The following is a 43,458-nucleotide window of genomic DNA, read 5'->3' on the forward strand; positions in this document are numbered from 1 at the left end:
TGCCTGATTACTGAATAAATCGCTCTCCGGTAAACCCGGGGCAGTTCACTTTTTCCTGTGAACCTTTGAGACAAAGCCCTGCTTTTCCATGAAATCTGCGTTGGCTTTGGAGCGATAGGCTGTGTCTGCCCAGACGCTTGAGGCCGTATTGGTTTTATTCAGCAGCCCCTCTCGCAATCGCGCACCATCACTGGCGGCGGCATCTGTCGTCTTCCATTTCCGGCTGAACCGGAACTTCCGTTCGATGGAAACATGGGACTTGTACGAACGCTCGCCCGAGGCGCGTTATCCAACTGCGATCGAGTAGGATTATGCGGTTCTGGAGTATGTCGCTCGTCATCCGGTCGAATTCGGGATCGATCCATCCCTCATTGCCATCGCCGGAGACAGCGTCGGCGGTAATATGGTTGCGGTCGTCTCCGCCCTCGTTGCGGAGCGGCATGGACCCAGGCCCGTAGCCCAGCTCCTGTTCTATCCGGTGACCGATGCCGCAATGAATGACGGATCCTATCGCGAGTTCGCCAGTGGCCCCTGGCTGACAGCGAAAGCCATGGATTATTTCTGGAACCAGTATCTGCCTGCCGGCACGGATCGCGCCCAGCCGCATGTCTCGCCGCTGAACACGCCGGACTCCATCCTGCACGGGCAGGCGCCAGCGCTGGTCATTACAGATGAAAACGATGTCCTGCGTGACGAGGGCGAGGCCTACGCCCGACGCCTGGTCGAAGCTGGCGTGCCGGTCATAACGACCCGCTATAACGCGACGATCCATGATTTCGTTATGCTCAATGCGCTTGCCAAGACGCCGGCGGCCACCGCCGCAGTCGCCCAAGCGGCTCATTTCCTACGCGATGCCTTTACGAAGGTAAAGTGAGAGAACAGAAGCGGTCTGAAGCAATTTCCTCCAAAAAGAGGGAGTGCTTCAGCCTCGCGCTGGCCGCAGTTTCTGCTCTGTCCCTCAGGCACTGACCATGAACCTATCGCTGGCATGACGAGTGCATATATGCGGCGTCTCATGGGACGGGCAGCTCTCGCCCAACGAAGTCGGTTATCAGGTTGATCTTCAGGAGACGCCCATTTGTGTCGTGACAGTCGATTGCACGAATGACCGCTTTTCCAGTCCTACCGCCCAACAGCCGACATTCTGCTCACCCCCTAGCGGTGTTTCACACCTCTCGCGATTTGGCGCAGGCTCTGCAAGAACGGATTAGCGTCAGCTAGGCGGGACAGAGCGGTCATTCCGCCTCGTCCCGTTCGCCCATCACCAAGGCAATTTGCCGTCCTGCTCAAAGAAGCCACCACTGCCTGTGGCGTTCAGCGCATATTCTGTAGGAAGCCGCGCCCCCTCTTCAGGCGATATTGTGCCATAGCCTGTAAGATCGGTTTTCACGAAACCGGGGCAGATCGAATTTACCTTGATATTCGTGCCCCGCAGCTCCTCGTGCAGTTGGATCGTCAACATGTTCAGGGCCGCTTTCGATGCGTTGTAACCGATGAATTGCTGCGAATAGTAGGCCGAGGCCGGATCGGCGTTCATGCTCAGAGACCCGAGCGTGCTCGACAGGTTGACGATGCGGCCTTCTGGTGCGGCGCGTAGCAGAGGGAGCATCGCTTGCGTCACGGCCAGCGCCCCGATGAAGTTGACCTCCATCGACCGCCGCACAGCATCAATTGAAGCCTTGCTGGGCGTTGAATCCGCGAAATCAAAGATTCCGGCGTTGTTTACCAGAATGTCCAGACGACCATGCTCGGCAGCGATGGCATCCGCCGTGGCCGAGATGGTCGCCGGTTGATCAAGGTCCAACGAAACCGCCTTCACTGTGAGACCATCCCTGGCCAGGGCGGCGGTAGCCTCGTCTCCGCGCGACTTGTCGCGGCTGCCGAGCAGCACATGGACACCGGCTTGAGCCAACTTGCGGACGATCTCCAGTCCGATGCCCTTGTTACCGCCGGTCACGAGGGCGATGCGGTTCTCTGCCATTTCTGTATTCCTTTCATATCTCTGATCGGAGTATATGAAGAAAAGCTCATATTTTGGATTCGCATATGACGGCCCATGCTTCGCAAGGGGCTAAGCCTCGAAAAACACCGGTACAAAGCCGCTCGCGCGTCACGGTAGACGCGATTTTTGAGGCAACCATTCAGGTTTTGCTGTCAGAAGGTATGACGCGCCTGACAACCACCCGGGTGTCTGAGCGGGCGGGCGTATCGGTCGGGACGATGTATCAGTATTTCCCGAACAAACAGGCGCTGATCATCGCGCTGAACGCGCGTTACTTGAACGCCTTGGCAGAGCGTGTCGAAGCAACCTGTGCTCGCATGGCGGGGCAACCCGCGGCAGAGATGGTCTCTGCGCTGATCGAGACCTATTGGACAGCCAAAACCGAGCGTGCTGATCTGACGCAAGCACTCTATCGTTCGGTAGCAGCGCTCGACAACAATGTGTTGATGCAGGACTTCGCCACGCGGGTCGGTGCCGCAACGATGAGCATGTTTCGCCAGACCTCGGACCTGCCGCCGCAGGATGCCACAGAGATCAACCTGACCCTGACCACCGTGATCTATGGAGCAGTGCGCAACGCCTTTGAGCGCGAGCTGGGCATGGAACAAATTACGGCGCTGAAGGCCAGCCTGATTGACATGTGTTGCGCGTGGCTGATCAGCTTCCAGCATCGGACACAAATGACAGCTTAGTTGTTTAGTCCCGTGTTTTGATGGGGTATTATTTTCACGGGAGTGGAAGGAACTGAAGTTGACGGATCATCAACACACCATCCAGAAGCTCTACGCGTCAGCTGAAGGGATTTCCCTCGATATTAAGACATTTCTGTCCTTCTTCAGGAAAGACGGTTACGTCCGCAACGTCCCAGCTCAGATGGATTTCCGCGGCTCCGATATCGGGCTCGTCGCGAGCAGTATGGCCGAAGCCTTCCCTGACATCCATCGAGAGATTTTTAGCATCGATGTGTCAAGGGATGCGGTCGTCGTCGAACTAGCCATTCGCGGCACCCACCTCGGCATTTTGATGACACCAAAGGGCCCGCTTGCCGCGACAGGGAGGGTCATTGACGTCCCTTGCTGCGACGTCTTCAGAATGAAGGACGGGAAAGTCGAGGTTTTCCACTGCTACAATGCGTTTTCGATTATGCAGCAGCAACTGACCTGACTTTTCTTACTACGGTCCCCCCGGGGAAGCAGCCTCGGGGGGAAACGCTCAGTCGGCTCTGGTGGGGAAATCAGTCGAAAAAGGTCGCGTGCTCTTGTCGCTACATTCCCTAGATTTCAAGGGTAGGGATCGTTCCATCGCATGCACCCTTCGTCGTTTCCTAATTCAAGCCATTCGCGCCTCAAAAGAGCGTATCCGACCTCGTCATGCCAGCAGCCATTAAAATAACGACTTTCGACCGTCTGCCTTTCCTGTCGGAGACCAAGTCTTCGCATTAAGCGCAGCGAGGCATTGTTTGCAACAAGGCAATGGGCCGTCAGGCGATGTAGAGGCCGATGGGCAAAACACCACTCGATTAGCGCCGTTCCAGCCTCCAACGCATAACCCTGTCCTTGATGATTGGCAGCGAACCACCAACCGATATCCCCCTTTTGCGGCTCCTCAGCACCAATGAACACGCCGACCTCTCCAATTAGGCCGGGTTTGTCGTTTTTCTCGACCGCGAACATTCGCCAACCATAAGCTTCCGGCGCCATACATGACTGCGCCGCGAGAAACAATTCGGCTTCCTTCAGCTCCACTGGCTGCATCATCTGGGCAGCGAGCGCCGCTGTATCGTTTCGGTAAGCTAGATAACGATAGAGATCGTCAGCATTCGGCGTCCTAAGTCTCAGGCGTTTGGTTAAAAGAGGTGCAATCAAAAGGATTTCTCGCTCCGCGCCAGGTCGATGAAGGCCGGTGCATCGTAGGGTAGAGATTGCCATGGGCGCAAATGACGGCCCAGGTGACCGACGCGGCATTGGTGCAAATCAGCTTTCTGAAAGCCATTAGCATGTCCGCTCTAAGAAACAATGGAGTGCGTTTCGGCGTCCGACATGAGGCGTTAAGCGGACCTGCTGCTTCCGCCTACTTCTAGGACATTAGCGGCTCAATGACGAACAGCGAAAAGCGGACATCATCTTATACCGTTGCCGTCGTTTCGTGCCGGTCCGCTTCACGTAGCAGAACGGCAATCCCCAGGACTACCGGAGACATCACGCCGCCTTGCAGATGCAATCGCGTCGCACGCGGCGTGCCTTCGACCGCCTCTCGTGCCACCTAAAAAGGATCCGTGTGTCTTGAGTCCATCCAACGCACCGATGGTCTCGGTCGTTTTAGCAGTGTCATATTCACCCGCCGTGACCCGATGCTGGTATGAACGCGGACGTAATGATTTTCCTATCTGGAGCAAGATTATGTCTTTGCTCAGATGTGCCACACGGGCTGGACGCTCGACGGCAATGACATCCGTGTTAAACAAAGCGCCCGCGTTCATCGCCAGACGCTGTGGGAAGAGGAGCGCTGTAAATCCGACCGCCTCAATCAACTCGCTTTGCAGACACTGGACGCCCTACCGGTTCCATAGTGCTGTAGTTTCGGCCAGATCGCCGGGGCCGACACCCTATGTTACTGTTGCTTGCAAAAAAGTCGCTGCGATTAGCACCCCCACGACAGTGGGCCAATCTCTAACCTGCAATGTCGAGACCACTATCTCATCATTAGAGGCATGGTTCGTGATCGCTTACATCCGCAGAGGTCTGGGGAAAATCAATCAAGTCGATTTCTGAAGCACACTCTCAGATTATCTCAGCGTCAGCTATTTTATGAAAGTAAAAAACGGAAATATCTTTGGTTCTTTTCTTAATTAAGGCGTTATAATATTTTAATTTTCAGTTTTTATAATAATATTAAATATTATTTATTTATGGAAAGAAAATGTTCAGGTTATATATTATAAAAAACAGAGAAAATTTTTATTTAATATAGAAATTTAATATATTTAAAACCGGATAATAACAGGTTTTTGGCCAATCATCGCTACATCTGTAAGATGGGATAACACGTTAGCTGCGACATCCCCGCGAGACACAACACCGTTTCGCCACTGTGCCGGTGCCATTAAGATTTTAGCTTTGCCGCTGATGCTCCCGTTGATCAGCACGCCCGGTCGCCAGATCGTCCACTCCAGACCGCTGGCGACGATAAGCCTTTCCTGCCGGGTCTTGTCGTCATAAGCGCGACCAAACAGCATACGAAAGGGCAGGCGCTGAAACGGACCGATAGCAGCGGCACTGTCGCCTGCACCAAAGCCGGTTACAGCCACCAACCGGCGCACGCCCTGGCTGATCATCAAAGGCACCAAGACCCCCGTAGCCTGGGAAAACAAGTCGATCGGTCTGAACAAATCACGGTTGGAAACCCCCAGAACCTGTATTACCCCATCGACGCCGACGAGCGCTCGCCTCACGTCCTGCGACGCCAGAGCATCACCGGGGAATTTCTCAAGCCGATCGTGCGTCAGTTTGATGCCGGAGGCGCCGCGAGCAAAGGCTCTGACACTATGACCTTGGCCAAGCGCCGCCTTGACGACTTCGAGTCCGAGGCCTCGCGATGCACCCATCACCAGAACAAACACAACACGCCTCCAACACACTTGTCTTCCATCATCATCCTTTGAGGGTGCCACAGAGGAAACACGTCATTTAGGGCATAGGCGCCAGATGCCCAGTCAGGATGCCAGGCAGTAACCCGGACGACCTGACATGTTCCCGAAATGTCAGGTCGTCACAGGGCGGGAAGTATCGCAAGATGTGATAATGAATAATCGACACGACGACGATACCTTCACCGTATGGTACGATGGCGGCTGTCCACTCTGCCTGCGCGAGATCGCGCTGATGCGCCGATGGGATCGGGCAAAGCGTATTCACTTCGTCGATCTCACCGACCCGGCGCAGGCCTGCCCTCTCGACCGGCAATTGCTGCTCGATCGTTTCCATGCCCAGCAAGGCAGTGTGCTTTATGACGGCGCCGCCGCTTTTGCGGCCATGTGGCGCGTCATTCCGGCGCTGCGACCGCTTGGCGAACTCGCCCGGCTGAAACCGGTCCTGTGGGTTCTTGAGGCAGGTTACCGTCGGTTTCTTAGGGTGCGGCCGATCCTGCAGCGATGGCTGAGATGAGGGTAGCAGCTGTGTTCGGCGCCGGCGGCGGCATCGGCCATGCTGTCGTCGAACGCCTTGCCGCGTCTGGGCGCTATGCGCGCATCCATGCGGGATCACGCCGACCATGCGTCGGCTTTGGTGCCACGGTGTCGCCGTTCACCTTCGATTTGACCGACGAGAACAGCATTGCCGACGCCGCGGCCTCAATCGAGCACACCCCCGAATTGGTCCTGTTAACCACCGGGATTCTGCATGATCGGGTGCGGAACATTGTTCCCGAAAAGACATTTCGCAGCCTCGATGCCGCGTCCATGGCCCGCGTCTTCGCCATCAACACCACCGGGCCGGCGCTGATTGCCAAGCATGTGCTGCCACGTCTGCCACGCGATCGACGCTCGGTTTTCGCGGTTCTCTCCGCACGGGGCGGCTCCATTGGCGACAACCGGTTGGGAGGCTGGCATGCCTATCGTGCCAGCAAGGCGGCGCTTGACATGCTGGTGGTCAATTTCGCTATCGAGATGCGGCGCACCCACCCTGAGGCGATCGTCGTGGCCCTGCACCCCGGCACCGTGGGCACCGCGCTTTCAGCGCCATTCCAAGGTGCCGTGCCAGCGGGAAAGCTCTTTTCGCCCGCCACGTCGGCAGAGAATCTTCTGCGGGTGATCGAGACTCTCACCACTGCCGATAGCGGCAGACTGATTGCGTGGAATGGAGAAAGGCTGCCTTGGTGAAAATGCGCAGAAAAGCCGATCTGCCGAGCAAACTCTGCGCGGCCTGCGGGCGGCCCTTCGTCTGGCGCAGAAAATGGGCGCGCGACTGGAGTTCCGTGCGCTATTGCTCCACCCGCTGCCGCTCAACCAAGGGAAGCGAGAAAACGCTCGGCGTCACGCGTTAACCGGGCCTGTTTTTCGGGCGCAAACCCCTCCCATGTGCGCACCATTTGCACCATGCGCGGATTGCCTCGTAGCCGATCGACATGGCGCGCGACGAAATGCCAATAAAGCAGATTGAACGGGCATGCTTTCGGCCCCTCCTTTGCCTTGACATCGTAGGTACACGCCTCGCAGTAATCGCTCATACGATGGATATAGGCGCCGCTGGCAGCATAAGGTTTACTGGCCAAAAGACCGCCGTCGGCAAACTGGCTCATGCCGATGGTGTTGGGGAGTTCGACCCATTCGAACGCATCGGCATAGACCGCCAGATACCATTCGTGAAGCGCGTGCGGGTCGATCCCGGCGAGCAGCGCGAAATTGCCAGTGACCATCAACCGCTGGATATGATGGGCGTAGGCCTCTTCGCGCGTTTGGGAGACACAGGCGCGCACGCAGGTCATGTGCGTGTCGGCGCTCCAGTAAAACGCCGGCAGAGGCCGATGCGCCCCCAGTGCATTGCTCAGCGCATACTCGGGTCCGCACCACCAGTAGATGCCGCGGACAAATTCGCGCCAGCCGATGACCTGGCGGATGAAACCCTCCGCGCTGTTAAGCGGCACGCGCCCGGCGCGCCACTCGACCTCCACCGCACGGCACATTGTGAGCGGGTCGAGTAGGCCAAGGTTGAGATAGACCGACACCACTGAATGACAGAGAAAACGATTCCCCCTTAGCATGGCATCCTGATAGCGGCCGAAATCTCGGAGGCCATGGCGCAAAAAATGGGCAAAGGCGGCCTCAGCCCCAGCGCGGGTGACAGCGAACCAAAAAGGATTCAGCTCTCCGAAATGGTCGGGAAAACGAGTCGCCACCATCTCCAGCACATCGCGTGTGATCGCGTCGGACTCGAAACGCAGCGGCTCCGGCAGAGCCAGAGCGCCCGGCGCGGGGTTACGATTGTCGCGATCAAAATTCCAACGTCCTCCGGCAGGCTGGTCGCCTTCCATCAGCAGCCCTGTCTTGAGGCGCATCAGCCGATAAAAATGCTCCATCCGGAGCCCCCGGCGGTTCTCAGCCCAGGAGGCAAAGCCATGGCGATCGGCCAGAAAGCGATCGTCAGGCAGCAGCGTGACAGACGGCCATTGTGCCATTTCCCGCATCAGGCGCCATTCACCGGGCTCCGTGGCGAGAACATGCGTGGCTCCGTGCCGGACGAATGCGCGCATGACCTCGCCATGCAGACTGCCGGAATTGGCCGGATCGCTTAATGTGACGTAATCGACACGCCAGCCGGACATGCGCAATTCCGCTGCGAAATGCCGCATCGCCGCGAGGATCAGCACGATCTTCTTCTTGTGATGGCGGACATACGTGGCCTCGGCGATGACCTCCGCCATCAACACCACATCGTTTTCCCGGTCGGCCGCTCGAAGGGAGGATAGGGCCGGCGTCAGCTGGTCGCCCAGAACAAGAACTATACGTTTCATGTCGAAAGATTAGCTTGCCGCCCCCTGACGCAAAGCCTGACTTCAGGGGCAAAAATCCGTCAGAATCCCGCTTCGATTGCAAGGCGCACGGCATCGGCGGTCGTCTGCGCGCCCAAGGCGCGCAACATGGCGGCACGATGCATTTTGACCGTACGCTCGGACACCCCCAACGCATGAGCAATCTGCTTGTTGAGCTGGCCCTTTGCCATCGCCAGCAACACCGTGCGTTGACGGGGCGATAACCCTTCGACCTTGACGCGCGCGGCCGCTGCGCGGCTTTCGTCGGGCCCGTCCGGAATCTGCATCTGGGAGCCGAGAAAATAAAGGAGTTCCCCTTCGCTATCGAATATAGGCGCCACCATCACGGCATTGCGAAAAGGATGGCCATCCTTCCTGTAATTAAGAATCTCGACCATCACCGGACGCCGTTCACGGATGCCTGCACGAAGGGTTTCCATCAACTGTGGCTCCGTCCCGGCGCCGGTCAGAAAACGACAATTGCGGCCGATGACCTCCTCACGGGTATAACCGGTCAAAGCCTCGAACGCGGCGTTGCATTCGATGATCGGATTGTCGGGCAGCCGCGGATCGCTGATTACAGCAGCGACTATACTGTCAGCGATCATGTCTGAAATAGCCATCGGCCACTACTCCACGCTCCGGCGCCAACCATTTCCAGCGTCCGAAAAGAAAACGAACATACCCTTTTTGCCATATTGCCGACAACCGCCCGATGCCCGGATATGAAAGCTAGTCAACCGTAACGGTATCTTTCGCATAATGCCGGGAAGGCCAACGCCTTATGAATGTCATGACCGCCATTCGTTCGTGCAAGGAAGTCTGCGACCACGCCAAAGAAGCGAGGTCGTCCCGAGCCGTTCCAGCCGACATGACGGCCTGTTAAATCGGAGGCAACAATGCGCATCGTTATTATCGGAGCTGGAATGGCGGGGCTGACCTGCGCACAGGCGATCTGCAAGGCTGGCCACGCGGTGACATTGTTCGACAAAGGTCGTGGTGCAGGTGGACGGATATCGACGCGGCGCATATCCGTGAACGAGGAGACACTGGCCTTCGATCATGGGGCCCAATATTTCACTGCGCGCGGAGCATCGTTCCGCGAACAGGTGGCGCATTGGCATATTCGGGGCGTGGTAGCGCCATGGCCTGTCGCCGGAGCCGATGCCTGGGTGGGCACGCCCGGTATGAACGCGCCGGTCGCGCACATGGCCGCGCAGCAGGAGGTGCATTTCTCCAGCCACGTTATGGGACTGGCATCGGAAGGGCGGAAGTGGCGGATCATGCTGCAAGATGGATGCGCCCATGGTCCCTATGACGCCGCCATTCTGGCTCTTCCGGCAGAGCAGGCCGCCGCCTTTCTGGGGGCACACGATCTGCAAATGGCTGCTCATGCCGTGGCTGCGCGTTCGCGGCCTTGCTGGACGGCGATGATCGCGTTTTCGGATCGGTTGCCCATCGAGACCGATATTCTTCGCTCTGCTGGACCGATCGCTTGGGCAGCACGCAACAGCTCTAAGCCCGGCCGGGATACGCCGGAAACATGGGTCGTGCAGGCCGGATCAGATTGGTCGCTTCGGCATCTGGAGAAGGACGCGGAGGATGTTGCGGAACGATTAGCCGCGTGGCTGACAAATCAGACATGGGGCGTCTCCTTGCCGGACCGAAAATGTCTCGCTGCGCATCGCTGGCGCTACGCAATGACACGACCTTCTTCATGTGGTGCGCTCTGGAATCGCGACTTGCGCCTGGGTGCCTGTGGCGACTGGCTGCTGGGGCCGCGCATAGAACTGGCCTGGCAATCGGGCGCGGCACTTGCGGCAAAAATTCTCGCCTGAGGAGGGGATCCTGTAACTCAATTTCGCCCTCGCATTTCGCGATGTCATCACAAGTGGACATCCATCCCGTGAAGCCTACGCGAACATTCAGCCGAAAGGACGAGTCATGAAACATCAGGAGAAGGAAACCCCGAAACTCGTCATGCTGCGCGCTTCCGAAAGGACGCTTCTTGATCGTGACGAAGCATGCAAGGTTCTGGGGATCGAACCTCGCGCATCAGGCGCGAGTGCCGACCGTCGTGACCAATGATGTGCTGTTCCATACCCATGACCGGCGTATCCTGCAGGATGTCGTCACCTGCATCCGCCACAACACCACGATCGATGAGGCAGGCTTTGTCCGCGAACGTCACGCAGACCGTTATCTCAAACCACAGCAGGAGATGACCCGGCTGTTCAGCCGCTACCCCGAAGCAGTTGCCCGCACCATGGATATCGTGGAGCGCTGCCGCTTCTCGCTTGACGATCTGGCCTACCAGTATCCCGATGAAGTGTCCGTGCCCGGTCAGACACCCCAGCAGGCGCTGGAAACCCTGACATGGGAGGCCGCATCCCGCACCTATCCCGAAGGGATTCCGGACGAAGTCCGCAAAAGCCTGCACCATGAACTCGCCCTGATCGGACGCATGGAATACGCACCGTATTTCCTCACGGTGAACAGCATCGTCCGTTATGCCCGCAGCCAGGACATTCTTTGTCAGGGTCGTGGATCGGCCGCCAATTCTGCGGTCTGTTATGTGCTGGGCATCACCGCCATTGATCCGGCCCGTAACAACCTCCTGTTCGAGCGCTTCGTCTCAGAGGAACGGGGCGAACCACCGGATATCGATGTGGATTTTGAACACGCACGCCGTGAGCAGGTCATCCAGTGGGTCTATGAGCATTACGGGCGTGACCGGGCAGCCCTGACGGCCGTAGTCATCCGCTATCGCGCCAAGGGGGCCTTGCGGGATGTTGGCAAGGTCATGGGCTTGCCGGAAGACCTGATCCGCACACTCTCGGGCCAGATTCATGGTTGGGGGCGCAAACTGGACGATAACGCCCTGACTGACAGCTGCATTGATCTGTCAGACCGGCGCATCCGCCTGACGCTGGATCTCGCGCGGTGCCTGATTGGCGTGCCCCGCCATCTGTCGCAGCATCCCGGGGGTTTTGTGCTGACCCATGACCGGCTGGATGAACTGGTGCCCATCGAGCCAGCATCCATGGAAGCCCGTCAGATCATTGAATGGGACAAGGATGATATCGACGTCCTGAAATTCATGAAGGTCGATATCCTCGCCCTGGGCATGCTGACCTGCATGAAAAAAGGGCTCGACCTGCTGGCGGAACACAAGGGCCAGCACTTCACGCTTCAGAGCATTCCGGCGGAGGATCCGCGCACCTACGCCATGATCCGCAAGGCCGATACGATGGGTGCCCTCTCGCCATAGCCACAAGCAGTTCGAGTCAAGCCTGAATAGCGCCTTAGATTCCTACATTTTTGCCTGTGGATAAGTCCGTTTTTTGCGCGGATTTCGACAGCTACTGTTGGGGTGCAAAACAAAGGGGGGGGGTAGAAAACCGTCATTTTTTTTCCGGATTCTGTACATGAAATACAGGGCAAGTGCCATATTCCGCCCCCGCCCGGTTAGGGGGGTGTGTTGCGTGTTACGGTCACGTATCAAAAAGGGAGCCGAATTTATTCGGCGATAGAGAGAAGAAAAAAAGAAAAAAAGCGTAGCGATTTCATACGTTTGCGAAGCATGCGTATGAAATTGAGGTAGCGTGCCCTCCAAACGGGAAAAATGGGGCATAGGGAAGGCGAGATGTTGGTGTAGGGCGTCACTTGGGAAGATGTTGTCAGGAAGGAGGTAAATCTCGGGGAGTGTATGGGCTTATCTGGACGGAGAGGCCGTTTTTTTGAGGCTGTAGGGGTGTGAAGGAGTTTCCGGTGGTGAGTGGTGCCGGGCTATCTTCTGGCCTCGTTGTGGCCCTGTGTAGTGGGTCGTGGTGTCATGACGACTGATCTAGGGGCTGATCGGGGGCGTTTTGGGTAGTCTGGGCTGGTGTGTGATTAGTACCGCAGTGTGGCCGTGTGTTTTGTACCACAAAAAACTGAACACTGTTATGAAAAAGGGCACTTTTGGGATTAAATCCCAAAACGCCATTTTCGGAACTCAATGAAAACAATGACTTAGCGTTTCTTAACCGGAATGAATCGCGGCGGAAAATGGCTGGTTTTTGGGTCAATTTGCCCTGTGGATAGTTTTGTTTTTTATCCGGAATATTATTGACCTTAAAAGCGCATGGAAGTGATCAATCACTTGAACAACTAAAGTAGTCTTGATGAGCACGAGCCTATTGGGTCACACGATCTAAATTGATCTCTTCCCTTCTCACTCAAGAAAGATTAGGCTCCAAATTGGTTCCGATTTGGAGGCGCTGAGATGAATCTATCGATCAAGAACACTCCAGAAGACCTTGTCCGAAAGCTTCGCACACGTGCCGAGCGCCACCATCGATCTCTTCAGGGCGAGCTTATGGCCATCATCGAAGCCGCTGTGGCCTATGAGCCCGAGCAATCGGCATCCGGCGTTCTTTCCGAAATCCGGACGATGGGAATCGTCACCCCCTCGGAAGCGACAGCGATGGTGCGTCATGATCGTGATGCTCGCGCGTAAAAAATGGGCATCATAAAAGTCATCGACACATCGGCTGTCGCGGCACTTCTTTTCGGGGAGCCTGAAGGCGAACAGGCGGCTGCGCTTATGGATAATTGCGAGCTTACAGCGCCTCCGTTGCTACAATTTGAACTGGCGAATGTCTGCCTGATCAAATGTCGCCGCCATCCTGAACAGCGCGATAAACTGCTTTCAGCGTTCAATTTACGAAAGCAACTCGGGATCCGAGAAATCGCAGTGAATCAGGGTGAGGTCGTTCTGCTTGCCGAAAAGACCGGACTGACCGCCTACGACGCAAGTTATCTCTGGCTGGCCCACGTTCTGGAAGCAGAGATTGTCACTTTTGACCGCAAGCTTCGCAAAGCTGCAGCAACGGCCGGAACGCGCTGATGGACTTCGGACAACTCCAGCCGGGCGCCCATATTCGTGGCCTTGATACTGGCGGAATAGCTGAAATCATCCAGGTGCGAAGTTTCGGACCTGATGCGCTCAATCTTGTTTTCCGGGTCAACGGAAAAATCGGCGAACGGCTGCTGTATCGAGGCGATGAGATTCCGTTTGAACTTGTCCAGCCTGGTCGGACCTATGCGTTCGATGCGGACGGTGCGCTCCTGCGTCTTGTGTCGGAAGCGTGGCGTCTGCGTCTTGCACATCTTTTTGACCCCTATCTGGCAATTACTCTGTCACGCATTGAAGCGCTCCCGCACCAGATCACTGCCGTTTATGGCGCGATGCTGCCACGCCAGCCGCTGCGTTTCCTACTTGCGGACGATCCGGGCGCCGGTAAGACCGTCATGGCTGGCCTGCTCATCAAGGAATTGCTGATCCGGGGGATCTGGAACGCTGCCTGATTGTTGCGCCGGGCAGTCTGGTCGAGCAATGGCAGGAGGAACTCGCGGAAAAATTTGCTCTCTCGTTTGATCTTCTGACACGTGATCAGGTGGAAAACTCTGTCACGGGAAATCCTTTTGCCGAGCGTAATCGCTTTATCCTTCGGCTCGACATGGCGGCCCGTTCCGATGCCCTTCAGGCACGTCTGGAAGCTGCGCCTGAGTGGGATCTCGTGATCTGTGACGAAGCGCACCGCATGTCCGCTTCCTATTTCGGCGGGGAGGTAAAAGAGACAAGACGCTACAAACTCGGGAAGCTTCTCGGAGCGCGCACACGTAATCTTCTTCTGATGTCGGCAACGCCCCATAATGGCAAGGAAGCCGATTTCCAGCTTTTCATGGGCCTTCTCGACTCCGACCGTTTCGAAGGACGGTTCCGTGAGGGCGTACGGAAAGCGGACGTCTCGGACATGATGCGGCGTCTGACGAAAGAAGAGCTGTTTCGCTTTGATGAAACACCACTTTTCCCGGCGCGTTACGCCTACACCGTCGCCTACGAACTCTCTCCCGCTGAAGCTGATCTTTATCAGGCTGTCACCTCTTACGTTCGTGAGGAAATGAACCGTGCCGACAGGATCGGAGATGGTCAGAGACAGGGCAACGTTGGCTTTGCTCTCCAGATCCTTCAGAGACGCCTATGCGTGCTGACGATTGCTGCTAATGCGCTTTGCGCACCGGGAGAAACCAGAACTTCTTCTATGCGCCGCTGACCGATAACAGGTGCTATCCATTTTGCGCCAAGCTGACGCTCCTCAATCGTGCCCCCAGTTACCCTGTAGGACATGAGACTATTCAAATCCTGTTGCTTCAAGATAGCGGAGATATCACTCTGAATAATACGCTGGAGCGGTGGATCCTGAGGAATAGGCGGCAGATTCATGGTAAGATCAACCACCGCAGGTCCGGTATGGCGCCAATGGCTTTCACCGGCACCGACGCGCACAAAAGTTCCCCGCCCTACAGTTGCAACAATGAGACCACGACGCCTTGCCTCGGTAAATGCACGCGTTACCGTTGTCAGATTGGTACCAAGATAATCTGCAATCGTTCTTTGCGGGGGAAGTTTATCCCCTTCCCGCAAATCACCTCTCCGGATGGAAAGAGCCAAGGCATCAGCAAGTGTCAGGTAAATGGCATTCGGGCTTTGACTGATTTCTTCTTTCCAGTGAGCCAGATAAGGATAGGCTGACATGCGTGGCGGCTTCCATATATTCGACAAGATTGTATTGCACTACATCCCGTACAGTCCATGCAATGCATAGCGCAGCCGCTTATCTGTGAGAACAATTGTCTCCACATTGCTACGATTTAACTCATAGCATTGTGCACAACACGCAAGTTCAGACTTTAATTACCTTGTGGCAAATCTGTTTTAGAACAAGTAAGAAAAATGAAGAAACTTATTCCGTTGTGGCTGAGCAATGCTTGAATATTTATATGTCTTTTTAGTATCAATTATTTTTTTAATAATACCTTGCACGACAGCTTATGCTCGTCCTGAACAGTCACACGCTATCAGCACCATACATTCTGATATAAATGAACAGGTTTACAGCATACCTTTTAGAGAAGGTGGTTACGTAAGAGTGCTCTTTTGCATCCCGGCAACCCACCGAGGAACAATCATCATGTTTCCTGGCGGTTCTGGTGATATTGGCCTTGGGAAAAATGGCGCAATCCGACACGATCATAACTTTGCTGTCCGAACACGCCGGCTATGGAACAGACAGGGTTACGCAGTCATTATTCCAGATACAATCAATCATATTAATCTAAGAGGGAAACGCAGTTCCGCGACCTATGCAGGACTGATCGAAAGTATCATTGCTTTTGCACATGAAGAGGCAACAGTCCCTGTGTTTCTTTTTGGAACCAGCCAAGGCGCAATCGCTGCCGTAAACGGTGCCGCGCATGCAGCTTCAGGAACTATTGCAGGTGTCGTGCTCAGTGAATCTGTATCAGTCATGGGAGGCAGCAAGGAAACTGTTTTTAGTGCAACCCCGCAAAAAGTTACAGTACCTGTTCTTATTGTGGCCAACCAAGATGATCGATGCGATGTCGCACCGCCTCAAGCCGCGCAACAGATTGCTTCCGCCATGACAGCAAGCCCTGAAGTGCGCGTGTTCATGGTTTCTGGTGGAATAACAAAATCAAAAAAGAATTGTGGCTCCTTAACACCTCATGGGTATTTTGGCATTGAAAATGATGTCGTCGACAAAGTCAGTGCGTGGCTGGATGCCAAATCCCGATAATCTTCAGGCTATTGTTGTTTGAATCTGAGAAATCAGATGACGTACGGCTGGTGCAACCTCATCTGAGCGAAAAATGGCGGCAATTTCTGAAACGATTGGTTCTCCCGCAATATCGCGGAAAACAACGCCCGGCAAATTGACAACACTTCGTAAAGCACTGGGAATAACCGAAATACCATTGCCAATTGAGACCTGTGTCAACACAGCCAGTAAGCTCCCTGGCATAGAAACAATACGGGGCGTAAATCCACCTCGACTTGCGACCTGGAATGTGCCGAAAGCCTGCTCGGGCAATATAAAAGATACGTTGGCAATTTCGTGCGGCGTAACCGGGCCTTCCGACTTTTCTTCGACACCAGGAATCACGGAAAGTGCCAGGCAAAAGTGATCGCGGATCAACACATGGTGACTCAATAGCTGTGGCATCGCCATAGGCAGCCTTACAAAACCGATATCTACGTCACCGTCCGCAACCAGTTGAGGCAGTTTATCCATAGGGAATTCACGCACTTTTAAAAGCACGTCTGGATAACTCTGCGTAAATTGGTTCATCTGGTCTTGCAGTATTCCCGTATACGCAGCTGACGCAACATAACCAATCTCTATCCGACCCAATTCACCGCGCCCAGCACGACGACCGGCGTTCTCGGCTGTTGCAAATTGTTTGAGCACGCGCCGTGCTTCAGAAAGGAAAACCTCTCCCGCAGATGTAAGCGTCACAGAACGCTTTGTTCGGTTGAGAAGTTGAGCTGATAATGTGCGCTCAATTTCCTGTATCTGCACAGTCAGAGTGGACGGGGAAATATTCAGCCGTTCTGCCGCCCGTGTAAAATGAAGTTCTTCCGCCAAGACCACAAAATAGCGGAGATGTCTCAGTTCCATTCCTCTATCCCCCTCCCCGCATTATTAGGCAAAACCTAATAATAACGAAAATAACCACCAATGACGAGAACCAAGGCATGACGTAGCGTTACAGACTAACGCGCTCTGCAACGGAACATCACCATGACACAACTCTTTCAAGCCAATCATGATGAACTGATTATCGGAATTTCTAATACTATCGTGAAGCGGTGAGGACACCGATGACATCCTCGCGCGTAACCAATCCGTTATTTGTCCTTCTGGCGGCTTCAACTGGCTGTGCCATGACTGTGCTTGATACCAATGTGGTGGCAATCATCCTGCCAACCATCGCTCGCGAGTTTCGTGCAAGTTTCGCGGATATTGAATGGGTTATCAGCACATATGTTCTGTGCTTCGCATCTCTCCTGTTGCCCGCTGGAGCCATTGCAGATCGGTATGGACGCCGTCGCATCTATCTGATTGGAATTACGACATTTGCCCTTACCTCGTTGTTTTGCGGAGCCGCCCCGTCTGCCACAGCACTATATCTGGCCCGTGCTTTACAGGGCGTAAGTGCTGCGTTTTTGTTAGCACCTGCTTTGGCGATCATCGGGCATACTTTTCATAATCCAGATGAACGGAACCGCGCATGGGCCATTTGGGGAAGTATCATGGGCCTTACCATGGTTCTTGCTCCTATTATTGGTGGTATTATTGCCTATGCGCTCGGTTGGCGGTGGGCGTTTTATATCAATATTCCAATCTGCGTCCTACTTGCTGGCGCAGTCTTTATTCTGGTCAAAGAATCACGTGATACTGATGCCCGAAGACTGGATCCGGCCGGGATTATATTTTTTGCTGCATTCATGCTCGGTCTGACGTGGGGAATGATTAACGGTCAGGCAAGCGGCTGGACCTCATGGAACGCCCTGAATGGTTTTATTGGAGGAAGTATCTCCTTAGGCATTTTCATAGCATCTGAACGTGCCCAATCACGTCCGATGTTAGATCTTGGCCTATTCTCCAATCCCCGTTTTCTGGGAGCTGTCTGGGCGATGTTTGCTTATGCAGCATCCGCTCAGGTTATGGCCTCGATGCTTCCGCTATTTCTCCAAAACGGCTTAGGCCGCTCAGCACTTCAGGCCGGCTTCGCCATGTTGCCTTTTGCCCTGGCAATGTTGATTTTCCCACATATTGGACGTCTTCTGGAACGCCATATCTCTTCGAGCGGTATTCTAGCCGGTGGTCTGTCATGCGTCGCCATTGGCAATGGAATAACAGCATGGGGAGCATATGTCGGATCATGGATCATTGTTATGGCTGGCATGGTCGTCATTGGAAGTGGGGGCGGCCTTCTCAATGGGGAAACACAAAAAGCTATCATGAGTGTTGTGCCAAAAGAACGATCTGGCATGGCGTCAGGGATCAGTACGACATCACGATTTTCCGGGATTTTGCTTGGTTTTGCCATGCTTAGCGGCATACTCGCAACAATGGTAAGGAAATGGGTTGCCGCCTTTGGATGTGGCACTGGTTGCCATCATCCATCAGACTTCGCCGATGCCATCGTTGCCGGTGATCTACCCAGTGCTATTTCCGGTTTAGAGGGTTCCAGTCAAGAAATCGCCATTCAGCATGCACATCACGCTTTCTCTTATGGTTTTGCCGTAGCACTTCTTGTGGCATCAATTTTCGCATTAGGATCATCAATTATTGTCTTTACACTGATGCAGTCAAAGATGAAACAGAATATAACCTGAGTAAATAATAAATACTCAATGTGTAATGATAGATATTTTGCAGATTCTCTAGAGCGTTTCGTCAGTTGGTACATGGCTGAGTAACGCTTGTACTCCCACTTGACCTCTGGTCTTTCCTCCCTGTTTTTGGGGATCGGGAGAGATGGGAATGCGATGATATGGTTTGAATGAGAGCCAGTAAGATCGGATAACTGACGACACGCTCTAGGTGTTTAGTCCCGGGGTTTGATGGGTTGGATTAATGATGAATCTTTCTGGCTCTGAAGTCCATATTTTGCAGACATATTCGTAAGGTGTGAGGCCACTGAGGGTCTTGAGCCTGCGGGCGAAATTATAGGCTGCCATGAAGTCATTGAGGTGTGTCCTCAACTGCTCATGACTATCGTAATGGAAGCGTTTGACGGTTGCTTCCTTGATCGTCCGGTTCATCCGCTCAACCTGACCATTGGTCCAGGGATGATTGGGTTTCGTCAGACGATGTTCGATCTCGCGAGCTTCGCAGATCATGTCGAAGCGCATGGGGCGAGACCAGGCCGTATTGCGGTTACGGGGCTGATCCGCGAACTGGATGCCGTTATCGGTCAGAATGGTGTGGATCCGATAAGGAATGATGCTCAGGAGATATTCGAGGAATTCCCAGGCGGTCTTCCGATCAGCTTTCTCAACCAGTTGTGTGACAGCGAATTTGCTTGTCCGGTCGATGGCGACGAAGAGATACAGCTTGCCTTCAGCAGTTTGGACCTCGGCAATATCGATGTGAAAAAAGCCTATGGGATAGCGTTTGAAGCGCTGGCGTTTGGGCTTGTCTCCCTCGATATCCGGAAGCCGGGATATCCCGTGGCGCTGAAGGCAGCGATGCAGAGCCGAGCGTGTCAGATGAGGGATGCTGGCCTGCAGGGCATAAAGGCAATCATCCAGCGGCAGCAACGTATGCCGGCGAAACGCCACGATCATCGCTTCGTCCGTCTCGGACAGAACCGTGGATCGCGGCTCTTTGGGGCCTGTCTTCTGATCCTCAACCGTTTGACGCTTCCGCCATTTTGCAACTGTTTTCGGGTTGATCCCGAACTCCTTGCTCAGCGTCGCGAGCGAAGCTTGCGATCGCTGTATTGCTGCTCGCACGGCGTGCGTGGTCGTGGCGCTCCCATGACGTATCTGTCCCATAATGCTTCCTTCCACTCTCGTGAAAATACCACACCATCAAACCACGGGACTAAACACCTAGCATTACCGTCAGACCACTAAAAGGCCTTTCGATTTATAACTCGTTTTCTTACAATCATTCCTCTTATGATCAAAATGTGGCCAGTGGTGGTGTCCTTTACCAGACCCAAGGCAAACAGATTCCGAACTACCCACAATTTATGTATAAGGGCAGCATCAGCTACCGTATTGGCAAGCTATCTGCTCACGTTGACGGAAGTTACCTATCCAACCGCCAACTAACATATACCAATGACCTACACGTTCCGGGGTATTTTCTGGCCAACTTTGGCACCCGCTACGACTTCGGATCCGTTGGCCCATTAAAAGGATTATCTGCCAGCTTTAATATCTACAATCTGGCCAATAAAACCTACATTGCCACGACCAATGAAGCTGGAAACAATTTTATTAATAACGGATTCAATTATTTTCTCATGGGCGCATCCAGACAGTTTTTTGGAACAATTAGCGCAAACTTCTGAGACTTGTGTATCCACAATTTCTAACCCATTAAAGGACTATTATTAAAATTGTCTAAATTCTCGTTCAAACCTCGCACTAAAAATGCGAGAATGACCAGCGGGTTTTCAACCATCAGACCACGAAACTTCACGTCCGCACTGCCATCCTCAATCTGTTCACTACCCTCGTAATCCCATGCACCACCCATCAGTGAACTGTGCAACACCTTCTCTATTTAATATGAATAGTATATAACCAACACTATTCTAAAAAGAAATCTTATATATTTGTAAAATTCTTTATTTTGAAATCTGTATTGAAAATTTCCTCTAAACATTCACAAAAAACAACACAGAGGAAATATTTATATGAACAGATCAACAATTAAAGAACCAGTACATTAATGGTTGATTGATCTCTTTTTATAAATCAATTTTGTGATATTGTGTGTTTTTAGGCGAAGGGTTACCTTGCGGGGGTAGATGACAATCATCCTTAGAAGGCACGGTAATGCTGAAGCCACTCACAAGACCAAAACAAAAACCTCTCTCTCCTCATTTTTCATCAGGCCCTTGTAAAAAACGTCCCGGATGGAGCCTTGCCCAACTTAATAATGCTTTGGTCGGACGTTCGCACCGCTCACAAGCAGGCAAAGCAAAACTTTTAGAGGTTATCACACTCAGTAAAAAAATTCTGCAAATACCAGAAGACTACAAAGTCGCTATTGTGCCTGGCTCAGATACAGGTGCCATGGAAATGGCCATGTGGAGCTTGCTCGGCCCACGAGGCATTGATGTTTTTGCATGGGAAAATTTCAGCCATATATGGCTAACAGATATTGTGCAGGAACTTAAACTTGAAAACGTCAGAAAGTTTGTTTCTTATTATGGAACAATACCAGATTTAGAAAAAACCAATCCGGAGCATGACGTGGTGTTTGCCTGGAATGGCACATCTTCTGGCGTAAGGGTCCCTAATGGCGACTGGATTGATGACAACAGAAAAGGCCTGACACTTTGTGACGCCACATCTGCTGCATTTGCTATGCAACTACCATGGAAAAAACTTGATGTTACAACATGGTCTTGGCAAAAAACCTTAGGAGGAGAAGGGGCACACGGCATGATTGCTTTAAGCCCACGCGCCCTTGCCCGCTTAAGTGATCATATTCCAGCGTGGCCAATGCCAAAACTTTTTCGTATGGTTAATAAAGGTGCGGTAACCGAGACATTATTTGAGGGTGAAACCATAAACACCCCCTCGCTCCTAGCCGTAGAAGATGCTCTGGACGGCTTGCATTGGGCAGAACAGATTGGTGGGCTAACCACTTTAATAAAGCGCTGTACCGAAAACCTTTCTGTATTTACAAAATGGGTTGAAAAAAGCACATGGTGTACTTTTCTAGCTGAAAATGCCAGCATACGCTCAGAAAGCTCTGTCTGCCTGAAAATTACAGATCCAGACCTTGACCCAACATTATATCCTGACCTAGCAAAAACCATTGCTAAAAAAATGCAAGACACAAATGTTGCGCTTGATTGTGGCGCTTACCGCACGGCACCGCCAGGTTTCCGGTTTTGGTCTGGAGCCACAATAGATAAGCAAGATATTAGCCTCGCCCTTGAATGGCTTGATTATTTTTACTATGAGACTGTTACCGACTTAAAATAACCAAATAATTTTATGAAGGCGTCAAAAAACGCCTTCATAAACCGAATCATTTTTTCAATAAGCGTATAAGCAAGGGCTGCTTTTTCTCCACCGTATTGTTTTGTAACATTGCCAACAATTGCTCAGGTGGATGCTCCTTAGGTAATAAAAAAGACGTAAACCCGCATTTCAAGAGTGCAGGAAACTGATCTGGAATCAGATGCCCACGTGCCCTGATATCTTGCTGAAAATTGGCTTGCTGACGTAGATTACGCGCCAGAGTAAAACCACGCCCATCTCTAAATTTTGGGAAATCTATTAATATAACAGATACTAAATGGATATAGGGCAATAACTCGTCTATGACCGTACCTGCTGGAGCGTATAACCCAAGCGGTTGTATCAAAGACTGTTTTTTGTCCAGTTTTTCCATAACCGAAAGTGACAATATCTGATTTGCCACAACTGGACTGACTAAATCTTCAGGATAACTCCATGTTTCTGGAATTTCTTCTGCTGCCTTATTAACAAGTACCATAAACTGCCTCCCTAAATATTTTTGCCCCCGTGCGCCTATATGTATCAATAAACAGTTCGTCTTCAAGACGGTTGTCAAGATAAGCTTGCACTATAGCATCAACTGCATGCGTAACTTTATCCGCAGCAACTGCGGGCCCAAGAATATTGCCGATTGATGCCTGCTCTGCCCCTGAGCCGCCCAAGGTTATCTGGTATACTTCCTCACCGTTTCTATCTACGCCCAGCAAACCAATATTGGCAACATGGTGGTGGGCACATGCATTGATGCACCCTGAAATATTAAGGTCTAAAAGGCCTATGTTCTGCTGTTTCTTCAGATTTTCAAAATGCTTGGAAATTTTCTGTGCTATAGGAATAGACCTTGCTGTAGCTAAACTACAATAGTCCATACCGGGGCAGGCAATAATATCTGTAATCAAGCCGACATTTGATGTTGCCAATCCTGCTTCTACAAGCTTGTTCCACAGAGCAAAAAGGTCATCTTTGCGCACATGCGGGAGCACAATATTTTGCTCGTGCGAAACCCTTATTTCTCCAAACGAGTACTGATCTGCAATATCAGCAATTGCATCCATTTCATTTGAGCTGACATCTCCTGAAATACCACCAATTGGCTTGAGCGAGATGACAGCAGAAATATAGCCTAGCATGTAATGTTGATGTGTATTACTCGAAACCCAATATGAAAAATCTTTGTTTTCAAAAATATATTTATCTAGAACAAACGATTTTTCAGATAACGTAAGAAATGGTGGTTTACCAAACCGTCTCTCTACTTCTTGCACAATTTCCGGATCAAGAATGTTATAATCTGCCGGTAGGCTTTCAAACTCTTTCTCAATAAGCGCAATAAAATGTTCAGGTTTCATTTCGCGTATCAGAATTTTGATACGAGCCTTATAAATATTATCACGCCTGCCTAAGCTATTATAAACACGCAGTATGGATTCAACATACCGCAACAGGTCTTTAACAGGTAGCCATTCTCTTACTTTAGTACCAATAATAGGAGTACGCCCTAAACCGCCGCCCGCATAAACCTGAAAACCAGGCTCTCCTTTTTCGTTACGGTGCGCCAAAAGCCCAATATCATGCACACGTACCGCAGCTCTATCTTGGGGGCTCCCTGTTATGGCTATTTTGAACTTGCGTGGTAAATAGGTAAATTCCGGATGGTCCGTAGACCATTGCCGCATAATTTCAGCATACAAGCGAGGGTCTATAATTTCTTCTTTAGCAGCCCCTGCAAAATGATCTGTTGTGACGTTTCTGACGCAATTGCCGCTTGTTTGCGTTGCATGCAAATCTGCTGCCGCAAGAATTGTTAGAATATCTGCGGCATCTTCCAAACGGATCCAATTAAACTGTATGTTTTGCCTTGTGGTAAAATGGCCGTATCCCCTATCATAATAGCGAGCAATATAGGCAAGTTGGCGCATTTGTGCGGCACTTAGAACACCATATGGCAATGCTACACGAAACATATAACCATGTAATTGGAGATATAATCCATTCATTAACCGCAGCGGTTTAAACTCATCTTCTGTCAGTTCGCCCGATAGCCTGCGTGCTATCTGGTCGCGAAAAACCTCGGCGCGGTCGTACAAAAATTGCCGGTCGGACTCATCATAATGGTACATGCCCACAAATGGGGAAAGAGACGTTGTCGAAGGTGGTAGTGGAAAAGGCGGAACAGCCCATCTATTACCACCAGCCTCAGGGGAGAGATCGGGCCTTACGCTTGGCCCTTCTGCCCTTAATTGTTCCCGACGCTCTATTAACACGCTGTTATTGCTATATTTTTCAACTTCTACAGCACGGATGTCTACAATGCTTGTATCATCCCGATGTTTGAGAGTTTCTAAAAATGCCTCACTGTCATTTTGATTATAGGTCTGAGCATGTGCACTGCTTTCTACCCACTGGTCTGTTTTTGATAACCATACGACCACACCATCTTTAAGACGGTTTCCTGTTATGAAACGATGAGACATGTTACTTCTCCTTCGCCAACACAAAATATATGAAGATTATTTTTTTGGAATCCAATTGATATTTTTATCAATTTTTAAAAATGAATTTATCAGTAAATCCATATCATCTTCGGTGTGGTAGGGGGTTACTGTAACACGCATACGCTCCTGCCCTTTAGGAACTGTGGGGTAGTTAATGGGCTGAACGTAAATATTGTATTCATCAAGCAATTTATCAGTGAGCTGCCTGCATAAATGAGCGTCACCTACGATAACAGGCAAAATATGGGTCTCTGTGTCCAACACTGGAATGCCTGCATCTTGCATTTTCTTCTTCAGTATCTTGACATTATAGGCTTGCTTCTCGCGACCTTCTGGATGCTTCCTTATATGCTTGATGGCTGCCAGCGCACCAGCCGCAACATAAGGCGGAAGCGAGGTAGAAAAAATAAAGCTGCTTGCCAAACTTCTGATCACATCAATGAGCGCTTTGGGGCCTGTTATATACCCACCCATGACACCAAAAGCTTTTGCGAGAGTACCTTCAATAATTGTTAAGCGATCAGACAACCCATCTCGCTCTGCAATCCCGCCGCCGTGTGGCCCATACAGGCCAACAGCATGCACTTCATCAAGATAGGTGAGTGCGTTGTATTTATCAGCAACATCACAAATTTCTTTAATGGGTGCTATGTCACCGTCCATACTATAGACGCTTTCAAACGCGACAATTTTTGGACGCGCAGGGTCAACCTGCTTCATCAACTCATCTAAATGGGCATAATCATTATGTCTAAAAATGTATTTTTCAGCACCGGAGCGGCGAATGCCCTCTATCATTGAGTTATGATTAAGAGCATCTGAAAAAATAACACAATCTGGGAAAATATGCCCGAGTGTGCCAAGTGCTGCCAAATTAGAGATCCAGCCGGAAGTAAAAATCAGACCTGACTCTTTATGATGCAGACTAGCTAACTCACTTTCAAGATCAACATGCTGCTTATTGGTGCCAGAAATATTACGCGTACCCCCCGTGCCTGCACCGCATTGATCTAACGTCTCGTGCATAGCCGTTAAAACAGCAGGGTGCTGCCCCATACCAAGGTAATCGTTACTGCACCACACAGTTACGGGCTCTTTACTCCCATCAGGTTTATAACGCAGTGCTGTAGGGAAATCTCCTGCAAGCCTTTCCAGCTCGATAAATGTTCTGTAACGACCATCATTTTTCATTTCAGAAATAAGATGCTCACATTTTTCTGTGAAGTTCATATACACCACCATCTTGTTAGCTGGAGAACAGCCAACCCCTACACCCAACCGGTTTCAGACTATTTTATATATTTGTATGCTTTTTATGCATATAATGCAATGAGCTTTGAACAAACTCAACTGCATGGCTGACTAACCATTTTAAATGTAAAAAACCCTATGACCGTAAGGTCATAGGGTTTTTAAACTACTCAACTCTGTTTTCTGATTTTTTAAAAACCAGATTTTTTACTGATGCAGCATCGCATCCGATGTCGACATGTGCATAGGCATCATGTTGACATTTGCGTTGTGCATAACCCACAGAGACAAGCCAACAATTACCACAATAAGCATGACCGTTAAGATCAGATAAACTGTGTTTTCACGGTGTTCTGGGGCAAGGCCAAGGTGCAAAAAGAAGTATAATTGCGCAATAAGCTGCAACACACCCAGAATAACGACTACTGGCATAATCATATCATGGGGAAGCACACCCCACATAACTGCGCCAAAAGCCAAGATTGTCAGGATGAGAGAAAGCGCGAACCCAATGACTGAGTTGCTCATGCTGTGTCCATCGTTATGTGCGGTATTTTTTTCCATTACAAAACACCTCCGAGATATACGATGGAGAAAACACAGACCCAAACAAGGTCAAGAAAATGCCAGAACAGACTTAAGCATGCAATGCGACGTTCCATTACAGCATTAAGACCAAACTTGGAGACCTGGTGCATAATAACACCAAGCCACAGCAGGCCCATAGTAACGTGCAAGCCATGCGTGCCTACCAAGCCGAAATAAGCTGACAAGAATGCGCTACGACCAGGGCCTGCATTTTCAGCAATCAGATGGCTGAATTCATGCACTTCCATGCCGATAAAAGCCAGACCGAGCAAGAAAGTAAGAGCCAACCATGCCAGAGCACCACCCTTATTCTGTTTATGCACATTGATAACAGCCACACCAAAGGTGAAGCTGCTCAAAAGCAGAAAAAGAGTTTCTACAGCAACATAGTTTAGGTCAAAGAGCTGCTTGGCGCCCGGAGCCCCTGCTGTAGCATTAGCCAACACCCCAAATGTTGCAAAAAGAGATGCAAAAATAAGGCAGTCGGTCATCAGATACAGCCAGAAGCCTACAATAGTCTTCTTGCTGTCATCATGTGCGTGATGATGTGCACCGTCATCTGCATGAATAGAAGAGACGCTACTCATTATACACCTCCCTTAGCAGCATGAGCATACTGAGCTTCGATACGCTCAACTTCAGCCGCAGGAACATAGTAGTCCGTATCCATATCGTACGTTCGAACGATAAATGTCGCGATTGCACCAACAAAGCCAATGATTGCCAGCCACCAGATGTGCCAGACAAGCGCGAAGCACATAATGAAGCCAAAGATCGCAATAATGAAGCCCGTGCCTGTATTGCGCGGCATATGAATATCTTCATATGGACGTACAGTGTTGGGGTCTATTCCGGCCTTCTTGTCATCCCAATGCTGTTCCAAAGACGTAACAACGGGGGTATGGGCAAAGTTATAGAACGGAACAGGTGAATGCGTAGCCCATTCAAGACTGCGACCTTCCCAAGGATCGCCTGTTACATCGGCATTGATTTTGCGGTCGCGGATGCTGACGGCAAGCTGGATAAGAATAGCGACAGTTCCGATACCGATAAGAACAGCACCAACAAAAGCCACGTTCAGATAAGGTACCCAGTCAGGCTGGTTAAAGTGGTTCAGACGACGTGTCATACCCTTGAAACCGAGCACGTACATTGGGGTCCAGGCAAGCCAGTAACCAATGAACCAGAACCAGAAGGCAATTTTACCCCAGGTTTCGTTTAACGTGAAGCCAAATGCTTTAGGGAACCAGAAGTTCAGACCGGCAAACAGAGCAAAAACAACGCCACCGATAATCACGTTATGGAAGTGAGCAACCAAGAACAGACTGTTGTGAACAACGAAGTCAACACCCGGAATAGCAAGCATAACGCCTGTCATACCACCGAAAGCAAAGGTCGCCATAAAGCCAATCGACCAAAGCATTGAGGAGTGATAGCGAATACGGCCCTTATACATGGTGAAGAGCCAGTTAAAGAGCTTAACACCGGTCGGGATAGAAATAAGAGAAGTCATAATGCCGAAAAAGGCATTAACGTCCGCACCGGAACCCATTGTGAAGAAGTGGTGAAGCCAGACAAAGAAAGATAGCACACCAATGGAGCAGGTTGCATAAACCATGCCCTTATAACCAAACAGCGGTTTGCCACTGAAAGTTGAAACAACTTCAGAATAGACACCAAAGGCAGGCAGAACAAGAACGTAAACTTCTGGATGACCCCAAACCCAAATAAGGTTGATGTACATCATGGCGTTACCGCCAAGTTCGTTCGTGAAGAAGTGCATACCCAGCATACGGTCTGCAGAAAGCAGTGCCAAGGTTGCGGTAAGCACCGGGAAAATAGCAACGATAAGTATATTGGTAATGAGCGCTGTCCAGGTAAACACTGGCAGGCGCATGAAGGTCATGCCGGGAGCGCGCATTTTAAAGATGGTCATGATGAAGTTGATACCAGAGATCAAAGTACCCAGACCGGAAAGCTGGAGTGCCCAGATAAAGTAATCAACCCCGACTGTCGGGCTGTAACCCAGCTCTGACAATGGAGGGTAAGCCACCCAGCCTACAGCGGCAAAATCACCGATGAAGAGGGAGATCATGACCAGAATACCACCCATAACTGTCAGCCAGAAGCTGAAGGAGTTAAGGAATGGGTATGCAACGTCTCGCGCGCCGATCTGGAGCGGCACAACAAAATTCATCAGACCAAGGATGAATGGTGTCGCCACAAAAAAGATCATGATCACGCCGTGAGCCGTGAAGATCTGGTCATAATGATGCGGAGGCAAATAGCCTGCACCACCTGTTGCTGCCAGCGCTTGCTGAAGACGCATCATAAGTGCATCAGCAAACCCACGCAGCAGCATAACGACTGCAAACAAGATATACATAATGCCGATACGTTTATGATCGACAGACGTAATCCAGTCAGTCCAAAGATATTGCCATTTGCCGTAATATGTAACGAGACCTAAAATGGCTACGCCTAGCAAGGCGACAACCACAAAGGTCCACACGACGATTGGTTGATCGAGGGGTAACGCCTCGATGCCTAGTTTCCCTAGCATCAATGGTTCTCCATAACTACGCTACCGGATTGCGTGCAGTGGGACACATCACCCTCGCGGCGCAATGAGTTTTCCTGAGTGCAGTCATATTGCGTTGTAATTGCCTGAAAAAGTTCAGACTTTACCGAGCCATAAACTGTTTCTGGGTTGTCTTCACTATCTTTGCGCAATGCCAGATAAGCTGTGTCATCCAGAGCGTTTGTAGAGTTATGTGCGTCTTTCACCCACGCGTTAAACTGCTCATCGGTCTGCACATGAGCCGGGAAGTGCATACCAGAGAAGCCTGGGCCACTAAACGCAGTAGAGCGACCTGGGTAAGTCCCAACTTCGGTACCCATAAGATGAAGCTGTGTTTCCATACCGGCCATGGCGTAAATTTGGCTGCCAAGCTGAGGAATGAAAAAGGAGTTCATGTTAGAATCGGACGTTAAATGAAAATTGATTGGCCGATTTACAGGAATATTGAGGACATTCACTGTCGCCACACCATATTGTGGGTAAATGAAGAGCCACTTCCAATTCAATGCAACGACATCAACCTCAACTGCGGCAGCGGCAGAGTCGAGTTTTCTGTATGGATCAAGCGCATGTGTCGTAACCCAGATCCGCCACCCCAGAAAGGCTACGATTGCTATGGGGATACCCCACACGACAATTTCAATTGCCGTAGAGTGGTGCCATGTGGGATCGTGCTTAGCGTTAGGATTACTTGCTCTGTAATGCCACGCAAAAAACAGCGACAATGCCACAACAGGAATAACCACACACAACATGACACCCATGCTGAGCAATATAAGGTTCTTTTCCTGCTCACCAACTGAACCTTTAGGATTCAGCAATTCCAAATCGCTACAGCCACTCAATGCTAAAGTGGCCATAAGCAATAGTAAATACTTGCCCTTACTATACGACATCGCGTCCTCTCTTCGGATCTACGCGCCTTCTCAAGCCATACAAAAACTGGCTTTCACAGAAGACTTTAAGTGACCGCCTATCCATTTCGATCACACCTTCCCTTCAAACATCTTTCCAGCGCGGTCACCCCACAAAAAGCAGGACCACGCAAACACCAGGACAACTCAGAATCAGTCACAAAATGCATGGATTGATTCTTTCAATACCCCTATACTCTTCTTTTAAACAAAAGACATATACCATACAAGATTTCAGCTATGCCAAAACAATCCTCCTCGTTTTTCATCGAAAAAAAATTTGCTTATGCCAAATTATTAGAAATAAAATTCTATACAACAAATGATTTTAGAATAAGAAACAATAAAATTATGATATTAACTTTGATTTTTATATAATTAGATTTGTTTATAATTTATAATTATTGTTTTTCCTATTTTTTATAGAAAAATTTCTTTTTTGACCAAGCTTTTTGTGTTATATTTTGTTTTGTATCTTTTTTTTGCATACATTTGCTATTGAAAAATAAAATACAATCCTCTAAGTAGGAATCGTCCTATTCCTTCGCACGGTTAGGACATCAACTTAGTCGTAGGGTGGTGTAATACCGGTTACACCACCCTACTCTAGTGAGAGCAAACCTCTTCAGGATTCGTAAGTCTAAAGCATGCAGGCACCTCTATGTCTTGGCGATCAGGCTCCTCTATTTTCTGCACGCTCGACAGAAGGTGATTTCTCATTAGACAATTTTCCCGGGCACTGGCTGTTTTTATTGTTTTGTCACGAAGCTTTTGATGCAATTGCAACCACAGAAATTGTTTCATTAAGCGGCAACATCGGTCTTTTCTCTAAAAAAAAATGTCAGCCGCTTATAATAACTGGCAGTAGCCTATTTTCAAATCTTGCATGGCTTCATTCCATTCATCACCACAATACTGTTGAAATGGATTTACCTATTATTGAAGATCCAACTTATGAAATTTTTAACGCTTATCAATGCCATAACTATAAAAAGAAAAACCGCTCTTTTTTCTTAATAGACTCAATGAACAACATTAGATGGGTATGCCATTACCCATCTAATGTTGGGCTTGATATAGAAGAAATTTTAAGAACTCTTACTGCATTACAACATAATGACCAGAATAACACACTAAGCCCTGCTGACTGGCACCCAGGAGAGCCAAATATTTTTCACACAGTATCAGACAGAAAAACCATGATCTCCATGGGAGAGAAATGGTTTTATTGCCTACAGTGAAATCTGCTTCCTCAGAATTTTTCCTGAACGCGTCGTTGGTAGCTGCGCCACAAAGTGTACGTCTTTAAGGCCTACCCACTTCCCTATTGTCTGGTTAACCTGCCCTATAATCTCAGAACGCATTACACTCATATTGGCCGCGTACTGTGGAGCGACAACAACGTAAGCAACAGGCCGCTGCCCCCTAAGGGCATCAGAGATAGCAACAACCGCGCAGGCGTAAACGGCTGGGTGGGACGAAATAATTTCCTCAATCTGCACACCTGAAATACGACGCCCCGCTACCTTAATCACGTCATCAGAACGCCCCAGCATATGAACCGCACGATCTGCGGTGATCGTGCCTTCATCAAACGTGCGGTAATAATAACCTGATTCATCACAATAACTTGCAGGGACCATGATGTTACCACTCTGCCAAACACCCGCAAGACAACCGGGCGGCAGAGGCAGTTTCAGGGCAATTTCTCCACCCGGCTCCTCTGGCACAGAAGGCATAATAGCTGGAAAAAACCCTGGTACTGGTCGCCCAATATCATTCATGAGCGCTTTTGGTTCCTGTTCCGGCAGGCCGAAAAAATGCGCTGTAATGCTCCACCCGGTTTCTGTCTGCCACCAATGGTTGACCACGGGCCTTTGGAAATACGAACGTGCCCATCCTAACAATGTGGGCTCAGCATATTCGCCAGCAACAAAAATACGGGCAAGTTCTGGTAAAAGCACGCCGGCAAGATTACGGCTTTCCTGCCGTATAACCCGCAATTGAGTGGGTGTTGTAAACAGGCACTTTACCGCATGATCTTGGCACAGCATTCGCATAGCTGAGGCCGAAACATTGCCCTCCACAACAAGACTGGTGCATCCACTCAGCAACGGTGCGTACACACCGTAAGAATGCCCGACCACCCAACCAAGGTCAGAGGTTGTAAAAAAGACATCACCCGGTTTGCAGTCATAAATTAACGGCATGGACAAGGCCAATGCAACCGCATGGCCACCATTGTCGCGCACAATGCCCTTGGGTTTACCTGTGGTGCCAGACGTATGAAGAATATAAAGCGGGTCTTCAGAATGAACGGGGACAGGCGCTACAGGGGTGGACTGTTCCAGACTATAAAAATCATGATCGCGCACGGGCAGTAAGGGCGCCGGGCAGGCCTCACGTTGTGCAATAACGCAAGCCTTGGGCTTATACGCAGCAATACGCAAAGCATCATTTAAGATCGGCATGGCCGGAAGAGCCGTTTGCCCCTGAAAGCTGCAACTGGCAATGATAATAACCTTAGGAGCAACATCTTCAATCCGGCCTGCAAGTTCTGCCGCTGCGTACCCGGCAAAAACCACAACATGCACAGCGCCCAGACGGGCACAGGCCAACATGGCGATTGCAGTCTCAACGAGTGTGGGCATGGCGATCAGAACGCGATCCCCCTTTTCCACACCAAGAGCACGCAGGCCACCAGCAAACCCGGCTACCCTGCCCTGCAACTCTCTATACGTGACCACCTGCTGCTCTTTGGTGGCACAGGAACGCCAGATAAAAGCCGTCTGCGTGCCTCGTCCCTGCTCAACGTGCCGATCTATGGCGTTGTAGCAGGTATTGAGGACGCCACCGGCAAACCAGTCATGCCAGCCGTCTGCACGGTTCTGGCAGGCAATGGTAGGAGCCTGCTGCCATGTGATACGTTGCGCGGCCTCTAACCAGAACGCTTCTGGTTGGTTTAAGGCGGCATCCGCCATTGCCTCGTATGTTGTCCATGGCAGCATAATGCCGACTCTCCTTTAGGCTACAGGCACATCTTTTCCGGTAATCTGGCTTGCCAGCCACGCAGCATCACGCGAGACACCGGAGAAACGACCTGACCCCCATGTATGCAACCAGGGTAGGCCGAGAAAATAGAAGCCCGGCAGATCTGTAACACCCCTATGCCATACGGGCTTATTTGCGCCATTGAACACAGGAACATCAATCCAGCGATAATCCGGACGGAAACCGATGCACCAGATGATTGAGGTAATACCAGCGGCTTTTAAATCCAGTGGCGTATTGCTCCCGTCTGGTTGCCACACGGGCACATAAGGGTCTTCAACCGGTGCGCTTATGCCTTCACGCGCAATATACGCATCAATGGATTTTTTAATATCTGCATTTGTTTTATCAGCATCATCAAGGTTTTCTGTCAGATCTGGCAGAAAATGCGCTACCTCATCCCGAATGGTCTCGAGCGTTCCGTGCAGCCCCACACCGTTTTTCGCAAAAAGACGTAAGTCCAGATCATGGCCACCGTTTCGGCCTGTTACGTAATGGTTTGTTTTATCACGCGCACCATCACGCAACGGGTGATTTTCTACCGTTAAGTCATAAAACTTCATATCTGCCAGCCAGTCCACAACATCTTTCCCACGATAGAAGCGGGACACACGCGGAGCGGAACCGACACACAGATGCACTTTACGCTTTTCTAAAAACAGATCTTCGACAATTTGCGCACCAGACTGACCGCTACCTACAACCAGCACAGCTCCTTCTGGGAGTTGGTCTGCATTACGGTAATCTTGTGAATGCACCTGATAAATAGAAGACTCAATTGCGCTGGCATAACCGGGAATAACCGCATCCTGATATGCGCCAGAGGCAATTACAACGTGTTGCGCGAGCCATACGGTGCCGCCCGCCACAACACGATACCCACCACCGTCCTGCCGGGTGATGGACGTAACAGGCGTGTGCTCATGCAATGGGGGTGCAAAAGAATTTACGAAACCTTTTACGTACTCAATAATTTCCTGCTTTACCATAAACCCGTGCGGGTCTTTTCCTGTGTACGGGTGGCCAGGCAATTCACATTGCCAGTTGGGAGTAACAAGGCAGAAATTATCCCATCGTTCATCATCCCACGAATGACAGGCTGTTTTAGCTTCAAAAACGATATGCTCCACCTTTTCCCGGCAAAGGTACCAGCTCATGGAAAGGCCAGCTTGTCCACCGCCAACAATAATAACAGGAATGCTTTTTTCGGTCTGTGTCATAGCGAGATCCGTTTTTAGAAAGTGAGGGTTAGAACGCGTACTTGAGCGTCTGGTATAGTTGAAAACTGCGCGCAGGCTTGTTTAATACTGTGCAACTGCCCAAGGGCACGGCTACAGGGAAAACCATACCGCGCACGCACCCGCTCACTGGCTTCGGTTAATGCGTCATTGGCTTTTTGTAAGAAATCAGGGAGTGTGTAATCCTGATTCTGCGTAAAGTAGTCCTGAATAACCAAAGAAGGAGAGTAACACTCAACCTCTTTTCCATCAGGCCAGCGCACACGAAATGTCATTTCAGGCATGGGTAGAAACTTCTTGATTGGGGGCACTGGTGTGAGAAAAACCCGCCAGATGCCGGTAAACAGGAAAATGACGCGCTGCCACTGCTTGCCATGTAAAGCGACTGGCAGTGGCAGGGCCTTTCACGCTAAAGCGCTCTTGATTTTGCGGTGTCAGGGCATCACGCAGTGCCAAAAGCAGAGTATCGGGATGGCCTGAGCGGCACCACAGCACGTCTTCTGGTGCAAAATGTTCCGTAAAGGGCGGCATGTCTGGCACAATAACAGGTGTACCACAGGCCAAGGCCTCCAGCGGGCACAAGCCAAATCCTTCTGTGCTGGACGGATATGCCAGAACTGCCGCCTGCCGGTAAAAAGCGGGCATATCGTCCTCCGCCACGGGACCCGTGAGCGTGACATGTGCGCTCTCACCACTCTCCTTCTGGCGGGTATCAAACAGTGTGCGGTAGGAAGAGTGATCCAGAAGGGATGCACCACCTACCACAACCAGATGTAGGTCTGCGCCCTGTTGGCGTAGCGCGATAAAAGCATCAAGAAGCTGCACTGTGTTTTTACGGCGTTCCACCCCGCCCACAGCCAAGATAAGACGTTTACCAGACGGTAAATGGTAGCGTGCGCGAAGTGTCGCATCTTGAGTTGTGGGCAGAGAGGTAAAGCGTATGGGGTCAACCCCATTACCCACTACTGGCGCTTTTAAACCATACTGCTCGCTCAGGTGCTTTTCCCACACTGCGCTGACACTCAACAGACTTGTCGCCGCTGTAAACCCACGCTCTTGCCGGGCCGCAAGAAGAGGGTTGGTAAAACTGTCCAGATGATGCACCGTGCGCGCAAAAGCTTTTATTTTTCCCTCAGCTTGTAAATCAGCCAGAGCGTTGCTGCTGATGGGGTCTTGGGCATGCAGCACATCAAAAGTTCTGCCACGCAGGGCGTCTTTTATCTCGCCTATGCGACGCTCCACCAGTGTGGGTAAATCCCTTTCTGGCACAGCAGGAATACACAAGGTGGCGCAACGCGGTGTACGAAAAAAACCTCTGCCGGTATCATCCGGGGCAATGAGGGTAACATCATGCCAGGCATCATGCAGGGCTTCGGCCAGAGCCATGCCATGCACAACCCCACCACGCGGGTTAGTAGAATGGGTCAGAATACCAATGGACAACCTCATGCGCTCAACCCCATAAGCGGCGTTTGGGTCAGATCCCAAAAAGTTTCCACCTCATTGCCCCACTTTACGTCTAGGCGCTGTGTGGTGGTACACTGTCCAATAGCCTGTGCGGCAATACCGCGCTCCTGAAACCGATTGAGAATTTCAGAAACGTTTTCGGGCCGGGCCGTTAAAATATAACCATAGCTAGGAAAGGCCGATAACCAGCGCTCCATAGGCACGTCGTCTGGCCGGGGCACGATATCGAGCGTAATGTTCATACCAACACCCGAACATTCTGCCAGCATAAGGGCCGTCCCCAATAGTCCCGCCATGCTAATGTCTTTAGCCGCATGGCTTAGGCCGTCTTCTGCAAGACGCGGCAGAACCTCCAGATCATCCCGAAGACGGGCGCTCTCTTTTGTGCCGCACAGAGCGGAACTCGCATCCCAGAACGGATGCGGGTCATGCCAGCGGCCACGTAAATCTATAGCCGCAATCAGCACTTCACCGGGTTGTGCATCAAAGCTGGTCAGTAGGCGGCATGCACGACCCAATATGGCAACCGAAAGCGAATTATGGGTGCTACGCATATTGGTATGCCCACCAACAACAGGCACACCGTAAGTAGACGCACCATCTTGCAGGCCCTTGACCACCATGGCTGCGGCCTCAGAAGTCTCACTCCACACTGCATCAACGACAGCTATGGGCCGCCCGCCCATCGCGGCAATGTCACTGGTATTGACCATGACACCGCAATACCCCGCAAACCATGGCATGGCCCGCACAAAGCTATCTTGAAAGCCCTCGCTGGCCAGCAGCAAATAGCCATCACCATCAGGAATGGCAGCGCAGTCATCTCCCAAGCGGATTGCTGTAGTGTTTGCCTGTGGCAAAAGGGCTGCAACTGCCGCAATATCCTGCTTGGCAGCCAAGGCACGGCTCTGCCTTAGCGTGCTCAGCAGCGCTTTCAAAGCTTCCGCCATTATGCCACCTGCCGGGTGCGAGGTTGCGGGCGCAGCAGCCATGTTTGCTCCTGACCGTGCGGCGGATAGCGTGAAAGGTCAGCTTCCATGTCGTGATGTGGCAACCCGTGCAGGGTTATGGCGCCTAGACTTTTCCAGTGTAGACGCCGAAAGAACAGAACGTTCTGCTCCTGAACCTGTGCCAGAAATTGCCTCGCCCCCAAGCCGTGCGCCGTGCTGACCGCCATACGGATAAGCTCTGCGCCAATACGCCCAAGTTTGCGATGGTCGGCCTGCACCGCCAAGCGGGAACCACGCCACACGCCCGGTTCTGGCTCGTGAATGCGCACCGCCCCCACAACCCGGTCTGGCATACCCGCCATGCAACAGGCTGCAATGATGGGTATGGCGGTTTGGTCAATGACGTCCCGGTCGTCTTGAGCAAACACCTTTTGCTCTTTACAGAAAACCTCCCGGCGCAGGGCATGGTAGCCTGCCCGCTCCCACGGCGTGCGTGCAAGGCGCACCACGTACTCGGTCGGGATAAAGGGGCCGCTTTCAAAGCCCTCAATCAGCTCCCTCATTGTTCGTAAGCCGACAGGGAAGAACATGCCCCGCACCGCCCGCACCCTGCCCGGATGTCGGTGGACTTCATGTTCGCGGCCCGCAACATCTGACCAAGCGGTGCTAACACTGATTTCATGAAATCAGCCGAAGGTGGTGTGTGATTTTCAAGGGGTGTGCCCGATATGGGAACAAACGGCACCACAAAGGGATAAACTCCGAGTGCTATCAGGCGCTCAGCCAGAGACAGAATATCCTGAGCACTATCCCCCAAGCCTGCCAGAATGTAGGTGTTCACCTGCCCACGCCCAAAAATAGGCACTGCGCTGGCAAACGCATCCATATAACGGTCAACGCTGACAGTTGCTTTGCCCGGCATAATCTTTTCACGCACAGGCTGTGTTGCAGCTTCAAGGTGCATACCCAAACTATCGGCCCCGGCATCCCGCAGCCGCTGGAACCACGCATGCTCACGCGGCGGCTCACACTGAACCTGAAGAGGCAGTGCAACCGCAGCCTTAATGGCGCGGGCGGACTCAGCCAATACGGCGGCACCCCGGTCAATCACATTCGGCGTACCGGTTGTGAGCACCATGTCGCGCACGCCATCAAGTTCTACTGCCGCCTTAGCCACCTCTGCCAGTTGGGCTGGGGTTTTATACGCAATGGTCCGATCTGCTTCGAGCGACTGGCCGATGGCACAGAACTGGCAAGACTTACGCCTATCAGCGTAGCGAATACAGGTTTGGTGCACTGTCGTTGCCAAGGTATCGCGCCCATGCAGAAGGGCGATTTTCCAGTAAGGAATACCGTCCGCAGTGCTCAAGCCATAAAAGCGTGGCGCGGCCGGAAAATGGATTGTGCCAAGAGCCTGCCCATCTTTCACCAAAGTACTCGCCCCGCTGCTATCAGGCTTGCTGGCCTGAAAAGGAGAACGACGGGCACCCGAGGTATAAACCGGCACCATAATAGTCTGGCCCGCAATGGTAATGGTTTTATGATCTGAAGGCCCTGCCCCACCTTTACGGGAGATACCCCCTGTTTCTTCTCCAATTTGCAGGCCAAAAGACTGCAAATCTGTCACAAGCTTACGCCCAGACAGGGTGCCAAGTGTTGGAACTGTCATGCTGTGGCTCCATTCTTAACGAATGCCACAGCGCCCTCTTGTTCATGCTCTCCAACATAATGCACTGTGCGTGCAGGCTGCTTGTTATGCAGTAAGCTCAGAAGTTCCGGCCGTGCATAATGTCCTACTGAATCCATCATGCGTTTGCGTTTGGTTATCAGGGCAAAATCAAGGTCGGCTATCACCATGCCCTCCCCTTCCGTTAACGGATCACCCAAAAACTTACCTTCTGGTGAGACAATGGCGGTGAAGCAGCCACCACGCAGCGGACCTTCCAATGCAGGGTCACGTGCGACCTCCTTGATCTGCTCTTCTGTCAGCCACCCTGTGGCGTTCACAACAAAACAGCCGGATTCCAACGCATGGTGACGGATTGTTACGGACATCTGGTCTGCAAAAATCTGACCGACAAGAGAACCCGGGAACTGGGCACAATGAATTTCTTCATGTTGCGTCATAAGTGCGTAGCGGGCCAATGGGTTATAATGCTCCCAACAGGCTAAAGCTCCTACGCGGCCCACGGCGGTGTCCACCACCTTTAATCCTGCACCATCTCCCTGTCCCCACACCATCCGCTCATGGTATGTGGGCGTAATTTTCCGACGTTTCAGCAGGATTTCGCCAGTGGCATCAAAAATGATTTGCGTATTGTAAAGTGTCCCTACGTCACGCTCATTGACGCCCAAGACAACCACCATGCCGGTTGCCCGCGCAGCTTCCGCCACCATATCCGTTACCGGACCGGGAATAACAACAGCGCGTTCATAAAGCGCCAGATGCTCCCCGCCAAAGCGAAAAGCAGGCTGAATGAAAGAGAAATATGGATAGTAAGGAATAAAGGTTTCGGGAAAGACCGCCAACTTTACGCCTTTTTCGGCGGCATCGCGGATGGCCTGACAGACTTTCCGGGCTGTACCCAAACCATCATCACCCAACACAGGGCTGATTTGAATAGCAGCAGCGCGAACGATACGAGACATGATGGCAGCCCTCCCCTCTACCCTTAGAGAGTCCAGGTATTCAGAATAAAGGCGTTGTCACGCCGGGCGAGCAGAATGACGTCCAGCACATCTTGCGGGTTAATAGGGGTAATGCCCGGAATAAGGTTGTGCTCACCGTAGCCGTACAGAGCCTGAAGCGCGAACCGGCAGGCATAAACCTTGCCGCCTTCTTCAATAATTTTTGCAATCTGCTTGTTACAGTTCATATGCCCGGGGAATGCTTCATCACCCAACCGTGGAAAACCGCGCTGCACCCCAAGGGTAACACCCGGCCCATAAAGCAGAACGGAGGTTTCAAACCCTTTACGAATAAGACGTGTTGCCTGAAGCAGGTTTACAAACCCCACTGACCCTTCGTTGGCAACTGTATGAAAGGTGATGAGTGCCTTTTCACCGGGCTTGGCTTTAACATCTTCGAAAACTTTGTTTTCATAATTAACAAAGCAATCACCATCTTTGTGGGGTGCGTGTTCGATTTCTGGCATGATACGTTTCCATTTCGCTTCGAGAATACAGTCAATCCTGCCTCGTAACGAAAAGTATGGCATGAACATTTTGAATTGTCGAACATGTAAATGCGTACATATCCATTCATTCTTTGTAATACGCCTTATTTTCAGGCCATCAAAGAATGACAATTTATATTTTTTGTGAAGACAATTTTGTAAGTGTATGATATAATTTCATTTTTATTGGGAAAATAAAAATCTTATATCTTCTATTTATCATACGAAAGCGAGGCATCAGCTAGGTACCCTCACATTCTATTCTTCTAAAGCGGAAAAGCATAACTCACTGAAATAAAATAGGAAAAAAATATCAAAAGCGAAATGTATGTAATAATATTTTTTATGTATGGACTTGATGGGAGACACTTCATTCACTATGTGCTACACAAAATTCAAAGTTAGGCCACCTAGGACAGAAAAATGAACACACATGAATTAATCAAAATCATGAAATTTTTTATCGAGAATAATCCTGGGCCCATTTACCTTTCCATTCCAAATGCTCTCATAGAAGCTATCAATAAAGGTGTAATTGGCGAAGGAGATAGACTGCCACCACAGCGCAGTTTAGCTAAAGAATTAGGCACCGATCTGACAACAATTACACGTTCTTTTTCAGAAGCACGTAAACAGGGGCTTATTGAGGCAACTGTAGGGCGTGGTACATTCATTAGAATCGGTGCATCAGAAACACGCTGGAAAAATACAAATCAGGCCGTGGTTGATCTTACGATGAATTTGCCACCAATCCCAGAAAACCCTTCCATAAAGAACCTCATCCAAACCGAACTTAGCAGCATTTTGCGCCAACAAGATCTGCACGCCCTGCTCTCTTACCGTATGACGGGGGGCACAACTGATGAACGAAAGCAGGCCTCCCGCTGGATATCACCCGTTATTGGGCAACGTAATGAGGACGACATTTTAATTGTCCCCGGTGCACAAGCCGCAATTGCTGCAATTGTGACAACGCTGCTGAAGGCAGGCGATGTGCTGGTTACTGACCGTTTTACCTATCCAGGCATACGAACCGTTTGTGCACAATTTAACATCATTATAAAAGGCATAGATAGTGATGCTGAAGGCATGCTACCCGATCAACTGGACGACGCGTGTTCACGCCTAAAACCACGCTTTATTTACTGCACGCCCACAATACAAAACCCGACGACATCAACCATGTCCATTGAACGGCGGAAACAGATACTTTCTATCGCGAGAAAAAATAATACCTATATTTTGGAAGATGATCCTTACAGCTTACTCTTAAAAAATCCCCTCCCAGCCTTAGCGCACCTAGAACCTTCTCGAGTGTTCTATGTTGCATCTCTGTCCAAAGTTATTTCCCCCTCTTTAAGGCTGGCGTTTATGTGCGCCCCGGACGTAGATCTCTCTACCCGAATAACAGCAGCCTTACGCGCCACAACTCTCACCAATTCCGGGTTAATGACAGCTCTTATAACCAGATGGATTGAAAAAGGAACAGCTACGCAAATTCTATCCGCAATACAAGAAGAGCTGTTAGAGCGTCAAAAAATTGCGAAAGATATTTTAGGGGATACACACTGCACTCATCCTGAAGGACCGCATATATGGCTCAAGCTACCCGAATGGTGGAGTAGTATAGATTTTGTGTCTTATGCCAGAAAGCAAGGACTTGGCTTAGTTCCCAGCAGCGTATTTACCGTAGAGGGCGAACCGCCTCAAAGAATTCGAATAGCTTTAGGAAGTGCCACAACCCGCGAAAATTTGGCTAATTCTCTCCGAGGGATTGCTGATTTAATGAATCATAAAAAGACATTTGGTTTTGAAAGTATTGTATAACTCTTAGCCACAGAAAACATGACAGTGGGTTCCTGAAAAACCCTCTGAAATTCTGATTACATTATATTTTAGCTGAATCCTGCTCTTACTAAACAATCTGGAGGGATCGAAGAACCCTTGATTGATGTGCTTGGGCGGTAATTTTGGGTTTTGGCGATTTGATTGACGGTTTTTGCGATGGCGTCCAGTCTGCGTTTTGAGCAGATTGGGAGTTGTCTCTCGCTGGATGGCTATGCGCTCGCGTTCAATCTTTCGAGGAAGAGGAGGCGGCGCATATTGTAGACGATATTGGCGAGCCCGATCCTCATGGTGGCTCGGCTGATACCGACAGTCCGGACAAACAGCCCCGTCTGTGACTTCTGATCGGCAAAGACATGCTCGACACGCGAGCGGATGACCGACTTTCCAGCATTTGATTTCTGGATATGCCGGGGCATAGGCTTGAGATGCGGCTTTTTGCGATGAACCTTGGAGACAAAGCCCTGCTTTTCCATGAAGTCTTCGTTGGCTTTTGAGCGATAGGCCGTGTCAGCCCAGACACTTGAGGCCGTATTGGTTTTATCCAGCAGCCCCTCTCTCAATCGCGCGCCATCACTGGCGGCGGCATGCGTTGTTTTCCATTTCCGGATGAACCGGTATTTCCGATCGATGGAAACATGCGATTTATAACCAAAGAACGGGATGGCGAGATCGCTGGATGGCATGGTTCCATCATCCTGTCGCTTCGCCTTCGTGAACTTCAGTGTCCAGCGCGCATGACGATCCTTGTGCGACAGCTTTGAGGGCTTGTCCTGCCAGTCTTCAGGAATACGTCCTTCCCGAAGATCGGCTTTCTCTGCATTGGTGTTCCGCTGCTTCGGAGCAGCTACCAGCGTGGCATCCAGGATCTGGCCTGACATCGGTAAATACCCTCCGGCAATCTGCTCAAGCTGCACCAGATCCGCCAGACGCGTGGAAGCATCCTCATGCAGGCGTTCCAGATGCGGTTCATACCAGTACCGCACGGCTGCAATCTCGCCGGGCCAGCCAACCTGCTGGCCGCCAAGAGCGGTGCCCAACTGAAAGCATGGAACGATGACGTCCATCGGACCCGGGGCCGGATCGAGAAGATCTTCGGCACCTGGAAGCGCAGCTATGGGTTACGCCGGATGCGATGGCGCGGTCTTGCCAAAGCAGCCATCCAGATCCACGTCACAGCCATTGCCTACAATCTCAGACGGACACTCAATATACTCGCTATAGCGGCATGATATGGTTGACACCATATCCCTCATGCAACGCGTTGTGCAGCGTACTCGGTTTGGAGAAAACAGGTATCAATACCGCGTTTCTTAATCAAATTGAGATGGCACCGACAATATCCACCACCCGCGCACAGGTCTCATAAACTCATTGAAGCCGGTATTCTGGCTCTTAAGGATACCTCAGACGCCCCATACCTCATTCCCGGATTGGAGACTTCAAAACAGGGTGTCAGGGGCGCAGCACTGGGACGAGCGTTCTCATTGCTTAAAGCCCGGATTGGCCTGCCAGCAGAAATCACCTTTCACTCATTCCGGCATACCGTATCGACTCAGCTCAGAAATGCCAAAGCCGACATTCGAGAAATATGGATTGACCGCCTGCTGGGTCATGAATCCACCCATAAGAGCCAAGGGACAACCACCTATCTGACTGGCATTTCAACAGCCAATCTCAGGCAAACCATTGAGGCAATCAGCTACCCGGAAACAGCCTTCAAAAAGGGAACGTTTTAAAAGGGAGCC

General features: G+C 51.0%; 43 protein-coding genes and 4 pseudogenes. 20 read left to right on the forward strand and 27 right to left on the reverse strand.

Annotated features, from left to right (window positions below):
• Positions 1-48 precede the first annotated feature (48 nt).
• Positions 49-264: pseudogene (locus Abin_RS00740) on the reverse strand (IS5/IS1182 family transposase); the annotation flags it as partial.
• 55 nt (positions 265-319) lie between these two features.
• Here Abin_RS00740 and Abin_RS00745 point away from each other — a divergent pair.
• On the forward strand, positions 320-874 hold the full coding sequence (locus Abin_RS00745; RefSeq protein ID WP_255319430.1) for an alpha/beta hydrolase: 555 nt from the start codon (positions 320-322) through the stop codon (positions 872-874).
• Positions 875-1,261: 387 nt separating this feature from the next.
• Here the strand turns inward: Abin_RS00745 and Abin_RS00750 are convergent, their stop codons facing one another.
• Positions 1,262-1,981: an SDR family oxidoreductase gene (locus Abin_RS00750; RefSeq protein ID WP_048844474.1), complete on the reverse strand. Its 720-nt coding sequence runs from the start codon at positions 1,979-1,981 to the stop codon at positions 1,262-1,264.
• Between the two features lie 65 nt (positions 1,982-2,046).
• Between Abin_RS00750 and Abin_RS00755 the strand changes: the two genes are divergently transcribed.
• Both Abin_RS00755 and Abin_RS00760 read left to right on the forward strand, forming a co-directional pair.
• Positions 2,047-2,694, forward strand: coding sequence for a TetR/AcrR family transcriptional regulator (locus Abin_RS00755; protein WP_048844475.1), 648 nt, complete (start codon positions 2,047-2,049; stop codon positions 2,692-2,694).
• Positions 2,695-2,752: 58 nt separating this feature from the next.
• Positions 2,753-3,166, forward strand: coding sequence for an ester cyclase (locus tag Abin_RS00760; RefSeq protein ID WP_048844476.1), 414 nt, complete (start codon positions 2,753-2,755; stop codon positions 3,164-3,166).
• Between the two features lie 116 nt (positions 3,167-3,282).
• On the opposite strand, the gene Abin_RS00765 is transcribed toward Abin_RS00760, so the two are convergent.
• The 3 genes from Abin_RS00765 to Abin_RS00775 all read right to left on the reverse strand — a co-directional run bounded on the left by Abin_RS00765 (position 3,283) and on the right by Abin_RS00775 (position 5,672).
• Positions 3,283-3,867, reverse strand: coding sequence for a GNAT family N-acetyltransferase (locus Abin_RS00765; protein WP_158319872.1), 585 nt, complete (start codon positions 3,865-3,867; stop codon positions 3,283-3,285).
• A gap of 259 nt (positions 3,868-4,126) precedes the next feature.
• Positions 4,127-4,264, reverse strand: a complete 138-nt coding sequence (locus tag Abin_RS00770) for a hypothetical protein (RefSeq protein WP_158319873.1) — start codon at positions 4,262-4,264, stop codon at positions 4,127-4,129.
• Between the two features lie 721 nt (positions 4,265-4,985).
• Positions 4,986-5,672, reverse strand: a complete 687-nt coding sequence (locus Abin_RS00775) for an NAD(P)-dependent oxidoreductase (protein ID WP_218026292.1) — start codon at positions 5,670-5,672, stop codon at positions 4,986-4,988.
• A gap of 130 nt (positions 5,673-5,802) precedes the next feature.
• On the opposite strand from Abin_RS00775, the gene Abin_RS00780 reads away from it, so the two are divergent.
• Genes Abin_RS00780 through Abin_RS00790 form a run of 3 tightly spaced genes read left to right on the forward strand, consistent with a single transcriptional unit; the run spans position 5,803 to position 7,042 of the window.
• The gene (locus Abin_RS00780; RefSeq protein WP_048844500.1) at positions 5,803-6,165 is read left to right on the forward strand and encodes a thiol-disulfide oxidoreductase DCC family protein; all 363 of its coding nucleotides are present in this window, start codon (positions 5,803-5,805) and stop codon (positions 6,163-6,165) included.
• Between the two features lie 11 nt (positions 6,166-6,176).
• Positions 6,177-6,878 carry an SDR family NAD(P)-dependent oxidoreductase gene (locus Abin_RS00785; RefSeq protein WP_255319428.1) on the forward strand — a complete coding sequence of 234 codons (702 nt, stop codon included), beginning with the start codon at positions 6,177-6,179 and terminating at the stop codon, positions 6,876-6,878.
• A gap of 2 nt (positions 6,879-6,880) precedes the next feature.
• Positions 6,881-7,042 carry a DUF2256 domain-containing protein gene (locus tag Abin_RS00790; RefSeq protein WP_218026293.1) on the forward strand — a complete coding sequence of 54 codons (162 nt, stop codon included), beginning with the start codon at positions 6,881-6,883 and terminating at the stop codon, positions 7,040-7,042.
• Here the strand turns inward: Abin_RS00790 and Abin_RS00795 are convergent.
• Complete coding sequence (locus tag Abin_RS00795; RefSeq protein WP_048844480.1) at positions 7,001-8,509, reverse strand: cryptochrome/photolyase family protein; 1,509 nt, start codon at positions 8,507-8,509, stop codon at positions 7,001-7,003. The genes Abin_RS00790 and Abin_RS00795 overlap by 42 nt on opposite strands.
• Before the next feature lie 59 nt (positions 8,510-8,568).
• Positions 8,569-9,150 (reverse strand): PAS domain-containing protein, encoded by a 582-nt coding sequence (locus Abin_RS00800; protein ID WP_048844481.1) that lies wholly within the window; start codon positions 9,148-9,150, stop codon positions 8,569-8,571.
• Positions 9,151-9,426: 276 nt separating this feature from the next.
• Between Abin_RS00800 and Abin_RS00805 the strand changes: the two genes are divergently transcribed.
• The 6 genes and pseudogenes from Abin_RS00805 (at position 9,427) to Abin_RS15740 (ending at position 14,628) form a co-directional block, all read left to right on the forward strand.
• Positions 9,427-10,365: an NAD(P)/FAD-dependent oxidoreductase gene (locus Abin_RS00805; protein ID WP_048844482.1), complete on the forward strand. Its 939-nt coding sequence runs from the start codon at positions 9,427-9,429 to the stop codon at positions 10,363-10,365.
• Positions 10,366-10,568: 203 nt separating this feature from the next.
• Positions 10,569-11,783, forward strand: a pseudogene (dnaE2, locus tag Abin_RS00810) (error-prone DNA polymerase); the annotation flags it as partial.
• Between the two features lie 1,011 nt (positions 11,784-12,794).
• Positions 12,795-13,028: a FitA-like ribbon-helix-helix domain-containing protein gene (locus tag Abin_RS00815; protein WP_045542262.1), complete on the forward strand. Its 234-nt coding sequence runs from the start codon at positions 12,795-12,797 to the stop codon at positions 13,026-13,028.
• 3 nt (positions 13,029-13,031) lie between these two features.
• Positions 13,032-13,418 carry a type II toxin-antitoxin system VapC family toxin gene (locus Abin_RS00820; protein ID WP_048844483.1) on the forward strand — a complete coding sequence of 129 codons (387 nt, stop codon included), beginning with the start codon at positions 13,032-13,034 and terminating at the stop codon, positions 13,416-13,418.
• Positions 13,418-13,879, forward strand: coding sequence for a DEAD/DEAH box helicase family protein (locus tag Abin_RS15735; RefSeq protein WP_048844484.1), 462 nt, complete (start codon positions 13,418-13,420; stop codon positions 13,877-13,879). The genes Abin_RS00820 and Abin_RS15735 overlap by 1 nt, the downstream gene beginning before the upstream one ends.
• A 17-nt stretch (positions 13,880-13,896) precedes the next feature.
• Positions 13,897-14,628: a DEAD/DEAH box helicase family protein gene (locus tag Abin_RS15740; RefSeq protein WP_255319409.1), complete on the forward strand. Its 732-nt coding sequence runs from the start codon at positions 13,897-13,899 to the stop codon at positions 14,626-14,628.
• On the opposite strand, the pseudogene Abin_RS00830 reads toward Abin_RS15740, so the two are convergent.
• Positions 14,556-15,110 (reverse strand): annotated as a pseudogene (locus Abin_RS00830) (GntR family transcriptional regulator); the annotation flags it as partial. The gene Abin_RS15740 and the pseudogene Abin_RS00830 sit on opposite strands and share 73 nt — an antisense overlap.
• Before the next feature lie 436 nt (positions 15,111-15,546).
• Between Abin_RS00830 and Abin_RS00835 the strand changes: the two are divergent.
• Entirely contained in the window at positions 15,547-16,170 is a 624-nt protein-coding gene (locus Abin_RS00835; RefSeq protein ID WP_084593366.1) for an alpha/beta hydrolase, read from the forward strand.
• Between the two features lie 3 nt (positions 16,171-16,173).
• Here the strand turns inward: Abin_RS00835 and Abin_RS00840 are convergent, their stop codons facing one another.
• The gene (locus Abin_RS00840; protein ID WP_045543170.1) at positions 16,174-17,052 is read right to left on the reverse strand and encodes a LysR family transcriptional regulator; all 879 of its coding nucleotides are present in this window, start codon (positions 17,050-17,052) and stop codon (positions 16,174-16,176) included.
• Between the two features lie 203 nt (positions 17,053-17,255).
• Between Abin_RS00840 and Abin_RS00845 the strand changes: the two genes are divergently transcribed.
• Positions 17,256-18,776, forward strand: a complete 1,521-nt coding sequence (locus Abin_RS00845; RefSeq protein WP_048844487.1) for an MFS transporter — start codon at positions 17,256-17,258, stop codon at positions 18,774-18,776.
• Positions 18,777-18,980: 204 nt separating this feature from the next.
• Here the strand turns inward: Abin_RS00845 and Abin_RS00850 are convergent, their stop codons facing one another.
• Positions 18,981-19,940: an IS481 family transposase gene (locus Abin_RS00850; protein ID WP_048844488.1), complete on the reverse strand. Its 960-nt coding sequence runs from the start codon at positions 19,938-19,940 to the stop codon at positions 18,981-18,983.
• A gap of 137 nt (positions 19,941-20,077) precedes the next feature.
• Here Abin_RS00850 and Abin_RS00855 point away from each other — a divergent pair, with 137 nt between their 5' ends.
• Together Abin_RS00855 and Abin_RS00860 are read left to right on the forward strand one after the other, a co-directional pair.
• Positions 20,078-20,464: a TonB-dependent receptor gene (locus tag Abin_RS00855; RefSeq protein ID WP_048844489.1), complete on the forward strand. Its 387-nt coding sequence runs from the start codon at positions 20,078-20,080 to the stop codon at positions 20,462-20,464.
• 490 nt (positions 20,465-20,954) lie between these two features.
• Positions 20,955-22,115, forward strand: a complete 1,161-nt coding sequence (locus tag Abin_RS00860) for a phosphoserine transaminase (RefSeq protein ID WP_048844490.1) — start codon at positions 20,955-20,957, stop codon at positions 22,113-22,115.
• Positions 22,116-22,161: 46 nt separating this feature from the next.
• Here Abin_RS00860 and Abin_RS00865 read toward each other — a convergent pair whose 3' ends face one another.
• The 7 genes from Abin_RS00865 to cyoA form a co-directional block, all read right to left on the reverse strand.
• A complete protein-coding gene (locus Abin_RS00865; protein WP_048844491.1) occupies positions 22,162-22,632 on the reverse strand; it encodes a DUF934 domain-containing protein in 471 nt (156 codons plus the stop codon).
• Positions 22,619-24,628, reverse strand: a complete 2,010-nt coding sequence (locus Abin_RS00870) for a DUF2849 domain-containing protein (protein ID WP_048844492.1) — start codon at positions 24,626-24,628, stop codon at positions 22,619-22,621. Before Abin_RS00870 ends, Abin_RS00865 begins: the two co-directional genes overlap by 14 nt.
• Before the next feature lie 36 nt (positions 24,629-24,664).
• Complete coding sequence (gene hemA / locus Abin_RS00875; RefSeq protein WP_048844493.1) at positions 24,665-25,879, reverse strand: 5-aminolevulinate synthase; 1,215 nt, start codon at positions 25,877-25,879, stop codon at positions 24,665-24,667.
• Positions 25,880-26,107: 228 nt separating this feature from the next.
• Complete coding sequence (locus Abin_RS00880; RefSeq protein ID WP_218026287.1) at positions 26,108-26,428, reverse strand: cytochrome o ubiquinol oxidase subunit IV; 321 nt, start codon at positions 26,426-26,428, stop codon at positions 26,108-26,110.
• A 35-nt stretch (positions 26,429-26,463) separates the two neighbouring features.
• Positions 26,464-27,075, reverse strand: a complete 612-nt coding sequence (cyoC, locus tag Abin_RS00885) for a cytochrome o ubiquinol oxidase subunit III (protein WP_006559938.1) — start codon at positions 27,073-27,075, stop codon at positions 26,464-26,466.
• The gene (gene cyoB, locus Abin_RS00890; protein ID WP_048844494.1) at positions 27,075-29,051 is read right to left on the reverse strand and encodes a cytochrome o ubiquinol oxidase subunit I; all 1,977 of its coding nucleotides are present in this window, start codon (positions 29,049-29,051) and stop codon (positions 27,075-27,077) included. Before cyoB ends, cyoC begins: the two co-directional genes overlap by 1 nt.
• A complete protein-coding gene (gene cyoA / locus Abin_RS00895; RefSeq protein ID WP_006559303.1) occupies positions 29,051-29,965 on the reverse strand; it encodes a ubiquinol oxidase subunit II in 915 nt (304 codons plus the stop codon). The genes cyoB and cyoA overlap by 1 nt, the downstream gene beginning before the upstream one ends.
• 665 nt (positions 29,966-30,630) lie before the next feature.
• On the opposite strand from cyoA, the gene Abin_RS00900 reads away from it, so the two are divergent.
• Positions 30,631-31,224 (forward strand): redoxin domain-containing protein, encoded by a 594-nt coding sequence (locus Abin_RS00900; RefSeq protein ID WP_048844495.1) that lies wholly within the window; start codon positions 30,631-30,633, stop codon positions 31,222-31,224.
• Here the strand turns inward: Abin_RS00900 and Abin_RS00905 are convergent.
• The 9 genes from Abin_RS00905 to Abin_RS00945 are packed head-to-tail and all read right to left on the reverse strand — an operon-like array spanning position 31,216 to position 39,844.
• Positions 31,216-32,991: an AMP-binding protein gene (locus tag Abin_RS00905; protein WP_048844496.1), complete on the reverse strand. Its 1,776-nt coding sequence runs from the start codon at positions 32,989-32,991 to the stop codon at positions 31,216-31,218. The two genes, Abin_RS00900 and Abin_RS00905, sit on opposite strands and share 9 nt — an antisense overlap.
• A gap of 15 nt (positions 32,992-33,006) precedes the next feature.
• Complete coding sequence (locus Abin_RS00910; protein ID WP_048844497.1) at positions 33,007-34,254, reverse strand: MSMEG_0569 family flavin-dependent oxidoreductase; 1,248 nt, start codon at positions 34,252-34,254, stop codon at positions 33,007-33,009.
• 14 nt (positions 34,255-34,268) lie between these two features.
• Positions 34,269-34,556, reverse strand: coding sequence for an MSMEG_0570 family nitrogen starvation response protein (locus Abin_RS00915; protein WP_006559300.1), 288 nt, complete (start codon positions 34,554-34,556; stop codon positions 34,269-34,271).
• Positions 34,549-35,721, reverse strand: coding sequence for an MSMEG_0565 family glycosyltransferase (locus Abin_RS00920; protein WP_048844498.1), 1,173 nt, complete (start codon positions 35,719-35,721; stop codon positions 34,549-34,551). Before Abin_RS00920 ends, Abin_RS00915 begins: the two co-directional genes overlap by 8 nt.
• Positions 35,718-36,689, reverse strand: coding sequence for a sll0787 family AIR synthase-like protein (locus Abin_RS00925; protein WP_048844502.1), 972 nt, complete (start codon positions 36,687-36,689; stop codon positions 35,718-35,720). The genes Abin_RS00920 and Abin_RS00925 overlap by 4 nt, the downstream gene beginning before the upstream one ends.
• Complete coding sequence (locus Abin_RS00930) at positions 36,689-37,252, reverse strand: MSMEG_0567/Sll0786 family nitrogen starvation N-acetyltransferase (RefSeq protein ID WP_048844499.1); 564 nt, start codon at positions 37,250-37,252, stop codon at positions 36,689-36,691. Before Abin_RS00930 ends, Abin_RS00925 begins: the two co-directional genes overlap by 1 nt.
• Entirely contained in the window at positions 37,249-38,358 is a 1,110-nt protein-coding gene (locus Abin_RS00935) for an MSMEG_0568 family radical SAM protein (protein WP_006559296.1), read from the reverse strand. The genes Abin_RS00930 and Abin_RS00935 overlap by 4 nt, the downstream gene beginning before the upstream one ends.
• Positions 38,355-39,338 (reverse strand): Nit6803 family nitrilase, encoded by a 984-nt coding sequence (locus Abin_RS00940; RefSeq protein WP_006559295.1) that lies wholly within the window; start codon positions 39,336-39,338, stop codon positions 38,355-38,357. Before Abin_RS00940 ends, Abin_RS00935 begins: the two co-directional genes overlap by 4 nt.
• Positions 39,339-39,361: 23 nt before the next feature.
• Positions 39,362-39,844, reverse strand: coding sequence for an MSMEG_0572/Sll0783 family nitrogen starvation response protein (locus Abin_RS00945; protein WP_006559294.1), 483 nt, complete (start codon positions 39,842-39,844; stop codon positions 39,362-39,364).
• Between the two features lie 444 nt (positions 39,845-40,288).
• Between Abin_RS00945 and Abin_RS00950 the strand changes: the two genes are divergently transcribed.
• On the forward strand, positions 40,289-41,692 hold the full coding sequence (locus Abin_RS00950; RefSeq protein ID WP_006559293.1) for an aminotransferase-like domain-containing protein: 1,404 nt from the start codon (positions 40,289-40,291) through the stop codon (positions 41,690-41,692).
• A gap of 230 nt (positions 41,693-41,922) precedes the next feature.
• Here the strand turns inward: Abin_RS00950 and Abin_RS00955 are convergent.
• Positions 41,923-42,603, reverse strand: a pseudogene (locus Abin_RS00955) (transposase); the annotation flags it as partial.
• A 69-nt stretch (positions 42,604-42,672) separates the two neighbouring features.
• On the opposite strand from Abin_RS00955, the gene Abin_RS00960 reads away from it, so the two are divergent.
• Together Abin_RS00960 and Abin_RS00965 are read left to right on the forward strand one after the other, a co-directional pair.
• Positions 42,673-42,942, forward strand: coding sequence for a transposase (locus Abin_RS00960; protein WP_238527117.1), 270 nt, complete (start codon positions 42,673-42,675; stop codon positions 42,940-42,942).
• A gap of 201 nt (positions 42,943-43,143) precedes the next feature.
• On the forward strand, positions 43,144-43,449 hold the full coding sequence (locus Abin_RS00965; protein WP_255319406.1) for a tyrosine-type recombinase/integrase: 306 nt from the start codon (positions 43,144-43,146) through the stop codon (positions 43,447-43,449).
• The last annotated feature ends 9 nt before the right edge of the window (positions 43,450-43,458 follow it).

Source organism: Acetobacter indonesiensis (genome assembly GCF_000963945.1).
GTDB classification, from domain to species: domain Bacteria; phylum Pseudomonadota; class Alphaproteobacteria; order Acetobacterales; family Acetobacteraceae; genus Acetobacter; species Acetobacter indonesiensis.

Coding starts and splice junctions, on each gene's coding strand:
- Abin_RS00750 (WP_048844474.1), bottom strand. CDS start 1,981: ATGGCAGAGAACCGCATCGCCCTCGTGACCGGCGGTAACAAGGGCATC.
- Abin_RS00755 (WP_048844475.1), top strand. CDS start 2,047: ATGACGGCCCATGCTTCGCAAGGGGCTAAGCCTCGAAAAACACCGGTA.
- Abin_RS00780 (WP_048844500.1), top strand. CDS start 5,803: ATGAATAATCGACACGACGACGATACCTTCACCGTATGGTACGATGGC.
- Abin_RS00790 (WP_218026293.1), top strand. CDS start 6,881: ATGCGCAGAAAAGCCGATCTGCCGAGCAAACTCTGCGCGGCCTGCGGG.
- Abin_RS00795 (WP_048844480.1), bottom strand. CDS start 8,509: ATGAAACGTATAGTTCTTGTTCTGGGCGACCAGCTGACGCCGGCCCTA.
- Abin_RS00800 (WP_048844481.1), bottom strand. CDS start 9,150: ATGGCTATTTCAGACATGATCGCTGACAGTATAGTCGCTGCTGTAATC.
- Abin_RS00805 (WP_048844482.1), top strand. CDS start 9,427: ATGCGCATCGTTATTATCGGAGCTGGAATGGCGGGGCTGACCTGCGCA.
- Abin_RS00815 (WP_045542262.1), top strand. CDS start 12,795: ATGAATCTATCGATCAAGAACACTCCAGAAGACCTTGTCCGAAAGCTT.
- Abin_RS00820 (WP_048844483.1), top strand. CDS start 13,032: ATGGGCATCATAAAAGTCATCGACACATCGGCTGTCGCGGCACTTCTT.
- Abin_RS15735 (WP_048844484.1), top strand. CDS start 13,418: ATGGACTTCGGACAACTCCAGCCGGGCGCCCATATTCGTGGCCTTGAT.
- Abin_RS00835 (WP_084593366.1), top strand. CDS start 15,547: ATGTTTCCTGGCGGTTCTGGTGATATTGGCCTTGGGAAAAATGGCGCA.
- Abin_RS00840 (WP_045543170.1), bottom strand. CDS start 17,052: ATGGAACTGAGACATCTCCGCTATTTTGTGGTCTTGGCGGAAGAACTT.
- Abin_RS00845 (WP_048844487.1), top strand. CDS start 17,256: ATGACATCCTCGCGCGTAACCAATCCGTTATTTGTCCTTCTGGCGGCT.
- Abin_RS00850 (WP_048844488.1), bottom strand. CDS start 19,940: ATGGGACAGATACGTCATGGGAGCGCCACGACCACGCACGCCGTGCGA.
- Abin_RS00860 (WP_048844490.1), top strand. CDS start 20,955: ATGCTGAAGCCACTCACAAGACCAAAACAAAAACCTCTCTCTCCTCAT.
- Abin_RS00865 (WP_048844491.1), bottom strand. CDS start 22,632: ATGGTACTTGTTAATAAGGCAGCAGAAGAAATTCCAGAAACATGGAGT.
- Abin_RS00870 (WP_048844492.1), bottom strand. CDS start 24,628: ATGTCTCATCGTTTCATAACAGGAAACCGTCTTAAAGATGGTGTGGTC.
- hemA (WP_048844493.1), bottom strand. CDS start 25,879: ATGAACTTCACAGAAAAATGTGAGCATCTTATTTCTGAAATGAAAAAT.
- Abin_RS00880 (WP_218026287.1), bottom strand. CDS start 26,428: ATGAGCAACTCAGTCATTGGGTTCGCGCTTTCTCTCATCCTGACAATC.
- cyoC (WP_006559938.1), bottom strand. CDS start 27,075: ATGAGTAGCGTCTCTTCTATTCATGCAGATGACGGTGCACATCATCAC.
- cyoB (WP_048844494.1), bottom strand. CDS start 29,051: ATGCTAGGGAAACTAGGCATCGAGGCGTTACCCCTCGATCAACCAATC.
- cyoA (WP_006559303.1), bottom strand. CDS start 29,965: ATGTCGTATAGTAAGGGCAAGTATTTACTATTGCTTATGGCCACTTTA.
- Abin_RS00900 (WP_048844495.1), top strand. CDS start 30,631: ATGCAGGCACCTCTATGTCTTGGCGATCAGGCTCCTCTATTTTCTGCA.
- Abin_RS00905 (WP_048844496.1), bottom strand. CDS start 32,991: ATGCTGCCATGGACAACATACGAGGCAATGGCGGATGCCGCCTTAAAC.
- Abin_RS00910 (WP_048844497.1), bottom strand. CDS start 34,254: ATGACACAGACCGAAAAAAGCATTCCTGTTATTATTGTTGGCGGTGGA.
- Abin_RS00915 (WP_006559300.1), bottom strand. CDS start 34,556: ATGCCTGAAATGACATTTCGTGTGCGCTGGCCTGATGGAAAAGAGGTT.
- Abin_RS00920 (WP_048844498.1), bottom strand. CDS start 35,721: ATGAGGTTGTCCATTGGTATTCTGACCCATTCTACTAACCCGCGTGGT.
- Abin_RS00925 (WP_048844502.1), bottom strand. CDS start 36,689: ATGGCGGAAGCTTTGAAAGCGCTGCTGAGCACGCTAAGGCAGAGCCGT.
- Abin_RS00930 (WP_048844499.1), bottom strand. CDS start 37,252: ATGAGGGAGCTGATTGAGGGCTTTGAAAGCGGCCCCTTTATCCCGACC.
- Abin_RS00935 (WP_006559296.1), bottom strand. CDS start 38,358: ATGACAGTTCCAACACTTGGCACCCTGTCTGGGCGTAAGCTTGTGACA.
- Abin_RS00940 (WP_006559295.1), bottom strand. CDS start 39,338: ATGTCTCGTATCGTTCGCGCTGCTGCTATTCAAATCAGCCCTGTGTTG.
- Abin_RS00945 (WP_006559294.1), bottom strand. CDS start 39,844: ATGCCAGAAATCGAACACGCACCCCACAAAGATGGTGATTGCTTTGTT.
- Abin_RS00950 (WP_006559293.1), top strand. CDS start 40,289: ATGAACACACATGAATTAATCAAAATCATGAAATTTTTTATCGAGAAT.
- Abin_RS00960 (WP_238527117.1), top strand. CDS start 42,673: ATGCGGTTCATACCAGTACCGCACGGCTGCAATCTCGCCGGGCCAGCC.